General features: G+C 61.8%; 54 protein-coding genes, 1 tRNA gene and 1 pseudogene (1 of these 56 only partly in view). 28 read left to right on the top strand and 28 right to left on the bottom strand.

Translation table 11 applies throughout. From position 1 onward, the window contains the following. On the top strand, positions 1-900 hold the 3' portion of the coding sequence (locus tag SPHINGO391_RS16885) for a LysR family transcriptional regulator (protein ID WP_152009923.1). Its footprint begins 27 nt before the window's first position; 900 of the gene's 927 nt are visible here — the last part of the coding sequence; the start codon falls outside the window, past its left edge; the stop codon is at positions 898-900. A gap of 26 nt (positions 901-926) precedes the next feature. Here the strand turns inward: SPHINGO391_RS16885 and SPHINGO391_RS16880 are convergent. The 6 genes and pseudogenes from SPHINGO391_RS16880 to SPHINGO391_RS16855 form a co-directional block, all read right to left on the bottom strand. Then, positions 927-1,163: pseudogene (locus tag SPHINGO391_RS16880) on the bottom strand (alcohol dehydrogenase catalytic domain-containing protein); the annotation flags it as partial. Positions 1,164-1,291: 128 nt separating this feature from the next. Beyond that, positions 1,292-2,206, bottom strand: a complete 915-nt coding sequence (locus SPHINGO391_RS16875) for an SMP-30/gluconolactonase/LRE family protein (RefSeq protein ID WP_152009922.1) — start codon at positions 2,204-2,206, stop codon at positions 1,292-1,294. Between the two features lie 14 nt (positions 2,207-2,220). Continuing rightward, the gene (locus tag SPHINGO391_RS16870; RefSeq protein WP_152009921.1) at positions 2,221-3,171 is read right to left on the bottom strand and encodes an ABC transporter permease; all 951 of its coding nucleotides are present in this window, start codon (positions 3,169-3,171) and stop codon (positions 2,221-2,223) included. Next, on the bottom strand, positions 3,168-4,115 hold the full coding sequence (locus SPHINGO391_RS16865; RefSeq protein WP_152009920.1) for an ABC transporter permease: 948 nt from the start codon (positions 4,113-4,115) through the stop codon (positions 3,168-3,170). The genes SPHINGO391_RS16870 and SPHINGO391_RS16865 overlap by 4 nt, the downstream gene beginning before the upstream one ends. Continuing rightward, entirely contained in the window at positions 4,112-5,566 is a 1,455-nt protein-coding gene (locus SPHINGO391_RS16860) for a sugar ABC transporter ATP-binding protein (protein ID WP_152009919.1), read from the bottom strand. The genes SPHINGO391_RS16865 and SPHINGO391_RS16860 overlap by 4 nt, the downstream gene beginning before the upstream one ends. A gap of 75 nt (positions 5,567-5,641) precedes the next feature. Then, on the bottom strand, positions 5,642-6,658 hold the full coding sequence (locus SPHINGO391_RS16855) for an ABC transporter substrate-binding protein (RefSeq protein ID WP_152009918.1): 1,017 nt from the start codon (positions 6,656-6,658) through the stop codon (positions 5,642-5,644). A gap of 275 nt (positions 6,659-6,933) precedes the next feature. Between SPHINGO391_RS16855 and SPHINGO391_RS16850 the strand changes: the two genes are divergently transcribed. The 3 genes from SPHINGO391_RS16850 to SPHINGO391_RS16840 all read left to right on the top strand — a co-directional run bounded on the left by SPHINGO391_RS16850 (position 6,934) and on the right by SPHINGO391_RS16840 (position 10,026). Further along, positions 6,934-8,199, top strand: coding sequence for a sensor histidine kinase (locus tag SPHINGO391_RS16850; protein WP_152009917.1), 1,266 nt, complete (start codon positions 6,934-6,936; stop codon positions 8,197-8,199). Continuing rightward, positions 8,180-8,902 (top strand): response regulator transcription factor, encoded by a 723-nt coding sequence (locus SPHINGO391_RS16845; protein ID WP_152009916.1) that lies wholly within the window; start codon positions 8,180-8,182, stop codon positions 8,900-8,902. The genes SPHINGO391_RS16850 and SPHINGO391_RS16845 overlap by 20 nt, the downstream gene beginning before the upstream one ends. Positions 8,903-9,132: 230 nt before the next feature. Further along, positions 9,133-10,026 carry a DMT family transporter gene (locus tag SPHINGO391_RS16840; protein ID WP_152009915.1) on the top strand — a complete coding sequence of 298 codons (894 nt, stop codon included), beginning with the start codon at positions 9,133-9,135 and terminating at the stop codon, positions 10,024-10,026. An 880-nt stretch (positions 10,027-10,906) separates the two neighbouring features. Here the strand turns inward: SPHINGO391_RS16840 and SPHINGO391_RS16835 are convergent. Beyond that, a tRNA-Gln gene (locus SPHINGO391_RS16835) sits at positions 10,907-10,980 on the bottom strand. Positions 10,981-11,223: 243 nt separating this feature from the next. Here SPHINGO391_RS16835 and SPHINGO391_RS16830 point away from each other — a divergent pair. Beyond that, on the top strand, positions 11,224-12,783 hold the full coding sequence (locus tag SPHINGO391_RS16830; RefSeq protein ID WP_152009914.1) for a Ppx/GppA phosphatase family protein: 1,560 nt from the start codon (positions 11,224-11,226) through the stop codon (positions 12,781-12,783). After that, positions 12,780-13,496 carry an RlmE family RNA methyltransferase gene (locus tag SPHINGO391_RS16825; RefSeq protein ID WP_152009913.1) on the top strand — a complete coding sequence of 239 codons (717 nt, stop codon included), beginning with the start codon at positions 12,780-12,782 and terminating at the stop codon, positions 13,494-13,496. The genes SPHINGO391_RS16830 and SPHINGO391_RS16825 overlap by 4 nt, the downstream gene beginning before the upstream one ends. On the opposite strand, the gene SPHINGO391_RS16820 is transcribed toward SPHINGO391_RS16825, so the two are convergent. After that, positions 13,479-14,894: a DHA2 family efflux MFS transporter permease subunit gene (locus tag SPHINGO391_RS16820; protein WP_152009912.1), complete on the bottom strand. Its 1,416-nt coding sequence runs from the start codon at positions 14,892-14,894 to the stop codon at positions 13,479-13,481. The two genes, SPHINGO391_RS16825 and SPHINGO391_RS16820, sit on opposite strands and share 18 nt — an antisense overlap. 228 nt (positions 14,895-15,122) lie before the next feature. Then, positions 15,123-16,157, bottom strand: coding sequence for a prolyl oligopeptidase family serine peptidase (locus SPHINGO391_RS16815; RefSeq protein WP_193217328.1), 1,035 nt, complete (start codon positions 16,155-16,157; stop codon positions 15,123-15,125). A gap of 253 nt (positions 16,158-16,410) precedes the next feature. Between SPHINGO391_RS16815 and SPHINGO391_RS16810 the strand changes: the two genes are divergently transcribed. The 4 genes from SPHINGO391_RS16810 to SPHINGO391_RS16795 all read left to right on the top strand — a co-directional run bounded on the left by SPHINGO391_RS16810 (position 16,411) and on the right by SPHINGO391_RS16795 (position 20,211). Further along, positions 16,411-17,379 carry an MBL fold metallo-hydrolase gene (locus tag SPHINGO391_RS16810; RefSeq protein WP_152011606.1) on the top strand — a complete coding sequence of 323 codons (969 nt, stop codon included), beginning with the start codon at positions 16,411-16,413 and terminating at the stop codon, positions 17,377-17,379. A 229-nt stretch (positions 17,380-17,608) separates the two neighbouring features. Beyond that, positions 17,609-19,111, top strand: coding sequence for an IMP dehydrogenase (guaB, locus tag SPHINGO391_RS16805; protein WP_152009910.1), 1,503 nt, complete (start codon positions 17,609-17,611; stop codon positions 19,109-19,111). Further along, the gene (locus tag SPHINGO391_RS16800) at positions 19,111-19,719 is read left to right on the top strand and encodes a hypothetical protein (RefSeq protein WP_152009909.1); all 609 of its coding nucleotides are present in this window, start codon (positions 19,111-19,113) and stop codon (positions 19,717-19,719) included. Before guaB ends, SPHINGO391_RS16800 begins: the two co-directional genes overlap by 1 nt. Before the next feature lie 78 nt (positions 19,720-19,797). Further along, positions 19,798-20,211: an MAPEG family protein gene (locus SPHINGO391_RS16795; RefSeq protein WP_152009908.1), complete on the top strand. Its 414-nt coding sequence runs from the start codon at positions 19,798-19,800 to the stop codon at positions 20,209-20,211. 61 nt (positions 20,212-20,272) lie between these two features. Here SPHINGO391_RS16795 and SPHINGO391_RS16790 read toward each other — a convergent pair whose 3' ends face one another. Continuing rightward, positions 20,273-21,379, bottom strand: coding sequence for an endonuclease/exonuclease/phosphatase family protein (locus tag SPHINGO391_RS16790; RefSeq protein ID WP_193217327.1), 1,107 nt, complete (start codon positions 21,377-21,379; stop codon positions 20,273-20,275). Positions 21,380-21,519: 140 nt separating this feature from the next. Then, positions 21,520-22,479 (bottom strand): LysR substrate-binding domain-containing protein, encoded by a 960-nt coding sequence (locus SPHINGO391_RS16785; RefSeq protein WP_152009906.1) that lies wholly within the window; start codon positions 22,477-22,479, stop codon positions 21,520-21,522. Between the two features lie 143 nt (positions 22,480-22,622). Between SPHINGO391_RS16785 and SPHINGO391_RS16780 the strand changes: the two genes are divergently transcribed. After that, entirely contained in the window at positions 22,623-22,904 is a 282-nt protein-coding gene (locus tag SPHINGO391_RS16780) for a DUF1127 domain-containing protein (protein ID WP_152009905.1), read from the top strand. 102 nt (positions 22,905-23,006) lie between these two features. Here the strand turns inward: SPHINGO391_RS16780 and SPHINGO391_RS16775 are convergent, their stop codons facing one another. The 5 genes from SPHINGO391_RS16775 to SPHINGO391_RS16755 form a co-directional block, all read right to left on the bottom strand. Continuing rightward, positions 23,007-23,891: a DUF937 domain-containing protein gene (locus SPHINGO391_RS16775; protein ID WP_152009904.1), complete on the bottom strand. Its 885-nt coding sequence runs from the start codon at positions 23,889-23,891 to the stop codon at positions 23,007-23,009. A gap of 226 nt (positions 23,892-24,117) precedes the next feature. Then, positions 24,118-25,491: a glutamate--cysteine ligase gene (locus tag SPHINGO391_RS16770; protein ID WP_152009903.1), complete on the bottom strand. Its 1,374-nt coding sequence runs from the start codon at positions 25,489-25,491 to the stop codon at positions 24,118-24,120. Between the two features lie 139 nt (positions 25,492-25,630). Continuing rightward, positions 25,631-26,365: a 16S rRNA (uracil(1498)-N(3))-methyltransferase gene (locus SPHINGO391_RS16765; protein ID WP_152009902.1), complete on the bottom strand. Its 735-nt coding sequence runs from the start codon at positions 26,363-26,365 to the stop codon at positions 25,631-25,633. Between the two features lie 48 nt (positions 26,366-26,413). Continuing rightward, a complete protein-coding gene (locus SPHINGO391_RS16760; protein ID WP_152009901.1) occupies positions 26,414-27,058 on the bottom strand; it encodes a LysE family translocator in 645 nt (214 codons plus the stop codon). A 115-nt stretch (positions 27,059-27,173) separates the two neighbouring features. After that, a complete protein-coding gene (locus tag SPHINGO391_RS16755) occupies positions 27,174-27,920 on the bottom strand; it encodes a hypothetical protein (protein ID WP_152009900.1) in 747 nt (248 codons plus the stop codon). Between the two features lie 87 nt (positions 27,921-28,007). Here SPHINGO391_RS16755 and SPHINGO391_RS16750 point away from each other — a divergent pair, with 87 nt between their 5' ends. Next, on the top strand, positions 28,008-28,556 hold the full coding sequence (locus SPHINGO391_RS16750) for a MarR family transcriptional regulator (RefSeq protein ID WP_152009899.1): 549 nt from the start codon (positions 28,008-28,010) through the stop codon (positions 28,554-28,556). After that, positions 28,556-29,254 carry an MOSC domain-containing protein gene (locus SPHINGO391_RS16745; protein WP_152009898.1) on the top strand — a complete coding sequence of 233 codons (699 nt, stop codon included), beginning with the start codon at positions 28,556-28,558 and terminating at the stop codon, positions 29,252-29,254. Before SPHINGO391_RS16750 ends, SPHINGO391_RS16745 begins: the two co-directional genes overlap by 1 nt. A 9-nt stretch (positions 29,255-29,263) precedes the next feature. Here the strand turns inward: SPHINGO391_RS16745 and SPHINGO391_RS16740 are convergent, their stop codons facing one another. From SPHINGO391_RS16740 to SPHINGO391_RS16720, 5 genes are all read right to left on the bottom strand, one after another. Further along, a complete protein-coding gene (locus SPHINGO391_RS16740; protein ID WP_152009897.1) occupies positions 29,264-29,935 on the bottom strand; it encodes a lactate utilization protein in 672 nt (223 codons plus the stop codon). Further along, the gene (locus SPHINGO391_RS16735; RefSeq protein ID WP_152009896.1) at positions 29,932-31,383 is read right to left on the bottom strand and encodes a LutB/LldF family L-lactate oxidation iron-sulfur protein; all 1,452 of its coding nucleotides are present in this window, start codon (positions 31,381-31,383) and stop codon (positions 29,932-29,934) included. Before SPHINGO391_RS16735 ends, SPHINGO391_RS16740 begins: the two co-directional genes overlap by 4 nt. A gap of 19 nt (positions 31,384-31,402) precedes the next feature. Next, positions 31,403-32,188: a (Fe-S)-binding protein gene (locus SPHINGO391_RS16730; RefSeq protein WP_152009895.1), complete on the bottom strand. Its 786-nt coding sequence runs from the start codon at positions 32,186-32,188 to the stop codon at positions 31,403-31,405. Continuing rightward, positions 32,185-33,012, bottom strand: coding sequence for an FCD domain-containing protein (locus SPHINGO391_RS16725; RefSeq protein WP_152009894.1), 828 nt, complete (start codon positions 33,010-33,012; stop codon positions 32,185-32,187). The genes SPHINGO391_RS16730 and SPHINGO391_RS16725 overlap by 4 nt, the downstream gene beginning before the upstream one ends. A 249-nt stretch (positions 33,013-33,261) precedes the next feature. Continuing rightward, entirely contained in the window at positions 33,262-34,173 is a 912-nt protein-coding gene (locus SPHINGO391_RS16720; RefSeq protein WP_152009893.1) for a LysR family transcriptional regulator, read from the bottom strand. 233 nt (positions 34,174-34,406) lie between these two features. Here SPHINGO391_RS16720 and SPHINGO391_RS16715 point away from each other — a divergent pair, with 233 nt between their 5' ends. Genes SPHINGO391_RS16715 through glcF form a run of 4 tightly spaced genes read left to right on the top strand, consistent with a single transcriptional unit; the run spans position 34,407 to position 38,929 of the window. Continuing rightward, a complete protein-coding gene (locus SPHINGO391_RS16715; RefSeq protein WP_152009892.1) occupies positions 34,407-35,885 on the top strand; it encodes an FAD-linked oxidase C-terminal domain-containing protein in 1,479 nt (492 codons plus the stop codon). Continuing rightward, positions 35,882-37,099 carry a glycolate oxidase subunit GlcE gene (gene glcE, locus SPHINGO391_RS16710; protein WP_152009891.1) on the top strand — a complete coding sequence of 406 codons (1,218 nt, stop codon included), beginning with the start codon at positions 35,882-35,884 and terminating at the stop codon, positions 37,097-37,099. The genes SPHINGO391_RS16715 and glcE overlap by 4 nt, the downstream gene beginning before the upstream one ends. Before the next feature lie 52 nt (positions 37,100-37,151). Beyond that, on the top strand, positions 37,152-37,529 hold the full coding sequence (locus SPHINGO391_RS16705; protein ID WP_152009890.1) for a hypothetical protein: 378 nt from the start codon (positions 37,152-37,154) through the stop codon (positions 37,527-37,529). Positions 37,530-37,585: 56 nt separating this feature from the next. Continuing rightward, positions 37,586-38,929, top strand: a complete 1,344-nt coding sequence (glcF, locus tag SPHINGO391_RS16700; protein WP_152009889.1) for a glycolate oxidase subunit GlcF — start codon at positions 37,586-37,588, stop codon at positions 38,927-38,929. Between the two features lie 111 nt (positions 38,930-39,040). On the opposite strand, the gene SPHINGO391_RS16695 is transcribed toward glcF, so the two are convergent. After that, a complete protein-coding gene (locus SPHINGO391_RS16695) occupies positions 39,041-39,733 on the bottom strand; it encodes a L,D-transpeptidase (protein ID WP_152011605.1) in 693 nt (230 codons plus the stop codon). Between the two features lie 205 nt (positions 39,734-39,938). After that, positions 39,939-40,706 (bottom strand): L,D-transpeptidase, encoded by a 768-nt coding sequence (locus tag SPHINGO391_RS16690; protein WP_152009888.1) that lies wholly within the window; start codon positions 40,704-40,706, stop codon positions 39,939-39,941. A 239-nt stretch (positions 40,707-40,945) separates the two neighbouring features. Between SPHINGO391_RS16690 and SPHINGO391_RS16685 the strand changes: the two genes are divergently transcribed. Further along, on the top strand, positions 40,946-41,581 hold the full coding sequence (locus SPHINGO391_RS16685; RefSeq protein WP_152009887.1) for a DNA-3-methyladenine glycosylase I: 636 nt from the start codon (positions 40,946-40,948) through the stop codon (positions 41,579-41,581). After that, entirely contained in the window at positions 41,578-41,931 is a 354-nt protein-coding gene (locus SPHINGO391_RS16680; RefSeq protein WP_152009886.1) for a DUF1801 domain-containing protein, read from the top strand. The genes SPHINGO391_RS16685 and SPHINGO391_RS16680 overlap by 4 nt, the downstream gene beginning before the upstream one ends. A gap of 2 nt (positions 41,932-41,933) precedes the next feature. Here the strand turns inward: SPHINGO391_RS16680 and SPHINGO391_RS16675 are convergent, their stop codons facing one another. After that, entirely contained in the window at positions 41,934-42,860 is a 927-nt protein-coding gene (locus tag SPHINGO391_RS16675) for a DMT family transporter (RefSeq protein WP_244615223.1), read from the bottom strand. 394 nt (positions 42,861-43,254) lie between these two features. Here SPHINGO391_RS16675 and SPHINGO391_RS16670 point away from each other — a divergent pair, with 394 nt between their 5' ends. The 5 genes from SPHINGO391_RS16670 to SPHINGO391_RS16650 all read left to right on the top strand — a co-directional run bounded on the left by SPHINGO391_RS16670 (position 43,255) and on the right by SPHINGO391_RS16650 (position 48,050). Further along, on the top strand, positions 43,255-43,734 hold the full coding sequence (locus tag SPHINGO391_RS16670; RefSeq protein WP_244615222.1) for a BA14K family protein: 480 nt from the start codon (positions 43,255-43,257) through the stop codon (positions 43,732-43,734). Positions 43,735-43,875: 141 nt separating this feature from the next. Continuing rightward, the gene (gene hisS, locus SPHINGO391_RS16665; protein WP_152009885.1) at positions 43,876-45,444 is read left to right on the top strand and encodes a histidine--tRNA ligase; all 1,569 of its coding nucleotides are present in this window, start codon (positions 43,876-43,878) and stop codon (positions 45,442-45,444) included. Between the two features lie 93 nt (positions 45,445-45,537). Continuing rightward, positions 45,538-46,659 (top strand): ATP phosphoribosyltransferase regulatory subunit, encoded by a 1,122-nt coding sequence (locus SPHINGO391_RS16660; protein ID WP_152009884.1) that lies wholly within the window; start codon positions 45,538-45,540, stop codon positions 46,657-46,659. Next, positions 46,656-47,351 carry an ATP phosphoribosyltransferase gene (gene hisG, locus SPHINGO391_RS16655; protein WP_152009883.1) on the top strand — a complete coding sequence of 232 codons (696 nt, stop codon included), beginning with the start codon at positions 46,656-46,658 and terminating at the stop codon, positions 47,349-47,351. Before SPHINGO391_RS16660 ends, hisG begins: the two co-directional genes overlap by 4 nt. 399 nt (positions 47,352-47,750) lie before the next feature. Then, positions 47,751-48,050 (top strand): hypothetical protein, encoded by a 300-nt coding sequence (locus SPHINGO391_RS16650; protein WP_152009882.1) that lies wholly within the window; start codon positions 47,751-47,753, stop codon positions 48,048-48,050. 85 nt (positions 48,051-48,135) lie between these two features. Here SPHINGO391_RS16650 and SPHINGO391_RS16645 read toward each other — a convergent pair whose 3' ends face one another. From SPHINGO391_RS16645 to groES, 4 genes are all read right to left on the bottom strand, one after another. After that, a complete protein-coding gene (locus SPHINGO391_RS16645; RefSeq protein WP_152009881.1) occupies positions 48,136-48,519 on the bottom strand; it encodes a DoxX family protein in 384 nt (127 codons plus the stop codon). A gap of 147 nt (positions 48,520-48,666) precedes the next feature. Continuing rightward, positions 48,667-49,113, bottom strand: coding sequence for a hypothetical protein (locus tag SPHINGO391_RS16640; protein ID WP_152009880.1), 447 nt, complete (start codon positions 49,111-49,113; stop codon positions 48,667-48,669). 413 nt (positions 49,114-49,526) lie between these two features. Continuing rightward, positions 49,527-51,176 (bottom strand): chaperonin GroEL, encoded by a 1,650-nt coding sequence (groL, locus tag SPHINGO391_RS16635; RefSeq protein ID WP_152009879.1) that lies wholly within the window; start codon positions 51,174-51,176, stop codon positions 49,527-49,529. 70 nt (positions 51,177-51,246) lie between these two features. Next, positions 51,247-51,543 carry a co-chaperone GroES gene (gene groES / locus SPHINGO391_RS16630; protein ID WP_152009878.1) on the bottom strand — a complete coding sequence of 99 codons (297 nt, stop codon included), beginning with the start codon at positions 51,541-51,543 and terminating at the stop codon, positions 51,247-51,249. Positions 51,544-51,789: 246 nt separating this feature from the next. Here groES and SPHINGO391_RS16625 point away from each other — a divergent pair, with 246 nt between their 5' ends. Genes SPHINGO391_RS16625 through SPHINGO391_RS16610 form a run of 4 tightly spaced genes read left to right on the top strand, consistent with a single transcriptional unit; the run spans position 51,790 to position 55,115 of the window. Next, entirely contained in the window at positions 51,790-52,638 is an 849-nt protein-coding gene (locus tag SPHINGO391_RS16625) for a TIGR01459 family HAD-type hydrolase (protein ID WP_152009877.1), read from the top strand. Positions 52,639-52,660: 22 nt separating this feature from the next. After that, positions 52,661-53,650: a bifunctional riboflavin kinase/FAD synthetase gene (locus SPHINGO391_RS16620; RefSeq protein ID WP_152009876.1), complete on the top strand. Its 990-nt coding sequence runs from the start codon at positions 52,661-52,663 to the stop codon at positions 53,648-53,650. Next, positions 53,647-54,366 carry an SDR family oxidoreductase gene (locus tag SPHINGO391_RS16615; RefSeq protein ID WP_152009875.1) on the top strand — a complete coding sequence of 240 codons (720 nt, stop codon included), beginning with the start codon at positions 53,647-53,649 and terminating at the stop codon, positions 54,364-54,366. Before SPHINGO391_RS16620 ends, SPHINGO391_RS16615 begins: the two co-directional genes overlap by 4 nt. Then, the gene (locus SPHINGO391_RS16610; RefSeq protein ID WP_152009874.1) at positions 54,363-55,115 is read left to right on the top strand and encodes an SDR family NAD(P)-dependent oxidoreductase; all 753 of its coding nucleotides are present in this window, start codon (positions 54,363-54,365) and stop codon (positions 55,113-55,115) included. Before SPHINGO391_RS16615 ends, SPHINGO391_RS16610 begins: the two co-directional genes overlap by 4 nt. The last annotated feature ends 105 nt before the right edge of the window (positions 55,116-55,220 follow it).

Below are 55,220 nucleotides of genomic sequence, written 5' to 3'. Positions count from 1 at the left end.
ATCGATGCCATCGCACGCACGGGTTCCATCCGCTCCGCGGCTGAACAGGTGAATCAGACGCCCTCCGCCGTTCAGCGCCGATTGCAAAACTATGAAGACGAACTCGGCTACGAGATTTTCCAGCGCACCAGCAAGGGTGTCCGGCTCAATGCCGCCGGTGAAATGGCCATCCAGCACATCCGCCAGACGCTTGCCGACACAGAGCGGCTCAATTCCCTGATCGCCGATCTTGCGGGCGTGCGGCGCGGACATGTCAACATTGGCTGCAGCCAGGCTCTCATGCCGTATTTTCTGCCCGCCCAGATCGCCCGCTACCAGGCCAGGTATCCGGAGGTGACCTTCAACGTTCAGGTCATGGAGCACAGCCGTGCCGCCGAAGCGCTGGAGGCCTTCCAGGTGGATATCGCGCTGGTTTTCGATGAGAAGACCGTGCCCGATTACGAGGTGCATCTGGCGGTTCCACAGCGCCTTGCAGCGATCATGGCGCGGGACCACCCGCTCGCCCGCCACAAGATCCTGCGTCTCAGGCAATGTTATGAATTTCCCGTCGCGCTCGCCCTGCGCGGCTTCAGCGGCCGGTTGCTTCTCGAACGCGCGCTCCACGGCAAGACCTTCAGGAAGCCGCCCATCGTACAGAGCGATTCCTTTGAGTACCTTATGGCCCATGTGGCAACGACCGACGCGATCACCTTCCAGATCCAGATCGGTGCGCCGGATGCTTCTCAGTCAGCCCCGCAGGAGAGGGGCATCATCAGCCGCGAGATCGATACGCGCGATGTGACGGGCGGAATGCTGCTGCTCGGCCTCAAACGAAACCGCGCCTTGCCGGTCGCAGCGTCCCGTTTCGTCGAACAGATCACCCTGTCGCTCTCCGATGAATACCGGCCATCATCGGATTGATGAACCGCGCAGCAGGCTTGTCCGCGACACGAAAGACAGGGATTTCCAACAACGGTATCGCCAATTGGAAAGCGGCGGCCTTCGGACACGTCTATGGTCTCGCCGGCCAGTTCATGACCCATGATCCGAGGATATGCCAGATAGGGATGGCTGCCTTCGGAGATGTCGGTGCCGTAGATTCCGATCCGTTGGATGTGCACCCGCGCCCTGGCACTTCTGTTTTGGTGCTCATGGCTACCCGGAGTGGTGGCAACAGTGCCCAAGTCCGCGCACCGCTGTTCGAGCACCGGTGAATGGACCTTTCCCAATCTCAGCTCGGAAACACTTCACTTCTTCTGTTTGCGAGAAACATGAGCCACGTGTTGACCGCCATGCTCATGCCACCCCCAAGTCATGGAACCTGGGCGCCGGTCGCGGTGACATAGATAGAATAGAGCGAGCGGGTGGCGGCAATGAACAGGCGGTTGCGCTTCGGGCCGCCGAAGGTGAGGTTGGCGACCGTCTGCGGCACCAGGATCTTGCCGAGCAGCTTGCCGGAGGAATCGAAGCAGTGAACGCCGTCCGCGGCACTTGACCAGAGATTTCCGTTCATGTCGGTTCGGACGCCGTCCGGAATGCCGTTGTCGATCACGCTGAAGACGCGGCCATTGGCAAGCCGCTTGCCATCCTTCACATCGAAGACGCGGATGTGCCGCGGCAGGCTGTCGTCATGGCTTGCCGCGGAATCGGCCACGTAGAGAACGGTTTCGTCATGCGAGAAGACGAGGCCGTTGGGCTGGACGAAGTCCGTCACCACGGCCGTGAGTTCGCCGGTCGCGGGATCAAGGCGGTAGACATTGCGCGTCGGCTGCTCGGGGTCCGCGCGGTAGCCTTCATAGTCGGACAGGATGCCGTAGGTGGGATCGGTGAACCAGACAGTGCCGTCGGATTTGACCACGACGTCATTTGGCGAATTGAACCGTGCCCCTTCGAAACTGTCGGCAAGCACGGTAATCGAACCATCTATCTCCGTGCGCGTGACCCGGCGCGTGCCATGCTCGCACGAGATCAGACGCCCCTGCCTGTCACGGGTATGGCCATTGGCGAAGTTCGACGGCTCCCGGTAGACCGAAACGCCGCCGTCGGGCGTCCATCGCAACATGCGCTGGTTTGGAATGTCGCTCCACAACAGCTGGTTGGCGTCATTGAACCAGACCGGACCTTCTGCCCAGCGGCAGCCGGAGTAGAGCTCGTCGAGTCCCGCGCTTGTCACGATCAGGTGCCTAAAGCGCGGGTCATGGATTTCGTAGATGCTGGCTTCTGCCATGTCGGTCTTTCTCTTTATCGCATGCCTGTCCGGCGACCGCCGGCGAGCATGATGACGCTAATGATGATGAGCCCGGTCATGATGAGGCGGACACCTGCGCCGATGCCGTAGGTGTTGAGCATCGAGACGACCAGGAACATGAAGAGCGATGCGCCCCAGATTCCGGGCACGTTGGAGTAGCCGCCGGCGACTGCCGTGCCGCCGATGACGACGACCGCGATCGACATCAGCAGATACTCCGCCCCCATGTTGAGCGCCGCGCCGCCGGAGAAACAGGCAAGCAGGTAGCCGGCCACCGATGCGAGCACCGCGCACAGCAGATAGGTCACAAAGCGCGCGCCATCGACCGGAATGCCCGCCATGCGGGCGGCCGCCATGCTCTGGCCGATAGCCGAGATCCAGCGGCCATAGACCGATTTTTCCAGAAGTACCCAGGCAATGAGCGACAGGCCGAGCGCGACCAGCGCGACGTTCGGGACACCCAACGTGCTGGACGTCGTGAAATCCGCCAGGACGGACGGCGGCTTGATGCGCAGACCCCGGTTTGTCCAGATCGCCGCCGACTGCACGATGAAGCTCATTGAAAGCGTCGCGATGATCGGCGGAATCCGCAGCGCCTTGATCAGCGCGTAGTTCCCGACGCCGACCGCCAAGCCGATCAGTACCGCGACAAGCAGGCCAGGCACCACCATGCCGTTTTCGACATTCATCAGCTTCAGCGCTACCGTGCCCGCCAGCGTCATTGTGGCGGGCACCGAAAGGTCGATGTTGCCCGGGCCAAGCGTGATGACGAACATCTGTCCGATACCCACGATGATCGAGAAGGCGGCGAAGGTAAGTGCCGCCTGGCTGAGCCCCAGCGTGCTTGCGCCACCCGTTACCATGATCGTCGCAAACCAGACCAGGAAGGCCGCGATCCATGACCAGATCCAGGGCTTTCTTGCCAGATTGCCGAAGGAAATCATGGCTGCGCCCTCCGTTTCTCGACACGGTTGAAGACAAGGCGCAGCGCCAGCACGATGATCAGGATCGCGCCCTGCGCGCCGATCTGCCAGTCCGGAGAGATGCGCAGGAACGACAGGAACGAACCCGCCAGTGTCAGCGTAAGTGCACCGATGACCGCGCCGATTGGCGACACGCGCCCGCCGGTGAACTCGCCGCCGCCGAGGATGACGCCGGCAATCGACAGCAGCGTGTAGCGCAGCGCGATATTGGCGTCCGCCGACGTGGTCAGCCCGACCAGCGCAATGCCCGCGGCGACCGCGAACACACCGGCAAGTCCGTAGGCGGCAGCCCGCGCGGCAATTATCGACCAGCCCGCACGCTCCACGGAGCGCTGGTTGCCGCCAACGCCACGGATCAGAACGCCCAGCGACGAGCGCATGACGATGAGATGCGCGACGATGGCGATGACGATGCTGGCGACGATGGCCATCGGCATGAGCGGCGGCTTGACGGTCATCAGCCAGCGCACCAAGTCCGGCGCCTGCCCGCCCGGCGCCGGCAGCATCAGCACCGCGAGCCCGGCCCAGACAAAGCTCATCCCCAGCGTCACGACGATCGAGGGCAGATTGCGCAGGTAGATCACGACACCTATCAGTGCATAAATGCCCACCGCGCCGGCAAGAATCAGTGTGCCGACAAGCGGCGCGTCACGCAGGAAGGTCGCCGTCACGCAGGCGACGAAGCTGACAAAGGCGCCGATTGAAAGATCGAGATCGTTCACCGCCATCACCAGCATCTGGGCGATCGTCGCCAGCGCGATCGGCACTGCCAGGTTCAAGAGAAGGTTGAGCCCGAAATAGCTCATGGCCCGCGGCTGCAGCCAGAAGACGGCTGCGAGCAAAACCGTCATCGAAAGCGCCGGAATCACCAGCCGCATCGCATCCGAAGTTAGACGCAGCTTCATGTTGCCACTCCCTCGAAGGAGGCGGCGATGATGTTGGTCTCGTTGACATCGTCGCCGACGAGTTCCGCCGTGATGACACGCTCTCGGAAAACATAGACGCGGTCGCACAGCCGCACCTCGTCCATCTCGGTGGAATACCAGATAAAAGTCCGTCCCTTGGCTGCCTCCTGCCGGATGATCTCGTAGACTTCCTGCTTGGTGCCGACATCGACGCCGCGCATGGGATCGTCCATCAGGATCACCGGTGCCCGGGTGGCAAGCGCGCGTGCGAAAAGCACCTTCTGCTGATTGCCGCCCGAGAGCGAAAGGATACCGTTGTCCACGTCCTGTGTGCGGATCTCGATACGCCGCTTCCAGTCGGCTCCACGCTCTGCTTCCTCGGCGGTCCGGACGACGCCGCCCTGAGACAGGTCTGCCAGCGATGCTATGGAAAAATTGCGAAGGATGCTCCAAAGTTCGAAGATTCCGTTGAGACGCCGGTCACCGGCGACGAAGGTTACGAGCGGATCGCGTCGCGGCCACCAGGCGTTCGATTGCACGGCGTGAAGGGCAAGCAGCAACTCGGTCTGCCCGTGTCCCGCAAGCCCGGCGAGCCCGATGATTTCGCCCTGACGGGCGGTGAAGGGAATGCCGTCTGCCTGATGCCTGAGCACGATCGGGGCGGCTGCAAGTTCCCGGGCGGACCGCTGAAACGCCTCCTCCTTGGCCACGCTTCCCATCGCCTCGACCAGGCGCTGATGGTCGAACTCGGTGGCCGGCCGTTCGGCGACGACACGGCCGTCCTTCATGACGACGATGCGGTCCGAGGTTTCCAGAACTTCGTGCAGGATGTGCGATATGAAGATGACCGAGCCGCCGCTCGCAACGAAACGCCGGACGTGGTCCAGCATCTGGCGTGCGAGGCTCGCGTCCAGGGATGAGGTCGGCTCGTCGAGGATGACCATGCGCGGCGCAATGCCGGCATCGGAGAAGGCCATGGCGATTTCGACCATCTGGCGTTCTGCGATCGACAGGTCGCCCACCGGCTGGCCGCTGTCGATGTTGTGACCCGGAAACACCGCATCCAGGCTTGTCTCTATCACCTTGGCGGCCTTCGCGCGCCAGCCGAAGCCGCCAAGTTCATGGTGCATGATGCGCGTATTCTCGACGATGGAAAGATTGGGGCAGAGAGACAATTCCTGGAAGACGCAGCGCATCCCCCGTCCCCGCGCGATGGTGATGTTGTAGCGGTCGAGCCGCTCGCCATCGCTGGAGACCGTCCCTTGCTGCGGCGTCAGGCCGCCATTGATCACGTTGACGAGTGTCGATTTGCCGGCGCCGTTGTGCCCGACGAGACCGATACATTCACCCGGCATGACGCTCAGCGTCACCCCGTCGAGCGCCTTCACGGCGCCGAAGCTGACCCGGGCGCCATCAACCTCGATCACCGCCTTCTTCATGTCTTTGGCCATGGTCGCCGTCGTCTCATCGAATAAAGAAAGAAAAGCGCGCGGCCATTCGCGACCGCACGCCAGTCACCGGGAGGTTCAGTTCGCGGCTTCGATGACCTGAATTGCATCTTCCTGCGAGTATTCAACATTGGCAACGCCACCGGCCTGGGTATTGGCCAGGTTTTCTTCGAGGTTGTCCTGGTCGATGCGCAGGAACGGCACGACGAGATCCTTGCTGACGTCCTTGCCGTCGAGGATTTGCTGGGCGACCCAGAACGCCAGCGTCGAGACGCCGGGCGCGATCGAGACCGACATGGTTTCGTAGCTGTTTGCGTCCTTCTGCTCTTTCCACCACTTCAGTTCGTCTTCGCGATTGCCCATCACGATGATCGGCATTTCCCGGTCGGTTGCGGCGATCGCCTGGGCCGCGCCATAGCCGTCGCCGCCCTGGGTGACGACGCCGACGAGTGCAGGCAGGCTCGGCAGGATGCCGGCAACCGCCTTCTGTGCGACGTCCTGCGCCCAGTCGCCATGAACCGAGCCGGCGATCTTGAACTTCGGGTATTCCTCGACGCCGGCATGGATGCCGGCCGAGATCTCGTCATCGACGAAGACGCCGGCGAGGCCGCGGATCTCCAGCAGATTGCCGCCATCGGGCAGTTTTCCGGCGAGATACTCGACCTGGCTGCGCCCCATTTCCTTGAAGTCGACGGCGATCCGCCAGGCACAGGGTTCGGTCACGATGCCATCGAAGGAAACGACAGTCACGCCAGCATCGCAGGCTTCCTTGACTGCGCCGTTCAGCGCTGTCGGCGAGGCAGCGTTGATGACGATCGCGTCATAACCCTGAAGGATCATGTTCTGGATCTGGGCGGCCTGTTCCGTGGCCTGGTTTTCAGCAGTGGTGAAGGCATCCGCGGCGGCAACGACGCCTGTCTTCACGGCCTCGCCGGTCACCTTCTCCCAGCTGGTCAGCATGGCCTGGCGCCAGGAGTTCCCGGCATAATTGTTGGAGAGCGCGATCTTCTTGTCGGCGGTGTCGGCGAATACGGAAACAGGCATGGCGGCGCACGCGACGGCGACCGATGCCAGAAGCATCTTACGAATTGTCATGTCTTTCCTCCCTGATGATCCCGCCAAATTGGCGGATCGCTTCATCCCGGCCCCCAATGAGCCTGAACAAAAAAATGTTCTTGCACTGAGCTTCCTCCTCTCAGTAAGGCCAGTATGCTGAAGCCGTTTGGGGCTGTACAGGCGCGTGGCGGCAAGATGTTTGCGGGTTCTGCGCAAAAACCTGCGGGTTTACGCAAGACGGAGCCCCCTCCGCAGGCGCTTACTGGCGAGGCGATGGCGGCGGAGGGAGCTTGCCGTTTCGGGAGGAACTGACAATGCTGCATCTCGCACCGGCAGCCCTGATCGATCATTACTTGGGCATTTGCAGGCTGCTTGCGGGACAGCTCGATTTTCGCTCAGCCATTTGTTCTGTCGCGGCCGAAGTCGCCCATATCGTGCCGCACGATCATCTCGATGTCTGCGTGCTGCTTGAGGATGGCAACTACCACACGGCCTATGAGACCGGAATCGACACTGCCTGGGGCGAGCTTGTGGGCGCGCCGGTTGTCGACAGCCCGATCCGCTCCCTGCTCTGGGGCGAAGTGGAATACTTGCTTGCCGATGACGCCATGACCGATCCGCGCTTCCACTTCGAGGGCGCCTTCAAGCGACCCATCTTCGAGCAATCGCTCAGAAGCCGCCTGCATGTGCCGATGAAAGTGCAGGGCACGATCATCGCGGCACTTTCCTGTTCGTCGCAGAAGGCCGGCATCTACACGATGGAGGATGTCGAGCGCGCCCGCATCATCGCCGACCTTCTGACACCCTATTTCTTCGCCTTGCGCGCCGCCGAACAGGCCCAGCGCTCGGCTATCGTCGAGGCCGAGGCGCGGGCGCGCGAAGAGGGGCTGAGGCTCGGCGCATTGAAACTCACCGAGGCGCTCGAGCAGGAGCGTCAGCGCATCGGCATGGATCTGCACGACCAGACACTGGCTGACCTGACACGCCTCGCCCGCCACGTCGACCGCCTGTCCCATGCAGGCGAAATGGCGCCGGAGGCGCTGGAGCCGGTTTCGCGGTCCCTGCAGCACTGCATGCAGGATCTGCGGCATATCATCGAACAGGCAAAGCCCTCCGTCCTGCAGCTGTTTGGTCTCGCCCAGGCTATTGAGCACCACCTGGATCGATCGATGAGGGACACCGGCTCCACCACCGAGTGGCGCCTCACCGATGAAACCCATGGTATCCTGGAAAAGTTGGAACCCACTGTCAGCGTCGCGCTTTTCCGCATAGCGCAGGAGGCGATCAACAATGCGGTGCGCCACGCTGCCCCGCTTGCCATCACGGTCCGCCTCGACGCGGATGACGAGCGGCTGCTGATCGAGATTTCCGATGACGGCAGCGGACACGCAAAAACGCGAAAGCGGATCGGTGGAGGCATCGACAATATGCAGACCCGCGCCCGGCTGATCTCCGCGCGGTTCACGATCGCGTCGGGGCCCGACAATCGTGGTACCGTGGTCCGCGTGGTGCTGCCGCTTGCGCCGCCGGCCGGCGTGGAAAGCCTTGGGGAGGGGCGGTATGAAGGTTCTGATCGTTGAGGACGACCCGTTGCATCGGACCTATCTCCACGAGGCGGTGGTTGCCGCCCTGCCCGAGTGCGACACGGTGATCGAGGCGGAAAACGGGTTGGCCGGGGAAAAGCTCGCCCGCGACCACAAATCCGCGCATATCGTCATGGATCTGCAGATGGCGACCCGCAATGGCATCGAGGCGGCGCGCACGATCTGGAAGGAACGGCCGGAGACGCACATCCTGTTCTGGTCGAATTACTCGGACGAGGCCTATGTCAGAGGTGTTTCGCGCATCGTTCCCGACGGCGCCGCCTATGGTTACGTCTTGAAATCAGCTTCCGATGAAAGGCTGCGGCTCGCGCTTCGCTCGATCTTCATCGAGAGCCAGTGCGTCATTGACCGCGAGGTGCGGGGCCTCCAGCAAAAAAGCCTGGGCCAGACCAACGGCTTCACCGATTCCGAATACGAGATCCTCGTCGACATCGCGCTCGGACTGACCGACCGGACCATTGCCAGGCGCCGCAACCTTTCGCTGCGCAGCGTCCAGAACCGCCTGCAAAACCTTTACGACAAGCTCGATGTCTATCAGGCATCGAATGACGAGAACGAAGATGGCCGCTTCAATCTGCGAGCCCGGTCGGTCACGGTGGCCTTCCTGCGCAAACTCCTCAACTACAGTGCTCTCGAAAGGGCGGAGGCGGAACTCAGGGAGTGGCTTGATGCAAAATAGGCCTTGTGACCTGGCGTTTTGCTGTTGAGACTTCACGAGAGCGGAACAGGGACCGGGCTACGATGCCCAGTCCTGGGGACGCGGGGAGGCTCCGGACGGTGGCCGGAGAAGCGGGCGAGTGCAGAATTGGAAAAGGAAATGACCTGCAGAATGCCGATGGGTTCCGGTATTACCGCGTCGGATGATGGCCCGGCGTTGTCTTCGCTCAACGTGGATCCGGCTTTTCGGTCATGACCGCTGTGTCCGTCTCCTCGGTCCTTCATTCCCCGAACGCACGGCTCGGTGTCGCGGTCATGCTGCTCGGGATCTTCCTGTTCGCGCTCAACGACACGCTGGGCAAGTGGCTGGTCGCGACCTACCCGGTCGGCCAGGTACTGCTTGTCCGCAGTATCGCGGCGCTGCTGGTTCTTTGGCCTTTCCTTTGGCGCATGGGCTGGAGGCCGCTGTTCAGCCTCGAGCGCCCGGGCATGCAAGTCTTGCGGGTGGGCCTGTCATCACTCGAAGTCTACGCCTTCTACTTCGCGGTCATCTACTTGCCCCTGGCCGACGTCATGACCTATTGGCTGGCGGCGCCGATCTATGTCGCGGCGATGTCGCCTTTCCTGCTGGGCGAACACGTGGGCTGGCGCCGTTGGACGGCCATCGTCATCGGCTTCGCGGGGGTCATCATCGCGCTCGAACCCTCGTCGGCGACAATGACGGCGCCGGCCTTGATCTCTGTATTGGGAACATTCTGCTTTGCTTTCATGATGCTCTCGGGCCGGGCGCTCAGAGCCACGCCCGACAAGGTGCTGGTGTTCTGGCAAAGCGTTGGAGCCGGAATTCTCGGGCTTGTCACGGCGCCGTTTGGCTGGGTGCAGCCATCTGGCTTCGATCTGGCCCTGCTGGGCGGGCTCGGCGTCGTCGCCATGATGGCGCATGTCTGTGTCAACCGGGCAATGAAGCTTGCAGACGCGGCGGTTGTCGCGCCGTTCCAGTACACACTGTTGTTCTGGGCAGTCGTCTTCGGTTTCATCGTTTTCGGCGACGTGCCGCGCCCGGCAATGCTCGCAGGCGCCGCAATCATCATTGCAGCCGGGCTGTTCATCTTCTTCCGTGAGCGCAGCAAACATAGTACTTCGTAGCTTTCCGAAAAAACAAAGACCATGGATTGGGCCACGTTCCGAAACCTGGACACTGACATAAGTTACGATTTGCAGTCTGCCGGTCTTCGACGAGAAGGAGATCAGATATCTCAACACGCAATCAGCACGCGTCCGAATTCAAGGCAAATCTCGCCCTGGAAGCCCTGGAGAGCAAAGAGACCGCCGCCGGGTTGTTGACCCGGTTTGGGGGTATCGGACGATGACCATCAATGGAAACGCGCTCTGCTCGAAGCTGCATCCGGCGTGTTTGAGCGTGGCGGCCGGAACAAGCCTGCGATCGGCGAGGAGCAGGGAGCCAATGCCGCACCGCATGCGAGCCATCTCGGAGGTTCAGGGCACGGCGCAGACCGCGGGTCGATCAGCGGCGGAAACCAGGCAACTTCAATCGATCGGAACGATTGCGGCGTTCGCTTCGAACACGCGACGCTCCACTACCTGTTGACCAACCCGGTCTATGCCGGTCGGATCGGCACAAGGACGTCATCCAGCAAGGGCTGCATGCGCCAATCATCGATCCGGATGTCTGGGATCGGGTCTGAATGCATCTCCAGGAAAGTGCTGCCCCAAAGCGGGTCGAGGGCAAGGGTGGGGCAATCATAAGTCCTCTTGCCGGCAAGCTCGTCGACGAGACCATCGACAAGCTCACACCCAGCCACGCAACAATAGAGGCAAGCGCCACCGCTACGTCTCGAACCGCCTGCCCAACACTGCCGGGAAAGACGGCAGCAACTCTACGGCTGTCGGCTGGTCCCGAAGGGGAGGTATATCCGGCCTCAGCCACACGAGTGCGCTTGCAAGCCATTGAAATATAGCCGCAATCCGAGCGAGAAAGTAAATCAGATCAAAAACTTGAAAAGAGTGGCTGGGGAACCTGGATTCGAACCAGGACTAACGGAGTCAGAGTCCGTGGGTCTACCGTTAACCTATTCCCCAACGCGGCCGGCACGGGCAGAACCCGGTCGGCGCGCCGGTGTATAACCAATAAACGATAGGGATGCAAACCCGGATTGCAGAGTTTTTTGATAATGCTCAGGATAAATGGCAGATCATGCCTGCGCCTGCCTCGCGTCCCGGCGGACGGAACGCGAAAAGAGTTTTTGCGTTCTGTCCGCCGCTTTGCTAATCTTTTCCCAACGACAAACCGTGAAGCGTGGTGCGGGCCCTTGCTCGCCGCGCATGACAGGACAGACCGTGAAAGACCTTCGCGACGGCGACACGCCAGACGTAGGTGCATCACTGGCAGGTGAAAGGCAGTCTGGGCGCGCCGGCAAGGCAGCGACGGACGGCGTGAAGCAGGAACACGGCAAAACCGTGGTTCCAAGCTCGTCTTCTGATGCATCGGCATCAGGGCGATCTTCGGCCAGCGAATCCACCACCAGAAAGGACGGCCCGGAGCCGTCGGGACGACGCAGGCGGCGACGCAGGAAATCTGCGCGCAAGGGCGAGACCGCGAGCGCGCCCGCGGCCTCCACCGAAAACACAACGTCAGCCGAGACCGCGGCAGCGCCCGCGGGCGGCAAGAAAGGGCGCAGGCGACGCCGCAAGTCCGGCCGCGAAATTCAGGGCCGCCCGCTCACCTCGCAGAAATCACCGGGCCAGCCGCATGCCGGGCAGCAAGCCGGCGCAAGCACTCAGCCTGTGGCCGGTGCGCAGACCAAGCCCGCCGCCGCTTCCGGGCAGGGCGTGCGCAGGCAGGCCGATGACCTCTATGCCGCGCTTGATCTGGGCACCAACAATTGCCGCCTGCTGGTCGCCCAGCCGACGCGGCCGGGTCAGTTCAGGGTGGTGGATGCGTTTTCGCGGATTGTCCGGTTGGGCGAAGGCCTCGATGCCACCGGCGAGTTGTCGCAGGACGCCATGGACAGGGCCGTGGAAGCGTTGAAGATCTGTGCCGGAAAGCTCAAGAACCGGCCGGTGCGACGGCATCGCCTGATTGCCACGGAAGCCTGCCGGTCGGCGCGCAATGGTGCGGCGTTTCTGGAGCGTGTGCTGGCCGAAACCGGCCTCGAGCTCGAAATCGTCACCCGCGAAACCGAAGCCAGGCTGGCCGTGGCCGGCTGCTCGTCGCTGGTAGGCCGCGAGACCGACGGCCTGGTGTTGTTCGATATTGGCGGCGGCTCTTCCGAGATTGCCATGATCGACCTGACCGAAAACCGCTCGAACCGGCTGGCCAATCACATCAAGGCCTGGACGTCGCTGCCCGTGGGCGTCGTGACATTGTCGGAACGCCATGGCGGCTGCCTGGTCACGCCCGCGGTGTTTCAGGCGATGGTCGAGGAAGTCGATGCCATGCTCGCGGCCTTTGACCCGCCGTCGCTGCCGGCGTTTTCGGCGCTCGGCGAGGGCCGCATCCACCTGCTCGGCACGTCGGGAACGGTCACCACGCTTGCCGGCCTGCATCTCGACCTGCCGCGTTATGACCGCCGCAAGGTAGACGGATTGTGGCTGTCAAACGAGGATGTCGACCGCATGCTCGACAGGCTCTTGTCCTGGGATTTCGAGGCCCGCGCCGCCAATCCCTGCATCGGCGCCGACCGGGCCGATCTGGTGCTGGCCGGTTGCGCCATCCTGCAGTCGATCCGCAAGCGCTGGCCATCGGAGCGGATGCGCGTTGCCGATCGCGGACTGCGCGAGGGTCTTCTCAACGAGATGATGGCGTCCGACGGGGCCTGGCGGCGCAGCGGCCGGAACCACCGCCATCGCAACCCGCGACCCGTGCAAGGGGACAAACCATGACCCGTCCTCCGACAGGACCCACCGGGCGCAAGCTTGGACAGAAGGTCAAGCGCAAGAGCAAGCTCAAGGCCTCGTCCCGGCGCTGGATCGAGCGCCATCTCAACGATCCCTATGTCCAGCAGGCCAAGCAGGAAGGCTACCGCTCGCGCGCTGTCTACAAGCTTCTCGAGATCGACGCCAAGCACAAGATTCTTGACAAGGCCAAACGCATCATCGACCTCGGCGCAGCACCCGGCGGCTGGTCGCAGATCTCGGCGCAGGTGACCGACTCCACCGATCAAGATCCGAAGGTCGTGGCTATCGATTTCCTCGAGATGGATGGTCTGGCCGGCGTCAAGTTCCTGCAGATGGACTTTCTCGACGACGCCGCGCCGCAAGCCCTCAAGGACGCGCTCGGCGGCGCGCCCGACGTCGTCTTGTCCGACATGGCGGCCCCCACCACCGGCCACCAGCGCACCGATCACCTCAGGACCATGCATCTGTGCGAGGTGGCGGCGCATTTTGCCATCGAGGTGCTGACCCCTGGAGGTCACTTTCTCGCCAAGACCTTTCAGGGCGGTACCGAGAACGATCTCCTGACCCTGCTCAAGCAGAATTTCAAATCGGTCATCCACATCAAGCCGCCGTCTTCGCGCGCTGAATCGGTGGAGATGTTCGTTCTGGCCAAGGGCTTCAAGGGCCGCGGTAATCCGGAGCTAGCTGCGAACGGGTGAAGCGGCGCGGGGCCCGGCGCGCCCGAGCGCCCGGCCCGATACCGCGTCGCCGGCATCCGGGGGCAAAACCAGGAACGGCAGGATCGCCACAGAGGTCAGCGCTGCCACCGCGAAGAAGGCGGTGTGAAACGCGTTGAGACCGAGCACTCCGCCATTCAGCCTTGTCACCACTTCGACAATGCCGCCGGCAAGTGCCACGCCGATGGCGATGGAGACCTGCTGGGATGCCGAGGTGATCGAGCTCGCCTGGGCCGCCTCTTCTGGGCTGATTTCGGAAAAGGTCAGGGCATTGACCGCGGTGAAGAACATCGACCGTACAAGTCCGCTGACGAACAGGATCAGGAGGATCAGCGTGATCGGAGTCGCGGGTGTGAAGAACCCGTTGACCGCGATCGAGAGCGCAGATCCGGCGGCTGCCACCAGCAGCGTGAAGCGGAAGCCGCCGAGGCTCAGGATTCGTTTGATGGCAAATTTCATCAGGATGGCGCCTGCGGCCGAGATGAAGGTGATCATGCCGGACTGGAACGGCGACATGCCGAAGCCGAGCTGGAGCATCAGCGGCAGCAGAAAGGGAACGGCGCCCGACCCGACCCGGAACAGGCTTGATCCGAGCAGCGACAGGGAAAACGTCCGGTTCCGGAAGATCTTCGGATCGAGCAGCGGCTTGGGGTGCGCGCGGGCGTGCCTGAGATAGGCGATCAGCGACAGTATGCCGATCCCGGTTATGGCCAGACCCCACACCGGCGGCAGGACCGGAAGGCTGATCACCGACAGGCCGAAGACGATTCCCGAGGTTGCGGTTCCCGATAGCAGGAAACCGGTCCAGTCCACCTTGTCGCGGACGCGGATGCCGTCGTCAGGCAGGATCTTGATCGCGAAAACGATGCCGGCGAGCCCGATCGGAATGTTGATCAAAAAGATCCAGTGCCAGCTCAGGAACGTGGTCAGGAAACCACCGACCGGCGGGCCCACCATCGGGCCGACCAGTGCGGGTATCGTCAGCCAGGCCATGGCACTGACCAGTTGCGACTTTTCGGTCGACCTCAGCAGCACCAGCCGGCCCACCGGCGTCATCATCGCCCCGCCCATGCCTTGCAGGAAGCGCGCAGCCACGAATTCGATGAGGCTGCCCGAGACGGCGCAGGCGATCGATCCCGCGAGGAACACGCCGATGGCGATGGCAAAGATGCGCCGTGCGCCGAAACGGTCGGCCATCCAGCCGGAAATAGGAATGAAGATTGCGAGCGATACGAGATAGGCCGTCAAGGCCAGTTTGAGCGAGATCGGACTCGTGTTGACGTCGGCCGCGATCGCCGGCAGCGCGGTGGCGATGACGGTCGAATCCATCTGTTCCATGAAAAGGGCAACAGCCAGAACAAGCGGAATTGAACGATTCACAGGAAGTATCCGTTGGAGCAGAGACAGCCGCGCCGGGCACGGAAGCAAATGGAAGGCTGACGGTATCGCAGGAAAAAGCCGTCACTGAAAGGGTGACACCATGTCAATCTTGGCGAAGTCAACCTGAACGCCCCTTCGAACCGGAGCGGCTTTCCCAGGCGATTGCCCTGTGCGCGGCAAGCTTTAAAGCCATTCGAATAAGCAATGCATATATAATTATGCTAAATCTCAGAACAGTTTTGCTAGCAGTTCAATAAAGTCATAGCCGCCATTCCTGCCACCCAGATGATGGGCGAGGAAGCTTTCGGACAGGCGTGCGGTCTGCACACGGGTTTGCCAAAGGGAATAGCAGTGGTCTTCGTGATTGAAGTAGGCCGCTTCGACGTCCTTTCCTGCGCGTCGAAGCGCACGGGCAAAGGCCTCTGCGTGTTCGACGGGCGCAACCTCATCCGCTTTGCCATGGGTGATCAAAACCGCACCCCGAATGCTTTTTGCAAGTTCAAACGGGGAGGCGACGATCAAAGCCATCACATCGCCTTCGCCGGTACCTTGCACGCTTGTAACGACAGCCTTGAACGGGGTCATCACGGATTGCCTGCCGGGGAGAGGCCGCGGCATGTCGATCACGGCGGAATGAAGGATTGCGGCTTTGAACAGGTCGGGCTCGAGCACCATGGTCATCAGCGCCAGGCGCGCGCCCATCCCTGATCCAAGCACCGCCAGGGCCTGCGGGTCGGCGATACCCTGTTCGATCCGCAGCCTGACCTCGTCCCGGATCATAGCGGCCCCGCAGGAGCTCTCTCGGGTGGCATCTAAGGGTGCGCCCAAAGCCAGATTGGCGGATGAAGCCCCCCGGCAAGCAATGGAAAGCACGGCATATCCGCGATTGGTCAGGAAGAGCTCTGTGCGTTTCCTGTCTGCCGAAATGCCGCTCTCAGCCCCGCTTTCTATCACAACGACCATCGGCAACGGCCCTGGATCGGGACCTGTTAGCGGCAACGCAAGACGGATGGTGCTGCCGTTCCTGTTGCCGTATCGCTGCCGCCACCCTATCTCGGTGCCGGATGTTAAGCCGATGTTAGGTTCCTTGTCATGGCGCGGCAAAGCGCTTGATGCTGCATAGAGATCATGGATCGCGAGCAAGGGCGGCAGACCGACGGATTTCAAGCCCGCATGCTTCGCCGGCTGGTCCTTGCTGACCAGCGCGTAGAGCAGGAAAAACGACGCCAGAAAGGCAGCGATCAGGCCGAGCAGATTGTTCAAGATGAGGCTCCCTTGAGAACCCCCTATGCCGCGCATAGCGTGTAAATTTCAACCCTAAATTTATATGGTGGGGGTTGGATTACAGCATTCTCCCTGTAATTTCTCATCTTTGACGGGATTGTTCACACTGGCTTGACGCTGCGTCACCCTTTGTAAAGGTCGCCCAACGCTTGCCGTTCGGCAATGTCGCGCCATCTCGGGTCGGTGCATCTTCTTTCCCTCGGAGGCTTTTACCGTGTCAAACTCATCCAGCATGTCCCGTCGTAATCTTTTCAAGGCGACCGTCCTCGGTGCTGGAGCACTCGCTGCTCCCCAGCTGATGGTTCGCGCTGCCCAGGCAGAGGTGCCGATGGCTGCGGCTCAACCTGCTGCCTATAAGCGCTTTTCCTTGGGTGATTTCGAGATCACCGTGCTGTCCGACGGCCATCGCGTCGTACCCGGCCCGCAGAAGATCTTCGGCACCAACAAGACCGAGGAAGAAGTCGCAGAGCTTCTCAATACCAATTACCTGCCGGTCGACCAGATGCAGTTCACATTTGCGCCGACCCTGGTCAACACCGGGTCCGATCTGGTTCTGTTCGACACCGGCAATGGCGAGGGCGGCCGCGAAGGCGGCGTCGGTCAGACGCTTGCAAATCTCAAGGCTTCTGGCTACACGCCCGAACAGGTCACCGTTGTGGTGCTCACCCACCTGCATGGCGACCACATCGGCGGCCTGATGGAAGCCGGCGCTCCGACGTTCCCGAACGCCCGCTACGTCACCGGTCAGGCCGAGTATGACTTCTGGTCGTCTGAAGACCGCATCGGAAGCGGCGCGGAAAACGGCCACAAGGGCGTCGTCTCAAAAGTCGTGCCGCTCGCCGAAAAGATGAGCTTCATCGGCGATGGTGAAAGCGTGGTATCAGGCATCACCAGCATGGCAGCCTTCGGCCATACCCCGGGTCACATGATCTATGGTCTGGAATCAGGTGGCCGCAAGCTGATGCTGACCGCCGATACGGCAAATCACTTTGTTCTTTCGCTGCAGCGCCCGGACTGGGAAGTGCTGTTTGATGCCGACAAGGCCGCTGCCGCCCAGACCCGCAAGGCCGTGTTTGACATGATTGCTGCCGACCGGCTCCCGTTCATCGGCTACCACATGCCGTTCCCGTCCGTCGGCTTTATCGAGAAGGCGTCGGAAGGCTACCGCTTCATCCCCGAGACCTACCAGCTGGATCTCTGAGGATTCATCCTATCCCGGTGTGAGAGCCAGGGCCCGGGCAGCAATGCCCGGGTTTTTGTTTGCTCGGAATGCCGAAAGTGTGCGCCGCAGCGAAATTCGGTGATCAAAGCCATTCCCGCTCTTTCCCAACCGTCGGAAGCGTGGTACTTGCCGCTGCCAACGCGAAACACCCGAAACAGCACCGGGCAACCCGCTTCGGGCGGCCCCGAACAGACGGAACCGACAGGCGATGGCGACCATTATCCAATCCATTACCGGCGCTGAAGCGCTGACTTTCGATGACGTGCTGTTGCAGCCCGGTCATTCGGAGATCATGCCTGGTCAGGCCAACATCGCGACCCGCATTGCTCGTGATTTTGACCTCAACCTGCCGATCATTTCCTCCGCCATGGACACAGTCACCGAAGCCCGCCTGGCCATTGCCATGGCGCAGGCTGGCGGCATTGGCGTCATCCACCGCAACCTGACGCCGGAAGAGCAGGCAGAGCAGGTCCGGCAGGTCAAGAAATTCGAAAGCGGCATGGTCGTCAATCCGGTGACCATCAGCCCGAATGCGCCATTGTCTGAAGCGCTCGCATTGATGAAGGCCCATGGCATCTCCGGGATCCCCGTGGTCGAGCATCGCAGCGGTGACAGCTCCGGCCCGGGCCACCTGGTTGGCATCCTGACCAACCGTGACGTTCGTTTTGCCTCCGACCCGAATCAGAAGATCCATGAACTGATGACCCATGAGAACCTGGTCACGGTCAAGGAGAGCGTCGAACAGACCGAAGCCAAGCGGCTGCTGCACAGCCATCGGATCGAGAAGCTGGTGGTCGTCGACGGCGAAGGTCGCTGCGTCGGCCTGATCACCGTCAAGGACATAGAGAAATCGCAACTCAACCCGAACGCCTCCAAGGACGAGCAGGGGCGGCTGCGCGCAGCTGCGGCCACCTCGGTGGGCGAGGACGGGTTCGAGCGCGCCGAACGCCTGATCGCCGCCGGTGTGGACCTCCTGGTCATCGACACCGCCCATGGCCACTCGCAGCGGGTGCTCGATGCCGTCACCCGCGCCAAGAAACTGTCCAACTCGGTCCGCATCATGGCTGGCAACGTGGCAACGGCGGAGGGCGCAAGGGCGCTCATCGATGCAGGTGCGGATGCCGTCAAAGTCGGGATTGGCCCCGGCTCGATCTGCACCACGCGCATTGTCGCCGGTGTCGGTGTGCCGCAGCTTTCGGCGATCATGAGCGCCGTCGATGAAGCCCAGAAGCACAACGTTCCGGTGATCGCTGACGGCGGCATCAAGTATTCGGGCGACCTGGCCAAGGCAATCGCCGCCGGCGCCTCTGCCGTCATGGTCGGCTCGCTGCTCGCCGGCACCGATGAAAGCCCGGGCGAGGTCTATCTGCACCAGGGCCGCTCCTTCAAGGCCTATCGCGGCATGGGTTCCGTCGGCGCCATGGCGCGCGGCTCGGCCGACCGCTACTTCCAGGCCGAGGTTCGCGATACGCTCAAGCTTGTGCCCGAGGGTATCGAAGGCCAGGTTCCCTACAAGGGGCCGGTATCGGGCGTTCTGCACCAGCTGGCTGGCGGCCTCAAGGCAGCCATGGGCTATGTAGGTGCCTCGGATCTGAAAAACTTCCATGACCGCGCGACTTTTGTCCGGATCTCCGGGGCCGGGCTGCGCGAAAGCCACACCCATGATGTCAGCATCACCCGGGAAAGCCCCAACTATCCCGGCGCGATGTGATGCGACGGCTTTGGCCCGGCTGGCTGCTGTGCATGATCACGGCCGGGCTGTTTGCTTATGTTGCGTTCATCCAGGTCCCGCCGATCAACGCGCTTCTGGGTGATATGAGGATCCCGGATCAGCTGCCTTTCGGATATGATCTGGAGGGAGCCCGCACCGTGTTCGCGGCCTTCAGGTCCGATCACGCGGTAGCGCAGGCAACCGGCCGGACAAGCGCCTCGGAAGCCTATGTTTCGCTGCATGCCAGCTATGATCTCGTATTCCCTCCGCTGCTGACCGCAAGCTTGGCGTTCTGCGGCTTTGCGGCGCTTTTTCGCCCTTCGCGGCCTGGTCAGGCGCCGCGGCCGGCGGCCGTCGGTTTCGGTCTGGTCCTGGCCCTTGCTTTCACATACCTTGCCTGCGATTTCATCGAGAACGCCGTCGCTGATGCCATGTTCGGGCCCAAGGCCCTCGCGCTCGAATTCAACCAGAGCTTTGTCTTTGTGCTGCGCGTCCTTACCACGGGCAAATACGTCACCCTCAGCCTTGCCTTTGCCTTGATCATTGCGCTCTGGACCTGGCGATTGACCGCTGCCCGGCGCAGCGAAGCGCCCGGTTCCGGCGGTTGACCAGACCCGATCCCTTGCTGTTGACGTGATTGCAGTTTAGGGAAGGCGAAACCTTGGCAACCATGGGTGTGTGGCGCAATGACCTCATCGACTGCAATTTTCTGGCCGGTTCTGGCCCAGGTGCTTCTGACCTATGTGGTCTATGTCGTCATGTCCTCCCGCCGTATCGGCGCGGTCAAGGCCGGCAACGCCAGACCATCGGATTTCAAGGTTCCGTCGATCGAGCCGGAACCGAGTGCGACCGCAGCCCGCAACCTGACCAACCAGTTTGAGCTGCCGGTGCTGTTTTTCGCAGCCTGCCTGTCGCTCTTCGTCACCGGCGGAGCCGGTATGGCGGCGGTGATCGTGGCCTGGGCCTTTGTGCTGGCCCGCGCGGCCCACGCCTGGATCCACCTGACAACCAACCGTATCAGGCCACGCCGGATGCTGTTCATTGTCGGCCTGGCGATCAATCTGGTTCAGTGGCTGCTTCTGGCATTTCACATCGCTTGAGCGGTGCATCCCCGCAAAAGCCTGGGACTGGCATAGCGCGTCGCGTGAATACCAGAAGGACCTACATCTTGCGCGGGTCGCGTCCGGAGGCGATGGCATCGAGATAATGACCGGAAAAATCCGTCTTGACCTCGCACCAGAGCAGATTGTGATCTGACAGCTGGTGCTTGCGGTAGTAGTTCCGGAAATAGTCCATCGCCTTGTCCCTGGTGCGGGCGCTGCCGTCCCGGCCATCGGTGATCCGTTTGATTTCCGACACGTCCGCATAATGCGCGGCATCCTCGCTGCGATAGACGCTCTTGAAGATGTCGAGCACACCGGATCGGCCGAGCTTCACCCTGCGCTCGGCGAGTTTGAAGACAATCTGGTCGTAGTGATGCTTGCCCGACAGGCTGGTGGCCGCATCCTTGATCCCGTCGGTGGTCACGAATCCCGCATCCAGCAAGGCTTTCATGGTCCGGTGTTCCGGGCTGATGATGTTGAAGTCTCCCAGCAGGATCATGTTGGCATCAGTGCCCGAACTGCGTTTCTCGGCCTTTTGCATTTTCGCCAGAAACACCGCGATCTTTTCGATCTCGCCGCGTCGCTGCTCCATTTCCGGGGAATTGTCCGCCGATTTCCCGTAATAGATATGCACCGTGCAAAGCTTGAACCGGAACCATCCCGCCTGGAAGGTGACGGCAAAGGGCGTGCGCGCGAACTGCAGTTTGCGGGTTGCATTCACCTGGTCCGGAGCGACGATTTCCTGGCCTTCCGGCAAGACGATTTCCCCGGCTTCGCGAAGAAACCGGACCTTTGCCTTGCGGTAGACAAAGGCCAGGCGTTCGCGGTTGCCACTGGCGTCGGTGAGAATGTAGTCCCAGTCACCGCCCAGATATCGCTGCATCAGCAGTTCGAACTTTTTCAGGTCGTGATTGACTTCCTGGATGGCGACGAGGTCGAAGTGATCGATGATCTCGGCAATGTAGAGCAGCGATTCCGTGGTCCGGTCATAGGCACCGCCATCGGAAAAATGCATGATGTTCCAGGTCGCAAGCCTGAGCGAGGTGTCGTCCGTTTGGCCGTGGATTTCCTCATCAAGCTGCTGCTTGAGCGCCTTCAGCCGCTCGGCGACGAAGGCCCGGTGCGCATCGGGCTTGATGTAGCGAATGGATGAAATGAACGACACGGCCATTCCTCTCTCTGCATTCAACTGAAAGAGTATAGCTCAAAATCACTGCAATGTAAGGCTGCGACCAGTCGGGCCGGGCCTCCGGTCCCACCAACTGAGCGCTGATGGCAAGACTGCAGCTTGGCTGGTCGGGCTTCTTACCAGGCGGGGACCGCGGCAAGATCCCCGCGGCCCCGGGCCTCGCGGCGTGAGGAGGACCCCGAAGCCGCCGACATCGGTTTTTCCTCTGAACCCACCGGGGTGATGTTGTCGAGGCTGGCGGCTATGTGGCCGCAGATCGCATTGACCAGCGCAGCAGGCGCGCCCGGTCGTTTCATCAGGCCGATCTGTGCTGGTTGAAGTGCTGGAAATCCATCAGCCGGAGACAGGATTCGCATCCCCGGGCGCACCGCGCATTCAGGCAACAGCGACACCGCAAGACCCGAAAGCACGGCGGACGCCACAACGGTTGCCGACCAGCTGGTAAACAGCACCTGATAGTCGCGTCCGGCCGAATCCAGCGCCGTGCAGGCAATGTTGCGCCAGTTGCAGGACCTGCGCCCCACGGCCAGCGGCACCACCGGGTCCTCATGCACCGTGTGGTTCATCGAAGTCACCCAGTAGAGCGGCTCGGTCCGCACCACTTCCGATGTCCGTTCACGCGGATTGTGGGTCACCAGCGCCACGTCGAGCTCGCCCCGCGCTAGCCTCGCGGCAAGTTCCACCGATGGCTCGCATTCGATATAGAGCTCGACATTCGGATTTGTCTTGGCAAAGCGGGCGATGATGGCGGGCATATAGCGGTCGGCATAGTCGTCAGGAGTGCCGATCCGGATCGAGCCTTCGAGCTGGTGGTCATCGAAAGCCGCAATGGTTTCGTTGTTGAGGCGGATGATCCGGCGTGCATAACCGAGCATACGCTCCCCGTCCTCGCTTAGCCGGTTGAGCCTGCCGTCGCGAATGAACAGGGTCTTGCCGACCCGCTCCTCAAGCCTCCGCATTTGCATCGAAACCGCGCTCTGGGTCTTGAACACCTTGTCTGCCGCACGCGTGAAGCTCCCGGTGTCGACAATCGCCACGAAGGTCTGCAGCTGATCGATATCAAGCGGTGCGGGCATGTCAGGCTCCTATCAAAAGTTCTGATGATAAGAATTAGAAACATTCGCTGGTATGATCAATCGTTTTTTGAGAAACAGGATTTGCAAGTTCGGTTTGCGCCCCGGCCCTTTGACTGGCGCAGGTTTTATTAAGGATCATTGCCATGAACGCACGCAGTTTCACTGCCGCATTGTCGGCTGTCCGCACTCCGGGTTTCGGCTCGGTCGTCCTGGGTTTCGCGCACGCGCTGGTGCGCAACGTCCGGCAGGTTTCCAATGCTCGGCTCAATCGCCGTAAGGCTTGCAAGATTGCCGAGCTGTCCGATCGTGAACTGTCGGATATCGGCTTGACCCGCGATGATGTGCGCTATGGATTTTCCGTGCCGTTCAATGCCGATCCGACGGTTGAGCTGGCCCGCCGCGCACGCCTGAACAGCTACTACTGAATTATCACTGTCCCCCGCGGGATACTGCCCTGTGTCCCGCCCTTAGCCCGGCCGCCCGGCAACTCCTTCGAGTTTCGCGGCCGGGTCTTTTTGTTGCAGGTGCTACTGCGACCGCTTCATGCCCTGAAGATACTGGTCAAAAATCGTTTCCATGTTCTTCTGATAGCCCTGCTGCACCTCCTTGCCGGCATCGAACATCGGTCCGAACAAGTCGTCATAGGGGTTGCGCTTGCGGCCTGACGGCATGCGGTCCGGGTCAGGCTGTTGCTCGGGCTCGGGCGCCTCACGAGGCTGGCCGCCGCCCATGGCGCCACCGAGCATGTCCTGAAAGATCTGTCCGAGAGGATTGTCGCCGAAAGGGTTGCCGGTAGTTTGCGTGGCCGGGCGCTGCGCCCCGCCGCCGAACATGCCTTCAAGGATCTGCCCCAGCGGATTGTCCATTGGCGAGGCCCTGGGCGCCGGTTTCGCTTGGCCGCCCCCCAAGCCCTGGCGCATCATCTCGGAGATCAGGTCCCCGATCGGATTGGAGCCACCCATGGCATTGGCTTGACCATGGCCGGAAGCCTGTCCGGTCGCCTGCTTGAAGAGCCCGCCCATGATGGTCGTCGCCAGGATCGGCAGCATCTGCTTGTAGATCTCCTGGCCGATGCCTGTCGCCGCTTCGGCCTGTGCCGCGACCGCGCGGCTGACTTCCTTGGATCCGAACAGGTGCCCCAGAATGCCGTTGCCCTCCTGCATGGCCTGCGGGCTGAAAGCATTCTGCATGTTCTCGAAATACTGGGCATGGTTGCCGCCAGCGAGCGCTGACAGGAAATTCGACATGTCCATGGGGTTGGAAGCGTTGCGCTTCAGGCCCGTTGAAAAGGCTGGCATCAGTGCCGCCATTGCCTGTTCCACCTGGCTGGTGCTCAGGCCGAATTGCTGCGCCATGGCCCGCATCGCGTTGCCGTTGTTGGCGTTCATCATCATGTCGTAAAGCGGCATCATCGGATCAGGTCTCTCCTCAATCGCCCCAAGGGGCTTGAGCAAAGACTATACCGCTCGAAGCTTTGTGCCTAGGGCGGCATTCCCTTGTCCGGGCACGCATGTCTGGATACCCGCGCCCGGGGCTACAGCGCCGCGCATTCGATTGGATGGGCTAAGGGCGCTGTAACGCTGAGAACAAATGCATGTATGCTGTCGCTCTATCCGATCCAAATGAGCGCGACATGGATCAATAGGCGTAATCGGTGAAGACCGGGTCGACGGATCCTTGCCAGCGGCCGTTGTAGAGCGCCAGCATTTCTTCGGCCAGGGTTGTTCCGCGAGCGATGGATTCCTCCAGAGGAGCCAGGAAATGGCTTTCGTCATTGCCTTCGGAATTCAGCCGTGCCCTGTTGATGAGGCCCCGGCGGGAAATGCCGAGCACCTCGCGGCCGATATCATGCAGCGATTTGTCATTGATTCTGGCGTTCAGCCCATCGCGTGGAGTGGTGTCGCGCAGGCTGTTCACCTCTTCCAGGCTCCAGTTGCGGGTGAGTTCGAGCGCTTCACCGATCGCGCTTTCATCATAGAGCAGACCGACCCAGAACGCCGGCAGCGCACAGATCCGACGCCACGGGCCACCGTCTGCGCCGCGCATTTCGATGAAGCGCTTGAGCCGGGCGTCGGGAAACAGCGTCCCCAGATGGTTTGTCCAGTCGCCCATCGTGGGCATGGGCTGGTCCAGTTCGCCCTTCAAGGCGCCGTTCATGAACTGACGGAAGGTGACATGGGTCGCCTCGTGGTAACGCCCGTCGCGAAGCACGAAATACATCGGTACATCCAGCGCCCATTCGACGTAATCCAGGAAGCCGAAATCATCCGAATAGACAAACGGCAATTGCCCCGAGCGCTGGTTGTCGGTGTCGCGCCAGATATCGCCGCGCCAGGAAACCAGCCCGTTGGGCTTGCCTTCGGTGAAGGGAGATGCGGCAAACAGCGCGGTCGCCAGCGGCTGCAGCTTCATGCCCAGCTGCATCTTTCGGCGCATGTCGGCTTCCGAGGAAAAGTCGAGATTAACCTGGATCGTGCAGGTCCGGTACATCATGTCGAGCCCCTGGCTTCCGACCTTCGGCATGTAGCGGGTCATGATGTCATAGCGGGATTTCGGCATCTTCGGCGTCTCGGCCAGAGACCACGCCGGGCTGCCGCCGATGCCGAGAAAACGGATGCCCAGCGGCTCGGCGATCTCCCGCAATTGCGCCAGGTGGGCATTGGATTCGCGGCAGGTCTGGTGAATGGTCTCGAGCGGCGCGCCTGACAGCTCGAACTGCCCGCCCGGCTCAAGGCTTATGGCGCCGGCGCCTGTCGGTTCGACCAGGCCTATGATCTTCCCCGCGTCGATGATCGGCTCCCAGCCAAGCATGGATGCCATGCCCTCGAGCAATGCCTTGATCGAGCGATCGCCCTCATAGGGGACGGGTTCGTGGGTATCGGTATAGAACACGAACTTCTCGTGCTCGGTGCCGATCCGCCATTTGTCCTGCGGCTTGCAGCCCGCAGCCATCCAGTCGGCCAGTTCATTGATCGAACTGATCGGGGTGTCGTCGGTGGTGTCGCGCGCCATGGCTGACCCTTTTTCATCTCACAGGCGCGATCTCAAACCACGCATCCTGACGCTGATTGGACCGGAACCGGTCCGCCATGCAAGCGAAAATCCTTGATCGAAGGATCAAAGAAGCTTGATCCGTAGCTGATCTGCAACCCTACCAGTCGCCGATGGTCATTTGAACCGCTGTCAGGGCCGCCACCGCGGCCGTGTCGGCGCGAAGGATACGCGGCCCCAGCGGTATTGATGTGACGAAGGGCAGGGCGGTCAGGACCTCCCGTTCCCGCTCGGAAAAGCCGCCTTCCGGACCGACGAACAGCGCCTGATCGCGTTCCTTGATGCTCTCAAGCGCCTTGGCCGGATTGTTGCCGGCCTGGCTCTCGTTGCAGAAAATGATGCGGCGCGCCGGGTCCCAGTCAGCAATAAGGCTGTCAAACTTGACCGCTTCCGCCAGTTCCGGGATTGCGAGATTGCCACATTGCTCGGCTGCTTCGACAATGTTGGCCTCAAGCCGCCCTGCATTGACCTTGTGCAGCTGGGTATGATCGGTGAACACCGGCGTGATCCTGCGCACACCCATTTCGGTGGCTTTTTGCACGAGATATTCCAGCCGGCCGACTTTCAGCGGCGCGAACAGGAAATCCAGCCGCGATCGCTCGGGTTGTTCCCGGGTCCGGACGCCGATTTCCAGACTTGCAGATTTCTTGCCTTGAGGACGCAGCGTGGCGGAAAACTCGCCGTCACGTCCGTTGAAGACAAGAACCTCGGCGCCATCACCGAGCCGCAGCACGGTGAGCAGGTAATGTGCCTGTTCCTTGCCCAACGGGGCAAGCGCACCTTCGGCAAGTTCGGTGTCGAGATAAACTCTTTGCAGTTTGTAATTGGCACGCATGCGCGTCTTCTTGCCCAGGCCGACCGGAAGATCAAGCTCCCGGGGAGATCAACTGGTCGCCCGCCGTGTCAGCGCCGCGGCAACGCCTGCCATGATCAACAGCGATCCGCCGGTGCGCATCGCCAGTTTCATCACCTTTGGCCGGCGGATGGTCTGCCGGGCGCCGGCGGCGGCATAGGCGAACGTGGCCGCGTTGATTACTCCGAGAAAGGTGAAGGTCAGCACATAGGTTGCGGCCTGCGGCGCATAGGGCAGGGCGGGTTCGATGAACTGCGGCACGAAGGCCACGAAGAACAGGATACCCTTGGGGTTGAGCGCCGTGATCAGAAAGGAATCGCGAAAGATCGTCGTCGGTTTGCCGGAATGGTCTGCCACTTCGGCTGCAGCCATCTCGGGCAGTGTCACAGGCGTCCGCCACATCTTGTATCCGATCCAAATGAGATAGACTGCACCGATGAACTTCAGCGCCTGAAACAGCGACGCGGACGCCGCCAGCAATGCGCCGGCGCCCGCGATTGACAGCGATGTCGCAAGCAGGTCTCCCAGCCCGACACCCATCACGCTCGCAAGCGCAGTCTTGCGGCCATGCGCCAGCGCCTGGGTGATCACCATGACGATGGTCGGCCCTGGAATGACCAGCAGGATGATGCTGGCGAGCACGAATGCGGCAAAATGCTCGGGTGAGACTGGCATCGCGTCTGGCTCCGAAGTGGAAAAACCGGAGCAAGCCGTAAATTTCCGCGAGCGTCAATATCCCCGGACCCGCACCTGATCAATTGGTGCGGGTCCGGGCAGGTATCAGCGGATACTATTCGATGGTGCCCGGCAGACTGAGATCTCCGGAAGCGATGTCAAACACATCCGTCACACAAAGCAGCGGTGCATGTACGTTTGCGTTGATCTTCAGTGCCGCTGTTACGCCGTCGAACGATGCCCCGGCAATTCCGCCGGAATCCGCCAACGTGACCGTGACGGCAATTTCCGGACCATCAAACACGGGATTGAAGCCAGGGCTGTCGATGAAAAGCGGTAACCCAGGCCACGTTGCCGGCAATTTCGGTGTCTCGTTCTCTCCGATGTCACGCACGGACAACGCTCCCGCTCCGCAAGCCTCGTTTGGGGTCAGGACCACCCAATGGCTGTGCCAGCCGGCGCCGTCATTTGCCATGTCGCCGTCGCCGTTCTCGTCATAAAGCGGTGTGTCGTCGAAATCCGGATGGCTGGTGGCGGCAAGCGCCAGAATGCCCGTCCCGCCTTCAAAGCCCACTTCGGAGGGATCGAGCGAAGTCGGCCAGACATAGGACCAGACCGGAGCGCCAGCAAGCGCACCGTTCGCGGAGGGTTTCTCCGCCCCGGCTGTCCCTTCCGTTGTCATGTGAAACGTAATCGAACTGCCGGTCCTGTGAACATGGGCCGCGAGAATGTCGAACGGTGCCGGTGTGCCGGTGTCGGCTTTCGACTGGATCGCACCTTTCTGGTTGATCGCGTGGGTTTCGTCTGCATGAGCCGCGCTGGTGAGCAGTCCGCTCAGGGCGATGATGAGAAGTGGTTTCATGGGTGTCTCCTTTCAGATTGACTGGGCCTTAATAGTAGCGAGTCGAAACTATTGCAAGATTTATTTCGAGTCGCTATTATCGTCGCCATGAGTACCCATCATCCCAATCAGATCCGTGCCCTGATCGAGCGGCTTGCCCGGCTTTCCGAAGCGGAAGACTGGGCTGGAGAGCTCAACCCCGCCCAGATGGCGGCGCTGAGCTACCTCTCCAATGCCAACCGTTTTTCGCGAGCTCCCTCCCATGTCGCCTCCTTTTCAGGCTCCACCCGCGGTACTGTCTCACAGACCTTGCGGGCCCTCGAACGCAAGGGTCTGGTCACCGAAACACGTTCACAAAACGACCGGCGCAGCATTTCCTATTCAGTGACAGCCAAGGGGCGCGAACTGGCCCTCAGCGGAAAAGCGCTCGACAACGCGATCGCCAGTCTGCCCCCCGACAGGGTGCAGGCGCTGGAGCAGGGGCTGGGCAATGTCCTGCGGACCTTGCTGGCCGCGCAAGGCGGCAGATCCTTCGGCCTGTGCCGCCAGTGCCGCCATCATGAGCGCCGCGGATCCGCCAGTTATTGTCACCTGCTCAAGGTCGATCTCGAACCGGCGGAGACAGAACAGATCTGCCATGAACATGAGCCCGCGTGATGCCGGTGCGACCTGAACTCCGAGCCATAGTAACCGGGCTCTATGTCGGCCAGGTCCGCCAGCTCTGGCCAGGAAAGCCTGTCTCGGCAATAGGCAAGCTGCCGACAGCGGCTGCACAGGTTCTCACGGAAACCGGTTTCGCGGATGATCAGCAGGCCGATCTTGCGGTTCACGGCGGCGTCGAGAAGGCGGTTCATCACTATGCCGCGGAGCACTACGAAGCATGGCGGGCGGAACTGGGCCCCTCTGCGGACGGTTTCGGGCCCGGTCGGTTTGGCGAGAACATCTCGACAACCGGTATGACAGAGAGTGATCTCTGTATTGGCGACAGACTGCGACTCGGGTCTGCGATCGTGGAAATATCCCAGGGTCGCCAGCCTTGCTGGAAGCTCAATGCCCATGCGGGCTTGAAGACCATGGCCGCCCTGTTTCAGCAGACCGCGCGCACCGGTTGGTATTATCGCGTGATTGAACCTGGCACGGTGCGCATCGGTGACGAGATCATGCGTCTGGAATGCCCGAATCCGGACTGGACTGTTGAACGCGTCACCCGCGCCCGGCTCAATCCGCGACTTGCCCCGGATATCGCTTCAGTACTGGCCCGGTTGCCGCGGCTTGCACCCGGTTGGGCGGACGCTTTCAGCCGCAAATCCCATCGAGGTTTTAGCGAAGACGTCACCGTCCGGCTTGAAGGGTAGCGCGGCAGCCTACTCGACCACGATGACATGCAGCGCCCGCGGGCCGTGCGCGCCGAGCAGGATGGTCTGTTCGATGTCGCCCGAGCGGGATGGACCGGTAACCAGGTTGAAGGCCCTCGGCATCTCGCCCTTGCCCCGCGCCTTGCGCAACATCGCCCAGACGCTTTCCATGTCGCCCTTGATGTCGCTGGCCTTGAGCACCACGATATGGTGCTCGGGCAGGAAATTGATGGTGGTCGGGTTGTCTTGGCCGGAAGCCAGCGCCAGCGTTCCGGTCTCGGCGATCCCGGCCATGGCATGGCTGACGCCGGAGAGATCACCGCCATCGGAGGCGCCGTGTCGGATCTCGAGGTTTTTCTCTGTTTCCCATCCGGCCTTTTTCAGCCGCTTGTCGGCACCCATCCGGATTTCGGCCGGCAAATTGTGTGAACGCAGATAAGCGGTCACTTCCGCAGGAACCGCCTTGTAGTCGCTGACCCTTGCCAAGGTTGCGCCAAATTTCTCGGCCATGGCGCAGAACAGGTCGACCTGTCCGGCCTTCGGCAACTTCGCCCTGCCGGGAATGACGCCCGTGGGCGTGTTTTCCAGCCGGTCGGCAACTGTCTTGCGGCGGACCTCGTCGGAGGCAGGCACCCGCATCGACGCCCTGATCTTGCCCAGCACCGTGTCGCGCGCGCTCATTGTCCAGCCTCTTGCTTGAGTGGCTCCTGCTTCAACGCCTCGCGCTGCGCCCAGGCCTGCAGGAAGGTCCGGCCCTCCGGCGCCGGCAGGTCGCGATGGCGCGTCCATCCCCCGGCAAGCGGCAGCGAGTGGAAGCGCCGGGAGGTGCCGCCAAACAGCGACAGCAGCGGCATGCCGAAAGAGGCGGCGAACCGGTAGAGCTTCGGCCGCTTGGCAAAGAAGGCCCAGGCCTTCAGGCCGTAGCGCGCGACTGCGGGCGTCAAATTGCGTTCGAACTCGCGCTCGCGCCAGTGCCGCATCATCTTGGGCAGCGGAATCCGCATCGGGCAGACACTTTCGCAGCGGCCGCAGAAGGTCGAGGCGTTGGGCAATTGCCCTGTCTCGTCGATGCCGTTGAGCGATGGTGTCAGCACCGCGCCCATCGGGCCGGGATAGACCGAGCCGTAAGCGTGGCCGCCGACTGCGTGATAGACCGGGCAATGGTTCATGCAGGCGCCGCAGCGGATGCAACGCAGCATGTCCTGGTACTCGGTGCCGAGCATCGCTGATCGTCCATTGTCCAGAAGCACGACGTGATATTCACCCGGCCCGTCCGGGTCTTCCTCGCGCTTCGGGCCGGTGGAGAATGTCGTGTAGACACTCATGTCCTGCCCGGTGGCCGAGCGCGCCAGCACCCGCAGGATCTGCGAGGTATCTTCCAGCGTCGGCACGATCTTCTCGATCGAGGCGACAACAACATGAACCTTGCCCAGTGTCTGGGTCAGGTCGCCATTGCCTTCATTGGTGACGATCACCGATGTGCCGGTTTCGGCGATGAGAAAGTTGGCGCCGGTGATGCCGACATCGGCGGCAAAATAGCGCTGGCGCAGCACTTCGCGCGCTTCGCTGAGCAGCGATACCGGCTCGGAAAGGTCGCGGTCCTTGGCCAGATGCGTGTGCACCCGCCGGAAATCACCCTCGACCTGCTCCTTGTTGAGGTGCACGGCCGGCGCGATGATATGGCTCGGATGCTCGCCGCGCAGCTGGATGATGTACTCGCCGAGATCGGTTTCCACCGGCTCGATGCCGTTGGCTGCGAGGTGATCGTTGAGCGCGATCTCCTCGGTGATCATCGACTTGCCCTTGGTCACCGTCCGGGCATTGGCTTTCTGGCAGATGTCGAGCACGATGCGCCGCGCGTCCTCGGCGGTTTCGGCCCAGTGCACGTGCCCGCCAGCGGCGGTTACCTTGCGCTCGTATTCCTCGAGATAGAGGTCGAGATGGGCGAGCACATGGTTCTTGATGTCGCGGGCATTGTCGCGAAGTTCATCGAATTCCGGCAGGGCTTCGGCAGCCTTCTGGCGCTTGCCGATGAAGCCTTTCTGGACATTGCCGAGCGCCTTCTGCAATTGCGCGTCGACCAGCGCCTTCGACGCGTTTGCCTTGAACTTGTTGGCGGCGAGTTCCATCGACTGTCTCCTCTTCCGCTTACTTGCCGCTGCCGGCAATCGGCGGCTGGCTGGTCATTCCCGCGAGCACTTCGGCGACATGGCGAACCTCGACATCCAACCCCTGCCGCTTGAGCTTGCCGGCCATGTTCATCAAACATCCGAGGTCGCCGGCCAGCAGCATGTCGGCGCCGGAGGTGTCGATATTTCCGACTTTCTTGGTGACGATGGCATTGGAAATGTCGGAATACTTCACGCAGAAGGTGCCGCCAAAACCGCAACAGACATCCGAATCCGTCATCTCGCGAACCTCGACGCCACTGACATTGCCAAGCAGCTTGCGCGGTTGTTCCCTGATGCCGAGCTCGCGCAATCCCGAACAGGAATCGTGATAGGTGATGCTGGCTTCAAGCGATGCTCCGGTGTCGCGCACCATCATCACGTCGGTGAGAAACGAAATCAGCTCGTGGCACTTGCCCGAAAAGGCCTGCGCCCGCTGTTCCCAGGCGGCGTCACCCGCAAACAGGCCGGGATAGTGCTTTTTCAACATCGAGGCGCAGGATCCCGACGGCGCGACGATGAAGTCGAAACCTTCAAAGGCTTCGATCACCTGCTCGGCGATCTCGCGCGTGTCGGCCCTGTCGCCTGTGTTGTAGGCCGGCTGGCCGCAGCAGGTCTGAGCCACCGGAACATGCACTTCGCAGCCGGCGTCCTGCAGCAGCTTGACGCTGGCAAAGCCGACCGATGGCCTGAAAAGATCGACCAGACAGGTCGCAAAAAGTCCTACACGCGGCTGTGGGGCAGCCTTCGCTTCGCTTGACGTCACTCTGCCGCCTCCGATTGTTTCTGTTTTGGTGGTCTGACCGAAGCCGACAGATCCGGCGCGCGCTGCTGCAGCCGCAGTTTCGAAACCCGCTCCCAGTCGCCCGAGCGTTCGGCATCGGTCATGGCCCTCGAGACAAAATCGATATGGGCCTGTGCTGCGCGCCTTGCCGCCTCCGGATTGGCCGCCATGACCGCATCATAGATGGCGACATGCTGGGCAAGCAACTGATCGCGAGCGCCCGGAAGGTTGTAGACCAGCGCCCGGTTGTAGAACACGCCCTCGGCCAGCAATCGATAGCAGGATCTCAGTGTGTGCAGCAGGATGATGTTGTGTGCGCATTCGCCGATTGCGTTGTGAAATTCGACATCGATACCGGCCTCTTCCTCGAAATCGTCCTTCTCGTGGGCGGCCTTCATCGAGGTGATGATCCGGGTCAGCAGTGATTTGTCGGCCTCGGTGGCCCGGCGGGCTGCGAATTCGGCGGCAATACCCTCGATCTCGCGCCGGTATTCGAGATAGTCCAGTGTCGCCTTCTGATGCCGCGCGATCAGCTCCATTACCGGTTTGGTGAAAACCTGGCCGATGACATCGGCGACAAAGGTGCCGCCGCCATGCTGCGTGTTGAGCAGGCCCCGGCTCTCGAGCACCTTGAGCGCTTCTCGAAGGATAGGCCGGGACACATCGAATTGCTTGGCAAGCTCCCGCTCACCGGGCAGCCGGTCGCCCACCCGCAGGATACCTTCAAGCACCAGGATTTCAATCTGATGAACAACTTCATCAGCCGTCCGGCTGTGCTCGATCCGTGCAAAAATGTCCGTGGCCATCGCCGTTTCCTGCTCCATCCTCGCCGGGACCGTATCAAGGGTCGGGAAACGTGGTCAATATTTTTATCCAGTTTGTGGCAAGTTTCACTCCCGCCGCCGCAACAGGAGGTCATTTTTGAGTTGCCTTGCGGTCAGGCTGCATGGGGTGGAAGAGCTTCTCACAGCTATTCTGTCTGGCGCACGCCGAGTGTGTTCAAGAGATGCCGCCGCTGATCCGCGTGAGGCGCCCTTGTTCATGTGCGGAAGCGCTTACCGATCGGTCTCGGGTCCATCCCAATAGGGCGTCGGACCGTAAAGATCTGCAAGATAGTCTATGAACAGCCGCACCTTGGCCGGCAGAAACCTGCGGCTGGCATAGACGGCGTGAATGGCGACATTGCGCGATCCTTCATAGGCCGGAAGAACTTGAACCAGCCGTCCGTCGGCGAGCTCCGCGCCAATGTCCCATGTCGAGCGCAAGGCGATGCCGACCCCGCCGATCACGGCTTCACGGACCACTTCGCTGGAATTGGTTTGCAGCGGCCCGGCTGGCCGGTGGACCATCTGGCCCTGAGGGCCTTCGAGTTTCCAGGCTTCGTTGTTATGGGGTGCAAGACAGATGTGGCGGTCGAGATCCTCGATCCTCTGCGGCGTTCCCTGACGCTTCAGATAATCGGGTGAAGCGACCAGAATGCGCCGGACAGGGGCCAGTTTTCGGGCAACCAGACTGGAATCGCTCAATTCAGCGATCCTGATCGCGAGATCATAGCCGTCTCCGACGATATCAACGAATTCATCACGCAGCATCAGATTGACACCGAGATCCGGATTCGCCTGCATGAAGGCATTGATATGCGGTGCAATGTGCATGCGCCCGAAGGATGTCGGTGCCGAGACCTTGAGCACCCCGTGCGCCAGCGCAGAGCGGCGCGAGACGAACGCTTCGGCCTCTTCGATGCCTGCAAGGATCGCGACAACGCGTTCGTAAAAGCCCTGTCCAGCCTCGGTAAGGGAAATCTGTCGGGTGGTGCGCTGCATCAGGCGGGTGCCGAGCCGGTCTTCAAGACGGCGCAGCCGCTTGGAGACCACTGCGGGAGAGAGCCCAAGTTCACGCCCTGCCGCGGACATCGATCCGGCGGACACCACGCGGGCAAAAATCTCAAGATCACCCAGATTGTTCATCTCGGGTCGTCTCCCCCTTTCAATACCTTATCCTGATCAGTACGCAGATACTGGTGTCTCAGATCAGTTTTGTCCAAACTGCTTTCAAGAGGCCATCGTTCGAGGGCGGGCATGCCTCTGGTCCGCAACCCGGACCGCATTGCCGAGCGTCAATTTAAGTGGTAAACAAAAAATACCAGTTGAGGTCCGGATGCGGGACTTCTACACTGTCTTGAGACGGTAGGGAGGAAGCCATGTCAGAGTTGATTGCCTTTTTGGAGCCTGATCGTGCGATTCTGGATCGCCGTCCGGCAATCATTGCCGATCTCGCGGGCCTGCTCCCTGACAGCTGCCTGATAACCGATGAGAGGGAGCTGGTGCCGTTTGACACCGATGCCTTCGTCTCCTACCGGCGCATGCCGCTCGCAGTTGTTCTACCCGAAACCACGGCCCAGGTCGCCGCCGTGCTGAAATACTGCAACGGAAACTCGATCCCTGTCATTCCGCGCGGGGCCGGCACATCGCTCTCCGGTGGCGCGATCCCTCAGGAAGATGCGATCGTCATCGGCGTCTCCAAGCTCAATCGCATTCTCGAGGTCGATTTCCCCAACCGTGCCGCCGTGGTCCAGGCGGGCGTCACCAATATCTCCATCAGCCAGGCGGTCGATGCGGACGGCTTCTTCTACGCGCCCGACCCCAGCTCGCAGCTGGCCTGCACCATCGGCGGCAACATCGGCATGAATTCGGGCGGAGCCCACTGTCTCAAATACGGCGTCACCACCAACAACCTCCTTGGCGTCAAGATGGTCATGTTCGACGGCTCCGTCGTCGAAATCGGCGGCAAGGCACTCGATGCGGCAGGCTACGACCTGCTCGGGCTGATCTGCGGATCCGAAGGTCAGTTGGGCATCGTCACCGAGGCCACCGTCCGGCTGATCGCCAAGCCCGAGGGCGCCCGTCCGGTGCTGTTCGGCTTCGAAAGCTCCGTTGCCGCGGGTGCCTGCGTGACCGACATCATCGGCGCAGGCATCATACCGGTTGCCATCGAATTCATGGACAAGCCCGCCATCGAGATCTGCGAGGCCTTTGCCCAGGCCGGTTATCCTATGGATGTCGAGGCGCTCTTGATCGTCGAGGTCGAGGGCTCTGACGCGGAGATGGATGCCATGCTCGAGCGCATAATCGAGATCGCCCGCAGGCACGGCGTCAAGACCATCCGGGAGAGCCAGTCCGCCACCGAAGCGGCGCTGATCTGGAAAGGTCGCAAATCGGCCTTCGGTGCCACCGGCCGCATCGCCGATTACATCTGCATGGACGGCACCGTGCCGCTCGGGCAATTGTCGCACGTGCTGGAAAAAACCAGCGAGATCATCGACCGCTACGGCCTGCGGGTCGCCAATGTGTTTCATGCCGGCGACGGCAACATGCACCCGCTCATCCTGTTTGACGCCAATGATCCGGATGAGAGCATGAAGGCGGAAATGGCCGGCAACGATATTCTCAAGCTCTGCGTCGACGCCGGCGGCTGCCTGACAGGTGAGCATGGCGTCGGCATCGAGAAGCGCGACCTCATGCGCCACCAGTATTCCGACGCCGATCTGGCCCAGCAGATGCGGGTACGCGCCGCATTCGATCCGAAATGGATCCTCAATCCTTCCAAGGTGTTTCCACTCGATGGCAGGAACGGTTCGCAGCCGGGCAACCAGAGCGCCGACGACAGGACAGCAGCATGAGCGCGCTCGATATCCAGTATCCCGAGAGCGAGGAAGCAATTGCCCGCATCGTCGTCGAGGCGGGCAAGGCGAACCGTCCCATCGAGGTGAGGGGAGGCGGCACACGGTTGGATGTGGGGCGGCCGGTGCAATCCGCCTCTGTTTTGTCGGTGGCCAAATTGAGTGGCATCACCAATTACGACCCTTCCGAGCTGGTGATGGCGGCCCGCGCTGGCACACCACTCGCGGAGATCGAGGCAGCGCTGGCGGAAAACAACCAGATGCTCACCTTCGAGCCGATGGATCACCGCCCGCTTCTGGGTGCCGTCGGCGAGCCGACCATCGGCGGCGTCTTTGCCGGTAACGTCTCAGGCCCGCGGCGGATTTCCGCCGGCGCGGCGCGCGACAATCTTCTCGGTGTCCGCTTCGTCAACGGCTCCGGCGAAATCGTCAAAAGCGGCGGCCGGGTGATGAAGAATGTCACAGGACTTGATCTGGTCAAGCTGATGGCCGGCTCCTGGGGGACGCTCGGGGTTCTGAGCGAAGTCATATTCAAGGTGCTGCCGCGACCCGAAACCGCCGTCACAATCGCGGTATCGGGCCTCAACGATGCCGAAGCCGCCGAAGCCATGGCGGCAGCACTGGCGATGTCGGTCGAGGTTTCCGGTGCGGCGCACTTGCCCGAAAGCGTTATTGCCAGGTTTGCCGGCGGCAGTCTCAAGGGAGGCCCGGCAACCGTTCTGCGGCTCGAGGGGCTGGTTCCTTCGGTCGAGGTTCGCACCGGGCGTCTGGTCGCCGAAATGGGCCGTCGGGGCACGGTATCCGTGCTGGACGGCGACGTTTCGGCTGGCCTCTGGCGCGACATCCGCGATGTCACGCCCTTTGTCGACGGCAGCATGAAGCCTGTATGGCGGGTGTCGGTCGCTCCGTCTGCCGGCCATCAGCTTGTCGCGGCCTTGCGGCTCAAGACTGGCGTTGATGCCTTCTACGACTGGCAGGGCGGGCTGGTCTGGCTGCGCATGGAAGCGGATCCGGAAGCCGGACTGATCCGCCAGTACATCAAGGCACTGGGGGGCGGACACGCCACCCTGGTTCGGGCCGACGCCGCGACCCGCGCGTCTGTCGCGGTGTTCGAGCCGCAACCCAAACCGCTTGAGGCCCTGGCTCGTCGCATCAAGGATCAGTTCGATCCCGCTGGCGTACTCAACCCGGGACGCATGACGGCCGGAATGTGATAGAATTGCAGCCTCTTGGAAATGCAGACCTCGACAGAACAAGGAGCGCGAAATGAGCAATCACGACCAAGCCCCTGAAACTCGTCAGACCGACCGCTGGCTTGAGCCCGGCAAGACCAACCTGCAGGTCATTTACATTCTCTATCTTGTCAGTTTCGTCATCGGGATTTCCGGCATTGTGGGCATCGTGTTGGCCCATCTCAATCGCGGCAAGTCCGAAGCCTGGCTCGAAAGCCACTACACCTGGGCGATCCGTACCTTCTGGCTCGGCCTTCTTGGCGCCTTTGTCAGCATGCTGCTGATGATTGTCATGATCGGCATGCTGACCATGTTGCTGGTCGCGCTCTGGATCGTCATCCGCACAGTCGTCGGGCTGCAGAAACTCGGACGCAACGAGCCCATCGACAATCCCCAAAGCTGGCTGCTTTGACGGATACCTGTCGCAAGAGGCGGCACAATTTCTGAAAGTTCCAAGGAAACCGCGACATGCAGACCAATTTTACCGCCGAGCAGCTGACTGATCCCGGTGTCGCCGAATCCGAGAAGATTCTGAGAAAATGTGTCCATTGCGGTTTCTGCACCGCCACCTGCCCGACCTATGTCACGCTTGGCAATGAACTCGACAGCCCGCGCGGCCGGATCTACCTGATCAAGGACATGCTCGAGAACAACCGCCCCGCCGACAAGCAGGTGGTCACCCATATCGACCGCTGCCTGTCGTGCCTCGCCTGCATGACCACATGCCCCTCCGGCGTCAACTATATGCACCTGGTCGACCATGCCCGGGCCCATATCGAGAAGACCTACAAGCGGCCGCTGATGAACCGCATCATCCGCGGACTGCTGGCGATGGTGCTGCCCTATCCGGGGCGCTTCCGCGCCTCGCTCTATGCAGCCCGGATTGGCCGGCCCTTCGCGCCGCTGTTCAGGGCGTTACCGGGCCTCAAGCCAATGGCAGCGATGCTCGAGCTCGCGCCGTCCTCTGTCCCGGCGCAATCCGATGTTGCCAGACCCGGCGCCCATCCGGCGCAAGGTCAGAAGCGTGGCCGTGTCGCGATCCTGACCGGCTGCGCCCAGCCGGTGCTCAAGCCCGGCATCAACGAGGCAACCGTCAGGCTGCTCAACCGTATCGGTGTCGAGGTGGTGGTGCCCGAAGGCGAGGGCTGCTGCGGCGCGCTGGTCCATCACATGGGCCGCGAGCACGATGCGCTTGATGCGGCGCGCAACAATGTCGACGCCTGGACCCGCGCAATAGACAATGGCGGGCTCGACGCCATCATCATCACCGCCTCGGGCTGCGGCACGACGATCAAGGATTATGGCTACATGCTGCGCGAGGACCCGGCTTACGCGGAGAAGGCCAAGCGAGTCTCCGAGCTTGCCAAGGATATCACCGAATATCTGGCCGGCATCGAGATGCCCGCACCGGTCAACGGCGCCAGCATGATCGTGGCTTATCACTCGGCCTGTTCGATGCAGCACGGCCAGAAGATCACCACCCAGCCCAAGGCGCTCTTGAAGGCGGCCGGTTTTACCGTCAAGGACCCGCCCGAGGGCCATCTCTGCTGCGGTTCAGCCGGCACCTACAACATCATGCAGCCCGAGATCGCCCGGACGCTGCGCGACCGCAAGGTCAGGAACATCGAGCGGACAAAGCCGGATCTGATCGCCACCGGCAATATCGGCTGCATGACCCAGATCGCCGGTGGAACCGATATCCCGATCATCCACACGGTGGAGTTGCTCGACTGGGTCTATGGTGGAGAAAAGCCGGCGGGCCTGCCCGATATCGATCGGGCGAAGTCGGCACCATTGGTCGCTGCCGAATAAAGCGCTACCCTGTTGCTGTCAGGCGGAAACGTTGTCCGCCAAGAGAAAAGGCGGCGCTATTGAAGCGCCGCGTTCTGTATTCCAGGCCTTGCCAAGGGCAATTCCGCGCGGTCAGCCGCCGCCGAAGAGGGTTCCCAGAAGATCCATGCCGCGATCGGTATAGAGCTTTTCGGCACCCCTGCCGTTGGGGCCGATGACGATGACCTTGGAGCCAACGCCGGCCCGCTTGTAGAGATGCTCGACATCCTTGTTCATCATCCGGATGCAGCCCGACGACATGTTCTGGCCGATGGTCCAGGGCTGGTTGGTGCCATGGATGCGGAAGATGGTGTCGCGGCCGCCCTTGTAGAGATATAGCGCGCGGGCCCCGAGTGGATTGTTGGGCCCACCCTTCATGTAGGTCGGGATGATCCGGCCCTTCCTGCGCTCCCGCGCGATCATGGTTGCCGGCGGACGCCAGTCCGGCCATTCGGCCTTGCGTCCCACCTTCACCGTTCCAGACCAGCCGAAGCCTTCCCGGCCAACGCCAACCCCGTAGCGGGTCGCGCGGTTGTTGCCCTCGACATAGTAGAGATACTTGGTGCTGGTATCGATGATGATGGTGCCGGGCTTCTCGCTGGTGACGAGGCGCACCTTCTTGCGCATGAATTCCGGCTTGGGCTTTTTCGACGTCGAGACCTCGACCAGCGGAAAGCCGTCATCTGATCCGGCCTCCACGGACGCGGGTGCAGCCAGGCGTGGGAACGCGGCAGCTCCCTGTGCAAAAGGAGCGACCATCAGCGCGCTGGCGCCGGCGGTCAGCATGAAACGTCGTGATACCCTGGTTGTCATAGCCCTTTTCCCCTCTTGGCTGCTTCGGCCTTGTTACAAAAGGTACCATTGATTTTGTGGGGATCAACCGCCCGCGCGAGCAAAGTCATAACGTGTTTGTGATCGGGGAAACAAAAAACCGGTCCGGGAGCGGGCCCGAACCGGTCCTTGTCAGTAGTCCGAAAGCAGTGCTCTGCAGTTACATCACAATCACCTTGGCACCGATCTTTGCCCGTTCGTAAAGATCCGTGACGTCTTCATTGCGCATCCGGATGCAGCCGGAGGAAACGGCTTTTCCGATGGTCCAGGGCTGGTTGGTGCCGTGGATTCGGTAGAGCGTCGAGCCGAGATAGAGCGCCCGGGCGCCGAGCGGGTTTTCCGGCCCGCCTTTCATGTGCGCCGGCAGGATCCGGCCTTCCTTCTCGCGCACCCGCTTGATCATTTCGGCAGGCGGACGCCAGTCCGGCCATTCGGCTTTGCGGGTGATCTTCTCCGTGCCGCTCCAGGCATGGCCTTCCTTGCCGACACCGACGCCGTAGCGCCGCGCCTGGCCATCGCCCATGACGTAGTAAAGGTGCCGTTCGCTGGTGTTGATGATGATCGTGCCGGGCTTCTGGTTGCCGGTGTAGGCAACTGTCTGCGGCAGGAAGCGATCCTCGATCTGGCGGGTCGGCGCGGCCTTCACCCGCGGCGCGGCAAGCGCGACATTGGTCACCTGGCGGCGTTGAGAATTCAGCGCTCGCGTTTGCGGCGCCAGCGCGCGCACGGCCCGCGGCTTGGTCCGGTAGACGACGCCGCCGCGCGGCGCTGCCTGGCCGCGCAATTGCATCACCCAAGGGGCTGTCAGGTCGGGGCTGAGAACCACCGGCGGCCGCTGGCCGTAGCGGTCACCGGCGCTGGCCGGCACTGAAAATGCGGCAAGGCCGAGCACCGCACCGGACATGAGAAAGAGAGCAAGTTGTTTCATCGGACGCACCAAATACCTTTCGTCTGATCACGACAGCTGCCATCACGCGTGCTGTGCCGATGGCCCTGTCTTCCAGGATCCATGCTGCGGCAGGGGTGGAATCAATTGGTGAATCCAGCTCGATAAAAGGCCTGCAACACCCGAAACCTCTCCTTAGGGTTATCGCCGTCTTGCCAAACGCGGTGAACGACCGCTTAATTGCACCCGATTCCCGATTAACCATGACGACGAGCGGTTCCATGGCGCATGAAAACGGCCTGATCACCGGCGAGGATGGCCGTACGCGCTGCTTCTGGCCGGGCAATCTGCCCGACTACCTAGCCTATCACGATCACGAATGGGGCCGGCCGGTAACCGACGATATCCGCCTGTTCGAAAAGATCTGCCTCGAAGGTTTTCAGTCGGGCCTGTCCTGGCTGACGATCCTGCGCAAGCGCGAGAATTTCCGCGCCGCCTTTGCCGGGTTTGATTTCCACAAGGTCGCCCGCTTTGATGCGGCCGACGTCGAGCGGCTGGTGGCCGACAAGGGCATCATCCGCCATCGCGGAAAGATCGTCTCGACCATCAACAATGCGGGCCGCGCCATTGAGATGGTCGAGGAGTTCGGCTCGCTCGCCGCCTATTTCTGGGCCCATGAACCCGGTCCGGACGAGCGGCCCGGAACGGTCGACTATGCCACCCTGACGGCAAACCCGACTACGGCGGTATCAACCCGGATCTCGAAGGATCTGAAGAAGCGCGGCTGGAGCTTTGTCGGCCCGACAACCGTCTATGCCTTCATGCAGGCCATGGGTCTGGTCAATGATCACCTCGAGGGTTGCTGCTGCCGTCAGGATGTCGAGGCGCTGCGCGGCGCTCTGGTGCGCCCGGCATGACGCCTGAGGATCTCAAGACGCTCATCCATCAGGTTGCCGAAGCCACGCCCGAAATCGGGCCGCTGGAGGAAAGCCTCAAATGGGGAGAGCAGAGCTTCACGCCGCTCAAACGCAACGTTGGCAGCTCGGTCCGGATCGCGCCGCGTCCGGATGGCGAGCTCGCGCTGATGTTCATCTGCCACACAAATCTGGTTGATGAGTTCCGCGGGCTCTATCCCGATGCCCTGACCTATGAAGGCAACCGCGCCATCGTGCTCTCACCAGGCATCGATGCCGACCGCGAAGCACTCAAGCACTGCATCGCGCTGGCGCTGACCTACAAGCTGCGCAAGCGCATGAAACGGATCTGACTTCAAAGTCGCCTCTGCTTGGCCATGGTCGCCAGCGCCACGCCGCCCAGGATCAGCAGCGATGAGACGGCCAGTCTCACCGTCCAGCCTTCGTCCAGGAACAGCGTGCCGCCGATTGCAGCGATCACCGGCACGGTCAGTTGCACGATCGCGCCCTGGGTTGCGCCGATCCGCTTGAGCACGCGGTACCACAGCGCGTAGCCCAGGCCCGAGGTGACCGCGCCGGAGGCAATGGCCAGCATCACCCCCTTGGCGCTGGCATGCACCGGCAATTGCGTTACCAGCACAAGGCCAAAGAGCGGGATGATGAAGGCGACCGAGCGCATGAAGTTGTCGGCCGTCGCCTTCAGCGGGTCCGGCAGCCCGCGCCCCCTGAGCGAATAGGCGCCCCAGGCAATTCCCGACGCAGCCATTGCCGCTGCCGCCAGCGGATCCGGCGCGGACAGGCCCGGCGACACCAGCCAGATGAACGCGCCGAAGGCCACGATCAGGCCCAGCCATTCGAGCAGCGAGGGCCGGTCGCCCTCCTTCAGGCTCCAGCCGATCATCGTCGCCTGCACGCACGCAAACAGGATCAGCGCGCCAATCCCGGTATCGAGCGCCACGTAGGCGTAGGAAAACGCCACCGCATAGGCAAACAGGGCGAACGCGGAGGCCCAGGAGCCTGACTGGAGGCGCGGCCAGCGGCGTGCGCCTGTGCCGGTAACCGCGACCAGTAGCGCCAGCATGACGGCGCCGCTGCCGAGCCGCACCGCCGAATAGCTTGCCGGGTCGATCAGCGGCAGACCGCCCGATCCGAAGGGCCCCGGCGCAATCGCCATGCGCCCAAGCACCGAGTTGGCGGCAAACGCGATCATGGTCAGGCTGGTGAGCAGAATGAGGCGCAAGAACGAACCGCTTTCGTGAGAGGCCCGGGAGGGCGACGACATACCTATCGCCCGATTGCCACCGCCTGTCGATCTTGCCGTGTGATTTCCACAGACAGGATGTACCGCGCTGCGTGCCCGCCCTTTCTGCCCGCCCTTTCTGCCCGCCCTTTCTGAATGTCGGATGAACGGACGGTTCAGCGGGAGTTCAAGCCTGGCGCGCCAAGCTTCTCCCCGATGTAGCCTGAACCAACAGGGGACGGGCATCGCAAGGCCCTGAGAGACCGGGCCGATTTCGCGCCGGTTTGTTCAAGTCCGGCTTGCCCCGGCACCACGACACTCTGGGTCAGCGACGGTTCGCAGTCAGGCGCATCGCCATCTGCCCAAGGAACCATCACCCGGTCACCGCGTTGAAAGCGTGAAGGGCCATTTTGTAATCCTGCATGAGGAGTGTGGAATGTTTAGTAGTTTGATGAAATCCATTGTAACGGCGTCGTTTTGCCTGGCAGCTTTCGCACCAGCGGGCGCTGCGCCGATGATCGTACAGAAGCCGGCTGTCGAGATTACGGGCTCTTCCGGCCTGGTTGAGGTTCAGTACCGTGAAAGGCACCGCCGCGATTTTCGTGAAAGGCACCGTGACAAGAGGCGCGGTTTTTACCGCCACAACAAGCGCGGCTATTACAACGGTCATCGCGGCTATCGCCACAAGCGCCATGGCTATCGCCACTACAACGGTTACTGGTTCCCGCCGTCCGCCTTTTCATTTGGCGTGATCATCGGCGGCAACAACCGCGGCAGTGTCGGCGTCCGCCCGGGCTATACCAACCCGCAGCATGTTCGCTGGTGCCACAACAAATACCGATCCTATGACCAGCGGACCAACACGTTCCAGCCCTATCACGGCCCACGCCGCGAATGCCGCTCGCCTTACTATTGATCGGCCCAAGCGTTCCGGCCCGGGCGGCCGGTGGTCTGACCATCGGCCTGCCTGAGCTGGAGCACCCAAGCCTTGCAGCAAAAGGGCCTGTCGGTTAGGAGAAGCGCAACAAGTCGTTTCTCCTGCCGCAGGCCCTTTTTCATGTCCGACAAGAAGCAAAAGAAGCCCCAGAAACTCAAGGCACGCCTGGCGCGCGGTTTTCCGGATCGCTCGTCGGCCGATATCCGCGCCACCGACGAGATGATGGCCAAGATCAGGCTGGTCTACGAGCGCTTCGGTTTCGAGCCGGTGGAAACGCCCTTTGTCGAATACACCGACGCTCTGGGCAAGTTCCTGCCCGACCAGGACCGGCCCAACGAGGGTGTCTTTTCGTTTCAGGACGATGACGAGCAATGGCTCTCGCTGCGCTATGACCTGACCGCGCCGCTGGCGCGTCACGTCGCCGAGAATTTCAACGACATCCAGCTGCCCTACCGCACCTATCGCGCCGGATGGGTGTTCCGCAACGAAAAGCCCGGCCCGGGCCGGTTCCGCCAGTTCATGCAGTTCGATGCCGACATCGTCGGCGCGCCGGGTGTCCAGGCCGACGCCGAGATGTGCATGATGATGGCCGACACCATGGAAGCGCTTGGCATCCCGCCCGGCGACTACGTGATCCGGGTGAACAACCGCAAGGTGCTCGACGGGGTGATGGAGGCCATCGGGCTTGGTGGCGACGAGAATGCATCTCGCCGCCTCACCGTTCTCCGCGCCATCGACAAGCTCGACAAGTTCGGCATCGACGGCGTCAAGCTTTTGCTAGGCGCCGGCCGCTGGGACGGCGGCAAGGAAGGGGAGGGCGACTTCACGCCTGGCGCTGGGCTAGATGAAACACAAATCAAGCGTCTGCTGGATTTCTTGGTTATTGCCGAAGGTGACAATGTCGATGAAACGCTGACTTCTGCGGAAAACAGCTTCAGCGACAGCAGTACGGTCGTTGCTGGAGTCTCTGAGCTCCGCTCGATCTCGGAAATGGCGCTTGCCTCCGGCTACGGTCCCGACCGCATCAAGATCGACCCCTCCGTCGTCCGCGGCCTCGAATACTACACCGGCCCGGTCTTCGAAGCTGAACTCCTGTTCGACGTCACCAACGAGAAGGGCCAGAAGGTGCAGTTCGGCTCGGTCGGCGGCGGTGGCCGTTATGACGGGCTGGTCTCGCGCTTCATGGGCCAGCCCGTCCCCGCAACCGGTTTCTCCATCGGCGTCTCGCGCCTGATGACGGCGCTCAAGAATCTGGGCAAGCTCTCAGGCGAGGCGGCCTCCGGCCCGATCCTGGTGACCATCATGGACCGCGACCGCATCGGCGACTATGCCAGGATGGCGCAGGAACTGCGCGTTGCGCTCAACCCGGTCGACGCGAACAACCAACCGTTCGGCCCGACCATCCCGGTAGAGCTGTTCCAAGGCAACCCCAAGGATTTCCCAAAGCAGCTGCGCTATGCCGACCGCCGCGGCTCGCCCATCGCCATCATCCAGGGCGGCAACGAGAAGGCTGAAGGCAAGCTCATCGTCAAGGACCTGATCGAGGGCAAGCGCATCGCCGAAACCATCACCGACAATGCCGAGTGGCGCGAGGCCAAGGCCGGTGAGCATCTGGTCGACGAGGGTGACCTTGTCATCACGGTCCAGCGCGTCCTTGCCGAACAGGCTTCCGATGGTCAGGACATTTGACGTGAAAGCCCGGTACATTGCTCGATCATTATTCCCGTCCACCTTGTGGGGTGGAGTAGGGCAGGGGACTTGTTTGCGCGGGGTTGGGGGACGATGATCCAGCTGGCAGCCCCCGATTTCTCCGCCGGTCTCGCAAGCGCGCTCGAAGCGCTTGAGGCGCCGCGCGTTGATATCCCGGTGATCCAGCCGGCCGAGCCGTTTCTCGACATGGCCGGAGAGGACCTGCGCCGCCGCATCTTCCTCACCGAAAGCGAGACCGGCGAAAGCCTCTGTCTCAGGCCGGAATTCACCATTCCCGTGTGCAGCGCCCATATCGCTCAGAGTGTCGCCACGCCGCGCCGTTACTCCTATCTGGGCCAGGTGTTCCGCCAGCGCCGCGAAGGTGGCAACGAATTCTACCAGGCTGGTGTCGAGGATCTGGGTGAACCCGATGAAGCCCGTGCCGATGCCCGGGCGCTGTCCGAGGCCCGCGCGCTCATTGCGCAATTCGTGCCCGGTGCAGACCTTTCGATCATTCTGGGCGACCAGTCCGTGTTCGAGGCGGTGGTCGCCGGTCTTGGTCTGCCCGCCGGCTGGCAGAAGCGCCTTGTCCACGCCTTTGGCAACGCGCAGGCGCTTGAAGCAATGATGGCCCGCCTGGCCAGTCCCGACAGTGCGGCGCGGCCCGATCCCTCCGTGGCCGGTTTTCTCGCCACGGAAGATGTCGCGGGCCTTGAGGCGCATATCGAGCAGGTGATGCAGGAGACCGGCTATTCGACCCATGCCAGCCGCTCCCCGGCCGAGATCGCTGCCCGGCTGATCGGCAAGCAGTCGCTCGACAGCACCCGGCTGTCTGCCGCATCACTCGATGCGCTGAAGGCCTTCCTGGCTCTTGATGTCCCGCTTGATCGCGCCGCATCGGCGCTGGCCGGGTTTGCCCGGGAAGCGGGCCTCGATATCAGTGGCGCGCAGCAGGCTTTCAAGGCGCGGCTCGACGCCCTGTCCGAGCGTGGTGAAGATCTTGGCGCCATCCACTGGCGGGCCGCCTTTGGCCGGCCGCTGGACTATTATACTGGCCTCGTCTTCGAGGTTTCGGCGGGAAGCAACAACCTCGTTCTCGCCGGCGGCGGTCGCTATGACCGGATGATGACCCTGCTCGGTGCGCGCGAGCCGATCCCCGCCGTGGGCTTCTCGCTCTGGCTCGACCGGATCGAAACCGTGAGGGCCGGCAAATGACATTGACCGTGGCGCTGCCCTCCAAGGGCCGCATGAAGGATGATGCCATCGCCACTCTTGCCCGCGCCGGACTGACAGTGTCGGCAATCGGCAATGACCGCAGCTACCGCGGCCGGATTGACGGGATCGACGATGTCGAGGTGGCGTTCCTCTCGGCTTCCGAGATTGCCCGCGAACTCGGCGCGGGCGCCGTCGATTTTGGCGTCACCGGAGAGGACCTGGTGCGCGAAAGCCTCGCCCGTGCCGATGAGCGGGTGGAAATCACCGCCCGTCTCGGCTTCGGCAATGCCGATGTGGTCGTTGCCGTGCCGGATATCTGGAAGGATGTCGACAGTATGGCCGATCTTGGCGATGTGGCGGCTGATTTCCGCAGCCGCCATGGCCGGCGGCTGACGATCGCGACCAAGTACTGGCGGCTCACCCAGAACTTCTTCTCCACGCGCCACGGCATTCAGCTCTACCGGATCGTCGAGAGCCTCGGGGCGACCGAGGGCGCTCCCGCCTCCGGAGCCGCGGATATCATTGTCGACATCACCTCGACCGGCTCGACACTGACCGCCAATCACCTGCGCGTTCTTTCGGACGGGGTCATTCTCAGATCGGAAGCCTGCCTTGTTAGGGCGCGCAAGACCGCGCATGACGATGACAGCCGCGTTGCGGCGCTGATCGAGGCAGTGCGCTCGGCAGGCTGAGTTCGCCGTCCTGGAAGGGAAAAAAGAAAGGCCGCCTCGCGAGGAGGCGGCCGTGGCGTCAGGGGATCGGGAGCCCTTCGGCCAAGTCTGTCGCAGGGTGTCAGATCGGGGGGAACTTTCCTGCGACCCACAAGCGTTTACGCCGGCAGCGCGTAACCGGATCACGGCTTCCCCGGAATTTTGAAATTTATTTTTCGCACCCTGCCTGGGGTGGCTTGTCTTTTCGTTGGTTTGAGGCAATTTGAGGCCACCCGGGAAAGACCCGGCCTGCACGCGTCCTTCGCGCCTGGCTCCTGATGGAGACCAGCCCCGGAATGGCTCCGCCAACCACAAAGCCGCTTCTCCACCGGTTCAGCCTCGTCCCAGGCATCGGGATGATTTTGGATTGTGGGGTTTATCATGGAATTCACCATCGGTTCGATCGTGTTCCTTTCATCAATGCTCGTCCTGGCGGTGCTCGCCAGGATTTCCGCCGTCAACCCGCAGAGCAGAATTCTGCGCGGTGAGATCGTCCCGGCCATGCTGGCGGTGATCATCTCCACCGGCCTCGCCGTCGGCCCGCTGATGATGGCGCTGGGCGGCGAGCAGTATTTTGCATCGCGCAGCCTTGAAGTGGCGGTCATCCTGACCTTCATAGTCGTGTCTGGCTGGCTTATCACCAGGCTGGTGGCCCGGGCTCCGCAGTCGCTGCCGGCCTGACCAGGCCCGACATCCCGGAATGAAAAAAGACCCGGCGCGTCGAGGCGCCGGGTCCATCGGTTTATTTCGTCTTGCTGCGGCCGGATTACTTGCGGCGTGCGTCGACCGAGAAGCTGCCTGCGCCTGCGGCGGCGAGGGCAAGGAAGCCGCCCGCCATGGCGAGGTTCTTCATGAAGCTGGTCATCTGCATCTGGTCTTCAGGCTGGAAGTGGCCGAGATAGCCTGAAGCCACACAGAAGGCGGCAAGCGCCCAGGCGGCATAGCGGGTAAAGAAGCCCAGCAGGATGGCGATGCCGCCGACGATCTCGAGTGCGATGACCAGCCAGACTGTGAGGCCAGGCAGCGGGATGCCCATGCTGGCCATGTAGCCGGCGGTGCCTGCGACGCTGCCGAGCTTGCTCACGCCGGCCATGATGAAGATGATGCTCAGCAGCACACGGCCGATAAGAAGCTGTAGATTGTTTGACATGGTACTCTCCTGTTTCTCAAACTGGAGAGAGCCATATACGCGTCATCGACGAACGGAAAGATGAACAATTATGAACGTATTGTTCACAAAAATAAACGGGAAAACCCGGGCGGAGACGACCTTGAATGATTGTCACCGGCGGTTCAGTTACTGCGTGTTCAATGGTGGCTGATCGAGCAGCTTGAACTTCGGGAAAACAAAGACACCGTTGATTGCGCCATCGCCATCATCCGAGAAGTTGGACGATTCACCGATGCACATGACCGGCACCTGGCTTCCATCAGCGTGAATGATGGTGGTTGAAAAACAGAACGAAGAAGGCCGCATCGCCGCCAGTTCATAGAGTTCGAGTACATGGTTGCGATACTCTTCGTCGTAGCACTTGACCAGGTTGTAAAGCCCGAACTCGCCCTCTTCCGGAAGCTGGTGGTGATAACGCGCGGCAGGCCCGAGCTGAAACGTTCCGGTCGCCAGGTTGGCTTCGAATGGCTCGATACGGCAATAGTGGGAAATCACATCGAGATCGGGAGCGTCAATGCCGTGAGGCTGGACGCCAATTCCTGAAATACTGTCTGCCCTAGCAATTTTGAACAATGTACACCTCGGCAACGCCCAGTGGATTCAAGCCTGTCTGCCCGGACTGTCCGGGATGTGGATTCAAAACCGCCCAGTCCGATGGCTGCAATCAGACCATGATCAAGGCAACTCATTTATGCGGAAATGTCCGCCGATCAGTCATCGCCACCGGTACGGGTTGGTGAAAATGCAAGATAAAGCATTCATCGAGCAAAATGCCATGTCTTCTTTGATCAATTTTTTCGTTGATTTTCAGTTAACATGCAACGCGATATTAGGCCACGCCGGGTCCATTTTGCAACAACACCGGCCATCAATTGTGGATCGGCCCGATTGGTGCCCCCTGAACAGCAAAAAGGACGGCCCGAAGACCGCCCTTTCTTTGGGTCGCGCAATGTGCGCTGACCGGCATTAACAAGGCCTTGGCCTTATTACATCATGCCGCCCATGCCGCCCATTCCGCCCATGTCGGGCATGCCGCCACCGCCAGCAGCACCTTCCTTCTTCGGAAGTTCCGCAATCATGGCTTCGGTGGTGATCAGAAGGCCGGCGATCGAGGCCGCATCCTGAAGCGCCGTACGGACAACCTTGACCGGGTCAACGATACCCATGGTGATCATGTCGCCATATTCACCGGTCTGGGCGTTATAGCCGTAGGTGTCGCTCTTCTGGTCGAGGATCTTGCCCACGACGATCGAAGCCTCATCACCGGCATTGTCTGCGATCTGGCGGCAAGGAGCCTGCAGAGCGCGACGGATGATGTTGATGCCGGCTTCCTGGTCGGAGTTGGCGCCCTTGACGGTGATCGCAACGGATGCGCGCAGCAGCGCGGTGCCGCCGCCTGCAACGATGCCTTCCTGCACGGCAGCGCGGGTCGCGTTGAGCGCGTCGTCGACGCGGTCCTTGCGCTCCTTGACTTCCGTCTCGGTCGCACCGCCGACGCGGATGATGGCAACGCCACCAGCGAGCTTGGCCAGGCGTTCCTGCAGCTTTTCGCGATCGTAGTCGGAAGAAGTCTCTTCGATCTGAGCCTTGATCTGCGTGATCCGGCCTTCGATTTCCTTCTTCTTGCCAGCGCCATCAACGATGGTGGTGGTTTCCTTGGTGATCGACACCTTCTTGGCGCGGCCCAGCATTTCCAGGGTCACGTTTTCGAGCTTGATGCCGATGTCTTCGGAAATCACCTGGCCGCCGGTCAGGATGGCGATGTCTTCGAGCATTGCCTTGCGGCGATCGCCGAAACCCGGAGCCTTGACGGCCGCAATCTTCAGGCCGCCACGCAGCTTGTTGACCACGAGCGTTGCAAGGGCTTCGCCCTCAACGTCTTCCGAGATGATAAGAAGCGGCTTGGAAGTCTGCACCACGGCTTCGAGCACAGGCAGCATGGCCTGAAGGTTCGAGAGCTTCTTCTCATGCAGAAGGATGTAGACGTCGTCGAGTTCGGCAACCATCTTGTCGGGGTTGGTCACGAAGTAGGGCGACAGGTAGCCGCGGTCGAACTGCATGCCTTCGACGACTTCGAGTTCGCTTTCAGCGGTCTTGGCTTCCTCGACGGTGATGACACCTTCGTTGCCGACCTTCTGCATGGCTTCGGCAATGTCCTTGCCGATCTGGCTTTCGCCGTTGGCCGAGATCGTGCCGACCTGCTCGACTTCCGACGAGGTCTTGATCTTCTTGGCCTTCTTCTGAAGGTTGGCGATGACCTCTGTGACGGCGAGGTCGATGCCGCGCTTCAGATCCATCGGGTTCATGCCGGCAGCAACGGCCTTGCCGCCTTCGCGCACGATCGACTGGGCCAGCACGGTTGCAGTGGTGGTGCCGTCGCCGGCGATGTCGTTGGTCTTCGAAGCGACTTCGCGGACCATCTGTGCGCCCATGTTTTCGAACTTGTCTTCCAGTTCGATTTCCTTGGCGACGGTGACGCCGTCCTTGGTGATGCGCGGAGCGCCGAAGGACTTGTCGATGATCACGTTACGGCCCTTCGGACCCAGCGTTACCTTCACCGCATCGGCGAGGATGTCGACGCCGCGGAGCATTTTCTCGCGGGCGGTACGACCGAATTTAACTTCTTTAGCAGCCATTTAACTTAACTCCCGGGCCTGTGGCCCATCGTCTTGAGGCAGGGTGGATGTGTTCAGGCAGAATGTCGGCTCAGCCGAGGACGCCCATGATGTCGCTTTCCTTCATGATCAGAAGGTCTTCGCCATCAAGCTTGATTTCGGTGCCGGACCATTTGCCGAACAGAACGCGGTCGCCGGCCTTGACGTCGAGCGCCACCAGCTTGCCGGCCTCGTCGCGATTGCCGGAGCCAACGGCGATGATTTCGCCTTCCTGCGGCTTTTCCTTGGCGGTATCCGGAATGATGATCCCGCCTTTTGTTTTTTCTTCGGACTCGACACGACGGACGACAACGCGGTCGTGGAGCGGACGGAACTTGGTTTTTGCCATTGTCTAAATTCCTTGATCGAATGACAGAAGCGGCTGAGGTCCCCGAATGGGCCTCATGAAGTTGCTGTTAGCACTCACCCGAGGAGAGTGCCAACGACGCCGAGATAGGGGTGCGGCGACCAAGAGTCAAGATATCGGAGAGCAATCCTGTTGGATGTTTCGTGTCCGTCCGGCAATTTTCCGGCGGGGTCTTGTAATCGGCGGCAAGCTGCGCGACATCGTTTGTCCGAAAGGAACCGTTCGCCCATGGCCCGCAGGATTACCGACCTTGATCAGCTGACCGGCAGCGCCGACGTCTTGTTGTGCGATGTATGGGGTGTCATCCATAATGGCGTCAACCCCTTTCCGTTGTCTGTTGAAGCCTTGAAGGCCGCCAGGCGGCGTGGACAGACCGTCATTCTCATCACCAATTCGCCGCGGCCGGCAGGCGGGGTGATCCGCCAGTTCGAAACCATCGGGGTTGATCCCGAGTGCTGGGATGACATTGTCACATCGGGCGATGTCACGCGCCAACTGGTCACGGAAGGCCCGCAACAGATCTATTTTCTCGGTCCCGAACGCGACATCGCTCTGGTCGACGGCCTTGATGTCGACCTGGTTGAACCAGGCGCTGCCAAGGCGGTTTTGTGTACCGGTCTCTTTGATGATGAAACAGAGCAGGCCGAGGACTACCGCAGCCTGCTTGAAGGTTTCAAGGCGCGCGAGCTGCCGCTGATCTGTGCCAATCCCGACCGCGTGGTTGAGCGTGGCGACCGGCTGGTGCCTTGCGCCGGCGCCCTGGCGGATCTCTACGCGGAGCTTGGTGGCGAGACCAGGATCGCCGGAAAGCCGCACGCGCCGATTTACAAGGAAGCCCTTTCGCGTGCGCGAACCATCCGCGGCGAGGTGGATCCGAACCGCGTTCTTGCGATTGGCGACGGAGCCCATACCGACATCCGCGGGGCGCTCGACAACGGCATCGAAGCTGTCTTCATCGCCCGCGGTATCCACGCCCGACACTATCTTGACGGCCGGGCCACCGATGAGGCACGGCTGCAGGCCTTCCTCGAGGGAGAGGGATTGGCGCCGGCCTACTGGATGGAATGGCTTGCCTGAGAACAGCAGCACGGGAATGGAAATGGCGCGGCGATTTCATGATGTCGACACGTTCGCAGGCGAGCTCAGAGGCGGCGTGGTGGCGATCGGCAATTTTGATGGCGTCCATCGCGGTCACCAGGCCGTGCTGGCGCGCGCCACGGCGATTTCCAAGGCTGCGGGCGTTGCCTCCATCGTGCTCAGTTTCGAGCCCCATCCGCGCACCGTGTTCAGACCCGACCAGCCTGTGTTCCGCCTGACCCCGGCTCCGATGAAGGCCGTGATCCTCGGTCATCTCGGTTTCGATGCGATTGTCGAGCAGTGTTTCGACAAGGCGTTTTCGTCTCAGAGTGCCGAAGACTTCGTCACCCGGACCCTGTGCCAGCGGCTGGGTGTTCATCATGTCGTGACCGGTTATGATTTCCATTTCGGCAAGGGCCGCGAAGGCAATCCGGACTATCTCATGAATGCCGGTGTCAGGCATGGTTTCGGCGTCACCCTGGTCGAGCAGTTCCAGGATGAAAATGCGGATGTCGTGTCTTCGAGCCGGATCCGGGAGGCGCTGGCGGCTGGCGATGTGACCGGGGCGAACGGATTGCTCGGCTATCGCTATGCGGTCTCGGCCGAGGTGCAGCACGGTCAGAAACTCGGCCGGACGTTGGGATACCCGACAGCCAACATGGCGTTGCCGCCTGAAACCGGGCTCGAGCCGGGCATCTATGCGGTTCGCTTCCGCCGCGCCGAAGGAACCATCCACGATGGCGTGGCGAGTTTCGGCCGCCGGCCGACCGTTGCCGAAGATGGCGCGGCGCTGCTGCTTGAAACATTCCTGTTCGATTTTTCCGCCGACCTCTATGGTGAAACCTGCACGGTCTCGTTTGTCACGAGGCTTCGCGGCGAGGAGAAGTTCGATGACCTTGACCAGCTGGTGTCGCAGATGAAGATCGATGAAGCCGAAGCCCGTGCGGTGCTTGGTTCGCTGCAACCTCTCTCGCCGCTCGATGCCGCCATCACATTCGGGCTGGCCGGATGATCGGCGCCAAACCGCGCCGCATACTGATAACCGGCGGCAATTCCGGCCTGGGGCTGGCGCTCGCCCAGAAGCTGGCCCGCCGCCACTCATTGTTGCTGTCGGGCCGCAAGTCGCAGACCGAGGTCGCCGGGATACTGCCCCCCGGTGCGGGATATGTCGTTGCCGATCACGGTGATCCGGAAATGTCGGCCCGGGCGCTGGTCCGGGGTGTGCGGGATTTCGGCTGGGACGGCCTCGATAATGCCGTGCTCAATGCCGGCACCGGCTTTGTTGCGGTCGGTGGCGTGGACAGCACCGACGCTATCCGCCGGACGCTCGACGTCAACCTTCTGGCGGTTATGCTTCAGGCTCAGGCACTCTATCCATTGCTCAGGAAGTCGAGCGGAACGCTCAGTCTGATCGGATCGGTGGCGCACAAGGGCTCGGCCAGCATCCCCGCCTATGCCGCATCCAAGGCCGGATTGCACGGATTGGCTCGGGCTCTGCGGTCCGAGTGGAGTGGCGATGTTTCGGTCCAGGTGCTGCATCCCGGCCCGGCGAAAACCGATATGCACGACAAGGCCGGATATGATCCCGGCCGCATGCGCGCCCTGTTTCTTGCGCCGGACGATGTGGCGGCGATGATGGCCTCGGCCATTGCAGCACGCCGTTCGCCGGTCACCCTGTCCTGGGTCAAGTACCTCAATGGCGGCGCCTATACGGGGAGGCGGCTGTGAGTTCTGCATCCAAACGCGCTCTTGTCACCGGCGGCAGCGCCGGCCTCGGGGCCGCATCGGTAGGCTGGTTGCAGGCAAACGGCTACGAGATCGTGGTGCTCGACCGTGATCGGCCCTGGACCGGCAAGACACCTGTGCAGTTCATCCGCTGCGATCTTGCGAGCCGGACCGAGCTTGACGACGTCCTGCCCGACCTGGTCGCCGCCGGGCCTTATGATCTGGTTCTCCTGAATGCCGGCATCAACGCGACCGGCAAGTTCGAGGCCCTGGACCCGCGCGCCCATATCGACATTCTGCGCGTCAACACGGAAGCCCCGATGGTCATCGCGGCAGCTTTGCTTGAATCAAACGCATGCCGCAGCGGCGGTGCAATGGTCTTCGTATCTTCCCTGTCGTATTTTACCGGCTATCCGGGAGCGGCGAGCTATGCGGCCTCCAAGGATGCCTTGGCGATCTATGCCAGGAGCATGCGCAAGTATGCGGCTTCCAGGGGCGTGACCCTGACCGTCGCTTTCCCTGGTCCGTTGAAGACCGATCATGCCGAGCGGCACTCGCCCGAAGGCGCCGATGACAGCAAACGGATGGACCCGGACCATGCCGCGCGCCTCATTTTGGCCGATGCGCTGGCGGGCAAGAAGAGCTCGATTCCCGGTGCGGGCAACCGTGTTGTCGCCGTGATCGGCAGGGTGTTTCCAAAACCGGTGACAGCAGTGATGCGCAGGCTGATCTATGTCCGGCTGAAGCCATAGCGGCGGAAGATTTGGCAGGCGAAACGATTGCTTTGCGCAATCTTCTTTTCACACGCACCAAAAACCATTATGAACCCGGTCCATGACCACGGCTGTCACGATCAC

Origin of the sequence: Hoeflea sp. EC-HK425, from assembly GCF_902498795.1 — a bacterium.
In the GTDB taxonomy this organism is placed as follows: Bacteria; Pseudomonadota; Alphaproteobacteria; order Rhizobiales; family Rhizobiaceae; genus Hoeflea; species Hoeflea alexandrii.
The sequence above is the reverse complement of the archived record's forward strand: the minus strand, read 5'-3'. Positions and strand labels throughout refer to the sequence as shown.

Bases quoted from the DNA above. Each gene is read 5' to 3' on its own strand.
- SPHINGO391_RS16875 (WP_152009922.1), bottom strand. From the start codon at position 2,206: ATGGCAGAAGCCAGCATCTACGAAATCCATGACCCGCGCTTTAGGCAC.
- SPHINGO391_RS16870 (WP_152009921.1), bottom strand. From the start codon at position 3,171: ATGATTTCCTTCGGCAATCTGGCAAGAAAGCCCTGGATCTGGTCATGG.
- SPHINGO391_RS16865 (WP_152009920.1), bottom strand. From the start codon at position 4,115: ATGAAGCTGCGTCTAACTTCGGATGCGATGCGGCTGGTGATTCCGGCG.
- SPHINGO391_RS16860 (WP_152009919.1), bottom strand. From the start codon at position 5,566: ATGGCCAAAGACATGAAGAAGGCGGTGATCGAGGTTGATGGCGCCCGG.
- SPHINGO391_RS16855 (WP_152009918.1), bottom strand. From the start codon at position 6,658: ATGACAATTCGTAAGATGCTTCTGGCATCGGTCGCCGTCGCGTGCGCC.
- SPHINGO391_RS16850 (WP_152009917.1), top strand. From the start codon at position 6,934: ATGCTGCATCTCGCACCGGCAGCCCTGATCGATCATTACTTGGGCATT.
- SPHINGO391_RS16845 (WP_152009916.1), top strand. From the start codon at position 8,180: ATGAAGGTTCTGATCGTTGAGGACGACCCGTTGCATCGGACCTATCTC.
- SPHINGO391_RS16840 (WP_152009915.1), top strand. From the start codon at position 9,133: ATGACCGCTGTGTCCGTCTCCTCGGTCCTTCATTCCCCGAACGCACGG.
- SPHINGO391_RS16830 (WP_152009914.1), top strand. From the start codon at position 11,224: ATGACAGGACAGACCGTGAAAGACCTTCGCGACGGCGACACGCCAGAC.
- SPHINGO391_RS16825 (WP_152009913.1), top strand. From the start codon at position 12,780: ATGACCCGTCCTCCGACAGGACCCACCGGGCGCAAGCTTGGACAGAAG.
- SPHINGO391_RS16810 (WP_152011606.1), top strand. From the start codon at position 16,411: ATGTCCCGTCGTAATCTTTTCAAGGCGACCGTCCTCGGTGCTGGAGCA.
- guaB (WP_152009910.1), top strand. From the start codon at position 17,609: ATGGCGACCATTATCCAATCCATTACCGGCGCTGAAGCGCTGACTTTC.
- SPHINGO391_RS16800 (WP_152009909.1), top strand. From the start codon at position 19,111: ATGCGACGGCTTTGGCCCGGCTGGCTGCTGTGCATGATCACGGCCGGG.
- SPHINGO391_RS16795 (WP_152009908.1), top strand. From the start codon at position 19,798: ATGACCTCATCGACTGCAATTTTCTGGCCGGTTCTGGCCCAGGTGCTT.
- SPHINGO391_RS16785 (WP_152009906.1), bottom strand. From the start codon at position 22,479: ATGCCCGCACCGCTTGATATCGATCAGCTGCAGACCTTCGTGGCGATT.
- SPHINGO391_RS16780 (WP_152009905.1), top strand. From the start codon at position 22,623: ATGAACGCACGCAGTTTCACTGCCGCATTGTCGGCTGTCCGCACTCCG.
- SPHINGO391_RS16775 (WP_152009904.1), bottom strand. From the start codon at position 23,891: ATGATGCCGCTTTACGACATGATGATGAACGCCAACAACGGCAACGCG.
- SPHINGO391_RS16770 (WP_152009903.1), bottom strand. From the start codon at position 25,491: ATGGCGCGCGACACCACCGACGACACCCCGATCAGTTCGATCAATGAA.
- SPHINGO391_RS16765 (WP_152009902.1), bottom strand. From the start codon at position 26,365: ATGCGTGCCAATTACAAACTGCAAAGAGTTTATCTCGACACCGAACTT.
- SPHINGO391_RS16760 (WP_152009901.1), bottom strand. From the start codon at position 27,058: ATGCCAGTCTCACCCGAGCATTTTGCCGCATTCGTGCTCGCCAGCATC.
- SPHINGO391_RS16755 (WP_152009900.1), bottom strand. From the start codon at position 27,920: ATGAAACCACTTCTCATCATCGCCCTGAGCGGACTGCTCACCAGCGCG.
- SPHINGO391_RS16750 (WP_152009899.1), top strand. From the start codon at position 28,008: ATGAGTACCCATCATCCCAATCAGATCCGTGCCCTGATCGAGCGGCTT.
- SPHINGO391_RS16745 (WP_152009898.1), top strand. From the start codon at position 28,556: ATGCCGGTGCGACCTGAACTCCGAGCCATAGTAACCGGGCTCTATGTC.
- SPHINGO391_RS16740 (WP_152009897.1), bottom strand. From the start codon at position 29,935: ATGAGCGCGCGCGACACGGTGCTGGGCAAGATCAGGGCGTCGATGCGG.
- SPHINGO391_RS16735 (WP_152009896.1), bottom strand. From the start codon at position 31,383: ATGGAACTCGCCGCCAACAAGTTCAAGGCAAACGCGTCGAAGGCGCTG.
- SPHINGO391_RS16725 (WP_152009894.1), bottom strand. From the start codon at position 33,012: ATGGCCACGGACATTTTTGCACGGATCGAGCACAGCCGGACGGCTGAT.
- SPHINGO391_RS16720 (WP_152009893.1), bottom strand. From the start codon at position 34,173: ATGAACAATCTGGGTGATCTTGAGATTTTTGCCCGCGTGGTGTCCGCC.
- SPHINGO391_RS16715 (WP_152009892.1), top strand. From the start codon at position 34,407: ATGTCAGAGTTGATTGCCTTTTTGGAGCCTGATCGTGCGATTCTGGAT.
- glcE (WP_152009891.1), top strand. From the start codon at position 35,882: ATGAGCGCGCTCGATATCCAGTATCCCGAGAGCGAGGAAGCAATTGCC.
- SPHINGO391_RS16705 (WP_152009890.1), top strand. From the start codon at position 37,152: ATGAGCAATCACGACCAAGCCCCTGAAACTCGTCAGACCGACCGCTGG.
- glcF (WP_152009889.1), top strand. From the start codon at position 37,586: ATGCAGACCAATTTTACCGCCGAGCAGCTGACTGATCCCGGTGTCGCC.
- SPHINGO391_RS16695 (WP_152011605.1), bottom strand. From the start codon at position 39,733: ATGCTGACCGCCGGCGCCAGCGCGCTGATGGTCGCTCCTTTTGCACAG.
- SPHINGO391_RS16690 (WP_152009888.1), bottom strand. From the start codon at position 40,706: ATGAAACAACTTGCTCTCTTTCTCATGTCCGGTGCGGTGCTCGGCCTT.
- SPHINGO391_RS16685 (WP_152009887.1), top strand. From the start codon at position 40,946: ATGGCGCATGAAAACGGCCTGATCACCGGCGAGGATGGCCGTACGCGC.
- SPHINGO391_RS16680 (WP_152009886.1), top strand. From the start codon at position 41,578: ATGACGCCTGAGGATCTCAAGACGCTCATCCATCAGGTTGCCGAAGCC.
- SPHINGO391_RS16675 (WP_244615223.1), bottom strand. From the start codon at position 42,860: ATGTCGTCGCCCTCCCGGGCCTCTCACGAAAGCGGTTCGTTCTTGCGC.
- SPHINGO391_RS16670 (WP_244615222.1), top strand. From the start codon at position 43,255: ATGTTTAGTAGTTTGATGAAATCCATTGTAACGGCGTCGTTTTGCCTG.
- hisS (WP_152009885.1), top strand. From the start codon at position 43,876: ATGTCCGACAAGAAGCAAAAGAAGCCCCAGAAACTCAAGGCACGCCTG.
- SPHINGO391_RS16660 (WP_152009884.1), top strand. From the start codon at position 45,538: ATGATCCAGCTGGCAGCCCCCGATTTCTCCGCCGGTCTCGCAAGCGCG.
- hisG (WP_152009883.1), top strand. From the start codon at position 46,656: ATGACATTGACCGTGGCGCTGCCCTCCAAGGGCCGCATGAAGGATGAT.
- SPHINGO391_RS16650 (WP_152009882.1), top strand. From the start codon at position 47,751: ATGGAATTCACCATCGGTTCGATCGTGTTCCTTTCATCAATGCTCGTC.
- SPHINGO391_RS16645 (WP_152009881.1), bottom strand. From the start codon at position 48,519: ATGTCAAACAATCTACAGCTTCTTATCGGCCGTGTGCTGCTGAGCATC.
- groL (WP_152009879.1), bottom strand. From the start codon at position 51,176: ATGGCTGCTAAAGAAGTTAAATTCGGTCGTACCGCCCGCGAGAAAATG.
- groES (WP_152009878.1), bottom strand. From the start codon at position 51,543: ATGGCAAAAACCAAGTTCCGTCCGCTCCACGACCGCGTTGTCGTCCGT.
- SPHINGO391_RS16625 (WP_152009877.1), top strand. From the start codon at position 51,790: ATGGCCCGCAGGATTACCGACCTTGATCAGCTGACCGGCAGCGCCGAC.
- SPHINGO391_RS16620 (WP_152009876.1), top strand. From the start codon at position 52,661: ATGGCGCGGCGATTTCATGATGTCGACACGTTCGCAGGCGAGCTCAGA.
- SPHINGO391_RS16615 (WP_152009875.1), top strand. From the start codon at position 53,647: ATGATCGGCGCCAAACCGCGCCGCATACTGATAACCGGCGGCAATTCC.